This window comes from Pseudomonas sp. AD21 (assembly GCF_002878485.1).
Classification (GTDB): domain Bacteria; phylum Pseudomonadota; class Gammaproteobacteria; order Pseudomonadales; family Pseudomonadaceae; genus Aquipseudomonas.
On sequence record NZ_NQYG01000040.1, the window covers coordinates 1 to 51,725 of the forward strand.

The 51,725-nt window shown below is 60.9% G+C and carries 55 protein-coding genes; 27 read left to right on the forward strand and 28 right to left on the reverse strand.

Annotation, left to right across the window (positions count from 1 at the left end):
• Positions 1-115: 115 nt before the first annotated feature.
• The gene (locus tag PseAD21_RS20475; RefSeq protein ID WP_102357418.1) at positions 116-1,222 is read right to left on the reverse strand and encodes a DNA alkylation repair protein; all 1,107 of its coding nucleotides are present in this window, start codon (positions 1,220-1,222) and stop codon (positions 116-118) included.
• A gap of 2 nt (positions 1,223-1,224) precedes the next feature.
• Positions 1,225-1,830 (reverse strand): glutathione S-transferase, encoded by a 606-nt coding sequence (locus PseAD21_RS20480; RefSeq protein WP_102357420.1) that lies wholly within the window; start codon positions 1,828-1,830, stop codon positions 1,225-1,227.
• Positions 1,831-2,193: 363 nt separating this feature from the next.
• Between PseAD21_RS20480 and PseAD21_RS20485 the strand changes: the two genes are divergently transcribed.
• Complete coding sequence (locus PseAD21_RS20485) at positions 2,194-3,576, forward strand: hypothetical protein (RefSeq protein ID WP_102357421.1); 1,383 nt, start codon at positions 2,194-2,196, stop codon at positions 3,574-3,576.
• A gap of 44 nt (positions 3,577-3,620) precedes the next feature.
• Here the strand turns inward: PseAD21_RS20485 and PseAD21_RS20490 are convergent, their stop codons facing one another.
• The gene (locus PseAD21_RS20490) at positions 3,621-4,529 is read right to left on the reverse strand and encodes a MurR/RpiR family transcriptional regulator (protein WP_102357423.1); all 909 of its coding nucleotides are present in this window, start codon (positions 4,527-4,529) and stop codon (positions 3,621-3,623) included.
• A 448-nt stretch (positions 4,530-4,977) separates the two neighbouring features.
• On the opposite strand from PseAD21_RS20490, the gene PseAD21_RS20495 reads away from it, so the two are divergent.
• The 3 genes from PseAD21_RS20495 to PseAD21_RS20505 all read left to right on the forward strand — a co-directional run bounded on the left by PseAD21_RS20495 (position 4,978) and on the right by PseAD21_RS20505 (position 7,529).
• Positions 4,978-5,382 carry a TraR/DksA family transcriptional regulator gene (locus PseAD21_RS20495; protein WP_003225981.1) on the forward strand — a complete coding sequence of 135 codons (405 nt, stop codon included), beginning with the start codon at positions 4,978-4,980 and terminating at the stop codon, positions 5,380-5,382.
• Positions 5,383-5,989: 607 nt separating this feature from the next.
• Entirely contained in the window at positions 5,990-7,213 is a 1,224-nt protein-coding gene (locus PseAD21_RS20500; protein ID WP_371859077.1) for a methyl-accepting chemotaxis protein, read from the forward strand.
• A gap of 112 nt (positions 7,214-7,325) precedes the next feature.
• Positions 7,326-7,529 (forward strand): hypothetical protein, encoded by a 204-nt coding sequence (locus PseAD21_RS20505; protein ID WP_025111382.1) that lies wholly within the window; start codon positions 7,326-7,328, stop codon positions 7,527-7,529.
• A gap of 6 nt (positions 7,530-7,535) precedes the next feature.
• Here the strand turns inward: PseAD21_RS20505 and PseAD21_RS20510 are convergent, their stop codons facing one another.
• On the reverse strand, positions 7,536-7,772 hold the full coding sequence (locus PseAD21_RS20510) for a DUF2789 family protein (protein ID WP_102357426.1): 237 nt from the start codon (positions 7,770-7,772) through the stop codon (positions 7,536-7,538).
• A 46-nt stretch (positions 7,773-7,818) separates the two neighbouring features.
• Entirely contained in the window at positions 7,819-8,094 is a 276-nt protein-coding gene (locus PseAD21_RS20515; RefSeq protein WP_102357427.1) for a hypothetical protein, read from the reverse strand.
• Between the two features lie 402 nt (positions 8,095-8,496).
• Here PseAD21_RS20515 and PseAD21_RS20520 point away from each other — a divergent pair, with 402 nt between their 5' ends.
• The 3 genes from PseAD21_RS20520 to PseAD21_RS20530 all read left to right on the forward strand — a co-directional run bounded on the left by PseAD21_RS20520 (position 8,497) and on the right by PseAD21_RS20530 (position 10,319).
• The gene (locus tag PseAD21_RS20520; RefSeq protein WP_025111384.1) at positions 8,497-8,967 is read left to right on the forward strand and encodes a hypothetical protein; all 471 of its coding nucleotides are present in this window, start codon (positions 8,497-8,499) and stop codon (positions 8,965-8,967) included.
• Between the two features lie 8 nt (positions 8,968-8,975).
• Entirely contained in the window at positions 8,976-9,173 is a 198-nt protein-coding gene (locus PseAD21_RS20525) for a hypothetical protein (RefSeq protein WP_102357486.1), read from the forward strand.
• Between the two features lie 129 nt (positions 9,174-9,302).
• Entirely contained in the window at positions 9,303-10,319 is a 1,017-nt protein-coding gene (locus tag PseAD21_RS20530; protein WP_102357429.1) for an ABC transporter substrate-binding protein, read from the forward strand.
• 98 nt (positions 10,320-10,417) lie between these two features.
• Here PseAD21_RS20530 and PseAD21_RS20540 read toward each other — a convergent pair whose 3' ends face one another.
• Positions 10,418-12,550, reverse strand: coding sequence for a TonB-dependent siderophore receptor (locus PseAD21_RS20540; protein WP_102357430.1), 2,133 nt, complete (start codon positions 12,548-12,550; stop codon positions 10,418-10,420).
• A 92-nt stretch (positions 12,551-12,642) separates the two neighbouring features.
• Positions 12,643-13,032, reverse strand: a complete 390-nt coding sequence (locus tag PseAD21_RS20545) for a DUF2946 domain-containing protein (protein ID WP_102357432.1) — start codon at positions 13,030-13,032, stop codon at positions 12,643-12,645.
• 94 nt (positions 13,033-13,126) lie between these two features.
• Here PseAD21_RS20545 and PseAD21_RS20550 point away from each other — a divergent pair, with 94 nt between their 5' ends.
• Positions 13,127-13,567: a DUF3995 domain-containing protein gene (locus PseAD21_RS20550; protein WP_102357433.1), complete on the forward strand. Its 441-nt coding sequence runs from the start codon at positions 13,127-13,129 to the stop codon at positions 13,565-13,567.
• Positions 13,568-13,695: 128 nt separating this feature from the next.
• Here PseAD21_RS20550 and PseAD21_RS20555 read toward each other — a convergent pair whose 3' ends face one another.
• The 7 genes from PseAD21_RS20555 to PseAD21_RS20585 all read right to left on the reverse strand — a co-directional run bounded on the left by PseAD21_RS20555 (position 13,696) and on the right by PseAD21_RS20585 (position 20,936).
• A complete protein-coding gene (locus tag PseAD21_RS20555) occupies positions 13,696-14,058 on the reverse strand; it encodes a Na+/H+ antiporter subunit G (RefSeq protein WP_102357435.1) in 363 nt (120 codons plus the stop codon).
• Complete coding sequence (locus PseAD21_RS20560) at positions 14,055-14,333, reverse strand: K+/H+ antiporter subunit F (protein ID WP_102357436.1); 279 nt, start codon at positions 14,331-14,333, stop codon at positions 14,055-14,057. Before PseAD21_RS20560 ends, PseAD21_RS20555 begins: the two co-directional genes overlap by 4 nt.
• Complete coding sequence (locus tag PseAD21_RS20565) at positions 14,330-14,818, reverse strand: Na+/H+ antiporter subunit E (protein WP_102357438.1); 489 nt, start codon at positions 14,816-14,818, stop codon at positions 14,330-14,332. Before PseAD21_RS20565 ends, PseAD21_RS20560 begins: the two co-directional genes overlap by 4 nt.
• A complete protein-coding gene (locus PseAD21_RS20570; RefSeq protein WP_102357439.1) occupies positions 14,815-16,494 on the reverse strand; it encodes a monovalent cation/H+ antiporter subunit D in 1,680 nt (559 codons plus the stop codon). Before PseAD21_RS20570 ends, PseAD21_RS20565 begins: the two co-directional genes overlap by 4 nt.
• A complete protein-coding gene (locus PseAD21_RS20575; protein WP_025111393.1) occupies positions 16,491-16,835 on the reverse strand; it encodes a Na+/H+ antiporter subunit C in 345 nt (114 codons plus the stop codon). Before PseAD21_RS20575 ends, PseAD21_RS20570 begins: the two co-directional genes overlap by 4 nt.
• Positions 16,835-19,753 carry a monovalent cation/H+ antiporter subunit A gene (locus PseAD21_RS20580; protein WP_102357441.1) on the reverse strand — a complete coding sequence of 973 codons (2,919 nt, stop codon included), beginning with the start codon at positions 19,751-19,753 and terminating at the stop codon, positions 16,835-16,837. The genes PseAD21_RS20575 and PseAD21_RS20580 overlap by 1 nt, the downstream gene beginning before the upstream one ends.
• Before the next feature lie 247 nt (positions 19,754-20,000).
• Complete coding sequence (locus tag PseAD21_RS20585) at positions 20,001-20,936, reverse strand: DMT family transporter (RefSeq protein WP_102357442.1); 936 nt, start codon at positions 20,934-20,936, stop codon at positions 20,001-20,003.
• A gap of 85 nt (positions 20,937-21,021) precedes the next feature.
• Here PseAD21_RS20585 and PseAD21_RS20590 point away from each other — a divergent pair, with 85 nt between their 5' ends.
• Both PseAD21_RS20590 and PseAD21_RS20595 read left to right on the forward strand, forming a co-directional pair.
• Complete coding sequence (locus PseAD21_RS20590) at positions 21,022-21,585, forward strand: helix-turn-helix domain-containing protein (RefSeq protein WP_102357444.1); 564 nt, start codon at positions 21,022-21,024, stop codon at positions 21,583-21,585.
• On the forward strand, positions 21,586-22,980 hold the full coding sequence (locus PseAD21_RS20595) for an FAD/NAD(P)-binding protein (RefSeq protein WP_102357445.1): 1,395 nt from the start codon (positions 21,586-21,588) through the stop codon (positions 22,978-22,980).
• Positions 22,981-23,102: 122 nt separating this feature from the next.
• Here the strand turns inward: PseAD21_RS20595 and PseAD21_RS20600 are convergent, their stop codons facing one another.
• Positions 23,103-23,837 carry an ABC transporter substrate-binding protein gene (locus tag PseAD21_RS20600; RefSeq protein ID WP_102357447.1) on the reverse strand — a complete coding sequence of 245 codons (735 nt, stop codon included), beginning with the start codon at positions 23,835-23,837 and terminating at the stop codon, positions 23,103-23,105.
• A gap of 309 nt (positions 23,838-24,146) precedes the next feature.
• On the reverse strand, positions 24,147-25,520 hold the full coding sequence (gene ppnN / locus PseAD21_RS20610) for a nucleotide 5'-monophosphate nucleosidase PpnN (RefSeq protein WP_102357449.1): 1,374 nt from the start codon (positions 25,518-25,520) through the stop codon (positions 24,147-24,149).
• A 223-nt stretch (positions 25,521-25,743) separates the two neighbouring features.
• On the opposite strand from ppnN, the gene PseAD21_RS20615 reads away from it, so the two are divergent.
• Positions 25,744-26,271: a DUF3087 domain-containing protein gene (locus PseAD21_RS20615; protein ID WP_102357450.1), complete on the forward strand. Its 528-nt coding sequence runs from the start codon at positions 25,744-25,746 to the stop codon at positions 26,269-26,271.
• Here the strand turns inward: PseAD21_RS20615 and PseAD21_RS20620 are convergent.
• The gene (locus tag PseAD21_RS20620; protein WP_102357452.1) at positions 26,268-26,654 is read right to left on the reverse strand and encodes a DUF2784 domain-containing protein; all 387 of its coding nucleotides are present in this window, start codon (positions 26,652-26,654) and stop codon (positions 26,268-26,270) included. The genes PseAD21_RS20615 and PseAD21_RS20620 overlap by 4 nt on opposite strands.
• A 152-nt stretch (positions 26,655-26,806) precedes the next feature.
• On the opposite strand from PseAD21_RS20620, the gene PseAD21_RS20625 reads away from it, so the two are divergent.
• The 3 genes from PseAD21_RS20625 to PseAD21_RS29785 all read left to right on the forward strand — a co-directional run bounded on the left by PseAD21_RS20625 (position 26,807) and on the right by PseAD21_RS29785 (position 28,025).
• Entirely contained in the window at positions 26,807-27,505 is a 699-nt protein-coding gene (locus PseAD21_RS20625) for an AzlC family ABC transporter permease (protein WP_102357453.1), read from the forward strand.
• Positions 27,505-27,816, forward strand: coding sequence for an AzlD domain-containing protein (locus tag PseAD21_RS20630; protein WP_177327350.1), 312 nt, complete (start codon positions 27,505-27,507; stop codon positions 27,814-27,816). Before PseAD21_RS20625 ends, PseAD21_RS20630 begins: the two co-directional genes overlap by 1 nt.
• Positions 27,817-27,881: 65 nt before the next feature.
• Entirely contained in the window at positions 27,882-28,025 is a 144-nt protein-coding gene (locus tag PseAD21_RS29785) for a hypothetical protein (RefSeq protein ID WP_177327347.1), read from the forward strand.
• Positions 28,026-28,071: 46 nt separating this feature from the next.
• Here the strand turns inward: PseAD21_RS29785 and PseAD21_RS20635 are convergent, their stop codons facing one another.
• Positions 28,072-28,344, reverse strand: coding sequence for a hypothetical protein (locus PseAD21_RS20635; protein WP_102357455.1), 273 nt, complete (start codon positions 28,342-28,344; stop codon positions 28,072-28,074).
• Between the two features lie 410 nt (positions 28,345-28,754).
• Here PseAD21_RS20635 and PseAD21_RS20640 point away from each other — a divergent pair, with 410 nt between their 5' ends.
• Positions 28,755-29,030, forward strand: a complete 276-nt coding sequence (locus tag PseAD21_RS20640) for a metal/formaldehyde-sensitive transcriptional repressor (protein ID WP_102357456.1) — start codon at positions 28,755-28,757, stop codon at positions 29,028-29,030.
• 12 nt (positions 29,031-29,042) lie between these two features.
• Positions 29,043-29,972, forward strand: coding sequence for a CDF family Co(II)/Ni(II) efflux transporter DmeF (gene dmeF, locus PseAD21_RS20645; RefSeq protein WP_102357487.1), 930 nt, complete (start codon positions 29,043-29,045; stop codon positions 29,970-29,972).
• Here the strand turns inward: dmeF and PseAD21_RS20650 are convergent.
• Positions 29,969-31,072, reverse strand: a complete 1,104-nt coding sequence (locus PseAD21_RS20650) for a cytochrome P450 (protein WP_102357458.1) — start codon at positions 31,070-31,072, stop codon at positions 29,969-29,971. The two genes, dmeF and PseAD21_RS20650, sit on opposite strands and share 4 nt — an antisense overlap.
• A 78-nt stretch (positions 31,073-31,150) precedes the next feature.
• Here PseAD21_RS20650 and PseAD21_RS20655 point away from each other — a divergent pair, with 78 nt between their 5' ends.
• The 3 genes from PseAD21_RS20655 (at position 31,151) to PseAD21_RS20665 (ending at position 34,021) form a co-directional block, all read left to right on the forward strand.
• Positions 31,151-31,909, forward strand: coding sequence for a helix-turn-helix transcriptional regulator (locus PseAD21_RS20655; protein ID WP_102357460.1), 759 nt, complete (start codon positions 31,151-31,153; stop codon positions 31,907-31,909).
• 73 nt (positions 31,910-31,982) lie between these two features.
• Positions 31,983-33,203 (forward strand): putative DNA modification/repair radical SAM protein, encoded by a 1,221-nt coding sequence (locus PseAD21_RS20660; protein ID WP_102357461.1) that lies wholly within the window; start codon positions 31,983-31,985, stop codon positions 33,201-33,203.
• Positions 33,200-34,021 (forward strand): TIGR03915 family putative DNA repair protein, encoded by an 822-nt coding sequence (locus PseAD21_RS20665; protein ID WP_102357463.1) that lies wholly within the window; start codon positions 33,200-33,202, stop codon positions 34,019-34,021. Before PseAD21_RS20660 ends, PseAD21_RS20665 begins: the two co-directional genes overlap by 4 nt.
• Positions 34,022-34,041: 20 nt before the next feature.
• Here the strand turns inward: PseAD21_RS20665 and PseAD21_RS20670 are convergent, their stop codons facing one another.
• Positions 34,042-34,650, reverse strand: a complete 609-nt coding sequence (locus PseAD21_RS20670; RefSeq protein WP_102357464.1) for a LysE family translocator — start codon at positions 34,648-34,650, stop codon at positions 34,042-34,044.
• 105 nt (positions 34,651-34,755) lie between these two features.
• Between PseAD21_RS20670 and PseAD21_RS20675 the strand changes: the two genes are divergently transcribed.
• Positions 34,756-35,634, forward strand: coding sequence for a LysR substrate-binding domain-containing protein (locus PseAD21_RS20675; RefSeq protein ID WP_102357466.1), 879 nt, complete (start codon positions 34,756-34,758; stop codon positions 35,632-35,634).
• Positions 35,635-35,688: 54 nt separating this feature from the next.
• On the opposite strand, the gene PseAD21_RS20680 is transcribed toward PseAD21_RS20675, so the two are convergent.
• The 5 genes from PseAD21_RS20680 to PseAD21_RS20700 form a co-directional block, all read right to left on the reverse strand.
• Positions 35,689-36,708: a branched-chain amino acid aminotransferase gene (locus PseAD21_RS20680; RefSeq protein ID WP_102357468.1), complete on the reverse strand. Its 1,020-nt coding sequence runs from the start codon at positions 36,706-36,708 to the stop codon at positions 35,689-35,691.
• A 246-nt stretch (positions 36,709-36,954) separates the two neighbouring features.
• Positions 36,955-38,328, reverse strand: coding sequence for a dihydrolipoyl dehydrogenase (lpdA, locus tag PseAD21_RS20685; RefSeq protein WP_102357470.1), 1,374 nt, complete (start codon positions 38,326-38,328; stop codon positions 36,955-36,957).
• 4 nt (positions 38,329-38,332) lie between these two features.
• Positions 38,333-39,607, reverse strand: a complete 1,275-nt coding sequence (locus tag PseAD21_RS20690; protein WP_102357471.1) for a dihydrolipoamide acetyltransferase family protein — start codon at positions 39,605-39,607, stop codon at positions 38,333-38,335.
• Positions 39,608-40,666 (reverse strand): alpha-ketoacid dehydrogenase subunit beta, encoded by a 1,059-nt coding sequence (locus tag PseAD21_RS20695; protein ID WP_003224000.1) that lies wholly within the window; start codon positions 40,664-40,666, stop codon positions 39,608-39,610.
• Position 40,667: 1 nt separating this feature from the next.
• Positions 40,668-41,903 (reverse strand): 3-methyl-2-oxobutanoate dehydrogenase (2-methylpropanoyl-transferring) subunit alpha, encoded by a 1,236-nt coding sequence (locus tag PseAD21_RS20700; RefSeq protein ID WP_102357473.1) that lies wholly within the window; start codon positions 41,901-41,903, stop codon positions 40,668-40,670.
• 185 nt (positions 41,904-42,088) lie between these two features.
• Between PseAD21_RS20700 and bkdR the strand changes: the two genes are divergently transcribed.
• Positions 42,089-42,577 carry a Bkd operon transcriptional regulator BkdR gene (gene bkdR, locus PseAD21_RS20710; protein WP_008059350.1) on the forward strand — a complete coding sequence of 163 codons (489 nt, stop codon included), beginning with the start codon at positions 42,089-42,091 and terminating at the stop codon, positions 42,575-42,577.
• Positions 42,578-42,771: 194 nt separating this feature from the next.
• Here the strand turns inward: bkdR and PseAD21_RS20715 are convergent, their stop codons facing one another.
• Positions 42,772-43,635 carry an MBL fold metallo-hydrolase gene (locus PseAD21_RS20715; protein WP_102357476.1) on the reverse strand — a complete coding sequence of 288 codons (864 nt, stop codon included), beginning with the start codon at positions 43,633-43,635 and terminating at the stop codon, positions 42,772-42,774.
• Between the two features lie 91 nt (positions 43,636-43,726).
• Between PseAD21_RS20715 and PseAD21_RS20720 the strand changes: the two genes are divergently transcribed.
• The 5 genes from PseAD21_RS20720 (at position 43,727) to PseAD21_RS20740 (ending at position 49,303) form a co-directional block, all read left to right on the forward strand.
• Positions 43,727-44,068 (forward strand): helix-turn-helix transcriptional regulator, encoded by a 342-nt coding sequence (locus PseAD21_RS20720; RefSeq protein ID WP_003224002.1) that lies wholly within the window; start codon positions 43,727-43,729, stop codon positions 44,066-44,068.
• A 154-nt stretch (positions 44,069-44,222) separates the two neighbouring features.
• Positions 44,223-45,467, forward strand: a complete 1,245-nt coding sequence (locus PseAD21_RS20725; protein WP_102357478.1) for an FAD/NAD(P)-binding oxidoreductase — start codon at positions 44,223-44,225, stop codon at positions 45,465-45,467.
• 9 nt (positions 45,468-45,476) lie between these two features.
• On the forward strand, positions 45,477-46,277 hold the full coding sequence (locus tag PseAD21_RS20730) for a sulfite exporter TauE/SafE family protein (protein WP_102357479.1): 801 nt from the start codon (positions 45,477-45,479) through the stop codon (positions 46,275-46,277).
• Positions 46,278-46,508: 231 nt separating this feature from the next.
• The gene (locus tag PseAD21_RS20735) at positions 46,509-48,164 is read left to right on the forward strand and encodes an MFS transporter (RefSeq protein ID WP_102357481.1); all 1,656 of its coding nucleotides are present in this window, start codon (positions 46,509-46,511) and stop codon (positions 48,162-48,164) included.
• Positions 48,161-49,303, forward strand: a complete 1,143-nt coding sequence (locus PseAD21_RS20740) for an HlyD family secretion protein (RefSeq protein ID WP_102357483.1) — start codon at positions 48,161-48,163, stop codon at positions 49,301-49,303. Before PseAD21_RS20735 ends, PseAD21_RS20740 begins: the two co-directional genes overlap by 4 nt.
• Positions 49,304-49,419: 116 nt before the next feature.
• Here the strand turns inward: PseAD21_RS20740 and copD are convergent, their stop codons facing one another.
• Together copD and copC are read right to left on the reverse strand one after the other, a co-directional pair.
• On the reverse strand, positions 49,420-50,277 hold the full coding sequence (gene copD, locus PseAD21_RS20745; RefSeq protein WP_102357484.1) for a copper homeostasis membrane protein CopD: 858 nt from the start codon (positions 50,275-50,277) through the stop codon (positions 49,420-49,422).
• A gap of 3 nt (positions 50,278-50,280) precedes the next feature.
• A complete protein-coding gene (gene copC / locus PseAD21_RS20750) occupies positions 50,281-50,643 on the reverse strand; it encodes a copper homeostasis periplasmic binding protein CopC (RefSeq protein ID WP_102357485.1) in 363 nt (120 codons plus the stop codon).
• Positions 50,644-50,783: 140 nt separating this feature from the next.
• Here copC and PseAD21_RS20755 point away from each other — a divergent pair, with 140 nt between their 5' ends.
• Complete coding sequence (locus PseAD21_RS20755; protein WP_064587091.1) at positions 50,784-51,404, forward strand: TetR/AcrR family transcriptional regulator; 621 nt, start codon at positions 50,784-50,786, stop codon at positions 51,402-51,404.
• Positions 51,405-51,725: the final 321 nt, after the last annotated feature.

Genomic DNA, 51,725 nt, shown 5'->3' on the forward strand with positions numbered 1-51,725 from the left:
GATTTTTAATCATCCGAGCTGGCTTTGGAGTTTTTACACACTCTGGGCCGAAAGCAGCCCATCCGAAATTCCCGATCAGTCCGAGTACTCCCAGGTCAGCGAATCCATAGCGGTATCAATCAGCGACGATGTTGAACGCAGCACTACCTAAAACCTCCCCATTAACCATCACCCGCACCCCATGCCGCCCCACAAAATGCTTCCGCGTCGTAAAATCCCTAATCACCTGCCGCCTCCCCACAACCACCTCCCCAAACCCCTCCAACACCACCGTCTTCAACTTGAAAACCTTCCCCGAAACCCCGCCATTCGCCTTCACATAGTCAATCGCATAATCAATCACCAACCGCTGCTCATGCGCCACTGTCGACTTCACCGTAAACGACAATGTAATCGCCTCACCCAACCTCACCACCGCCGGCTCAACCCGCACATCCAACAACTCAACCTCAGCCTTGGTCCCAGCGCCAATCACCGTCAGCGCCCTTAAATCCCCCTGTTTGATCAAACTGCGCAACGCATGCTTGGCAATCCACGCCGTGTGCTTGTTCTCCAGCGACCAACCTTCAATCGTGTCCAGCACCCACTCCGGATGCTCCTTGGTCACGTCATTCAGGTGGTTCGCCACGGACTTGCGCACGTACAGACTCTCGTCCGCCTTCAACCGATCCAGTATCCCGGCGGCCAATTGCGGATTGGCCTGCACTGCTTCCAAGCGAAACGACCAGGGCAGGCGAGGGCGGCTGCCTTCGCTGGCCAGGCGACGGACGTGGTGGTTTTCGTCCTGGGTCCAGTCGTGCATCAGTTCCAGCGAGCGTTCGAGGTCGCTGCGCAGGAAGTGGCGGATGGCGAATTCGGAGGAGCCGAAGGCGGTGAAGTATTTCAGCGCTTGCATCGAGGTGTCGAACGCGTGGCCGCCGTAGCTGGCGACGTAGTGCGGCAGGCACATGCTGACGAATCCGCTATTCAGCCTTGGCGCGAGTTCACGTAACACATGTAAGGAATCTTCGTAGTCCAGTGGCAGCACGGCGTGCAGGCTTTCGCTGACGCGGGCCATGCGTTGCATCACCGACAGTTCGGCGAGCCCTTGGTTGGCGTGTTTGAGAAACGCCTTGGCCTTGAACGCCGGGTACACGGCGCTCATTTCGCTGGCGATGTGTTGCAGACGCTCGGCGTTGAAGATTTCCTTTAACGCCGGGGTGGCGGTGTCGGTGGTGCTCATGGTCAGGTCATCGGGGTGCTGACGAACGCTTCGAGGGTTTCGGCGTACGCGGTGTATTGGGCGATGTTTGGGTAGCGGCGGGTGTCGATCTGGTCGGGGACGACGAGGCCGGTGAAGCTCCAGGCGACGGCGAGGCTGATGCCGGCCTGGGTGAGGGTGCCGTCGGTGGGCAGGCCGGTTTTTTCCAGTTCCTGTTCGAGGGCGGTGAACGCGGCGGCGAGTTGGCCTTCGACGCGTTCGACCCACGGTTGGTATTGAATGTCGACCGGGCGCAGATTGCGCTCGTAGTAGAGCTGCACGGCTTTTTCGCAGGCGGCGAGGCTGAGGCCGATCAAGCGCAGGGCGTGGGCGCGCTGTTTGAGGTCGGCGGGCAGCAGGCTTTTGCCGGCGCTGGCTTCGAGGTAGTCGAGGATAAGGGTGGAGTCCATCAGTACCACGCCGTCGTCGAGGATCAGTGAAGGCGCCTTGACCACCGGGTTGATCTGCTGGAATTGCTCGAAGTGGCGGAATACCGAGACCGACTGGTGTTCGAGGTCGATGCCTAGGCGTTTGGCGGAGATCGCCACGCGGCGCACATAGGGTGAGTCGAGCATTCCGATCAGTTTCATGTGCAACTCCTTTGGCAAGTCATGAGCAGGCGATGGACGTCGAATGTAGCGGTAAAAGTTGTTGGTTGACTACTGGGTTGGCTTGCTCGCTTGATCGTAATGACGTTGATACAGATCGTGTAACACCCATGAAACACCCGAAAATAAAGGCTTTGACGGCCTTGCGGGGTGTTTGGGTGGATCTATAGTCAAAATGCCAGCATCGACCAGGGACGGAAAAGGTAAACGAGTTCAGGCCCTCTGATTCAGTACTCGTTTGTATTACTCCCTTGCAGTCCACGAACCCTAGATCGTTGAGGCGCCGACCTGTGCGCATTCGGTGTCGCAGCTCGTGCAGTCGAAACTGGAGGGAGGGTCAAATGCATGAAAGCGTCCAAACATTTGGTTTTGTGTCTGGTGGGAGCGGGATTGGCTGGATGCGGCAGTTCGAAGCCGACTCCCGGGGTGGTGGCCGAGAACTGGTCAACCAATACTGAGCAACTGGGTATTCAGGCTATTTATCCGCCGCGTGCCCACTTTGAGGTTGGTGATGTGTTCATTGCACGCGCAACTTCAGCAGGCCAGAAGCTTAGAACATCTGATTATGTGTTGGGATCTATAAAGATTGATCATATCGATATGAGCGAAGCGTTGTATCGCTCGGCGCCGACCGTAACGTTCGAGTCCACCGATACCTATGATGACGGCACAACCAACGGCCCTGTCAGTACCAGGAAGGCACTGCCTCTGACGGTTCACAACAGGGTCATCAACAGTCTGGTGGCATTTCCCGGGTTCACGTTCGCTTCTCTTGCTGAAAGTGATGTAGGAGTCAATGTCACCAGCAGTGCTATCGGGGCGTTGTTCGGATTCGGTCGACGCTCGCAATACAGTGTTTCTTACTCGGTTCCTTCGGGAGAAACCTACGGTGTCACTTATCTGGAGGGAAGGCGCAGATTCGATGATGTGGCCCGTACGCGCTACAGCGTCACTGACCGGCAATGGATGCGTGATGCTGCGAAGGCATTACAGTCGACCCATTCCAAAAATTCGGATGGATCGGGCCCGATTCTGGTGTTCGTGACGGATGTTTATCTGACCCGTTCCATTGACGTGACAGTTTCGGCGCAAGATGGGATGAGTGCGTCATTTTCGACACTGACCCTTTCCATGGTCGAACTCAGTGACAAAAAGAAAAGCCTGGAGGATCAACTTGCCAAGCTGCGCAAACCGGCTCAAGGCCAAGCTGTTGCTCCGGCTCCAACAGCCGCTCCCGATAGTAATGCGGGAGAGGGGGCTGGCAAGGTTCGTGTCGCAGATGACACGGTAGCCACGGCTGGGGCCCCAGCCAAACCTGAACAGCCTAAGCCTGCCGACAAACCTGCGACGCCGCCCGTGACGGCGAGCCAGCAAACGGAGATCGACAAGGTAGAGGCTGAACTGGTGCAGGTTAATGCGCAAATGCGTCAACAGGTGGATCAGATCGCACCGGATTTACCGGGTGTCACGGGGTCAGTGGTCAGGTCGTCTGCGCTGGGCGTAAAGTTGCGACAGGCATTTGCCCAACCGGTTGCGATTGGATACCGAGGGATCAATTACAGCATCGAGTCGTTGCTGGATTCGAACGCCGCCAAGGACTCCAGCGGTACTTTCAAAACGGCGGATCCAAGGAAGTATCCAGCGCCGCTAAAAGAAACATACCATTTGGACGGATATCCAAATCTGGATCAGGTGGCACCGCCTGCTGCAGCGCCACCCCAACACTGACAGGTTCAGGTGCTGGCGAGTCACCAAGCAGAACTCGCCAGCCTTTAATCCTCAAATCCCGCTTGTTCGTGAATCTCATCCACATTCAATCCCAGCCGATACGCCCCCGCCACGAACAACGCCTGACACAAACACAGCGTCGCGCTCAGCGAGCGAAACGCCAGCGCGCTCCCCTCATTCACCAGCAACAGGCTGTTGGCGTTTCTGGCCAGTGGCGAGAGGTGGCTGTCGGTGAGGACCAGGGTTTTCGCCTGTTGCTGGCGGGCGTAGCGCAGGCAGTGTTGGGTTTCCCTGGCGTAGGGGGTGAAGCTGATGGCGATCACCAGATCACCGCTACTCACGCTGCGCATCTGCTCTCGATAGCTGCCGCCGAGGCCGGACACCAGGTGAATGCGCTTGTGAGTGTGTTGCAAGTTGTAAACGAGGTAATCGGCGACGGCGAAGGAGCGGCGCACGCCGACGACATAGATGTTGTCGGCGTTGACGATCAGGTCGACGGCTTTTTCGAACGCGACGTCGTCGAGTTCGCGGCCCAGGCGTTCGATGCCGGAGCGGGTGGCGTCGATGCATTCGCGGGCGAGGTCGCTGTCGCTGGCTGGCTGCGACTGGTTGGCGATCATGCTGCGGATGCGTTGCTGGTAGTTCTGCACCGGTGAGGCTTTGTGGGTGTAGGCGGTGCGGAACAGCGCCTGCATTTCGCTGAAGCCGCTGAAGCCGAAGCGCTGCGAGAAGCGCACGATGGCGGACGGGTGCACTTCGCATTCACGGGCGATGTCGCTGATGCGATCGACCATGATCCGGTCGCTTTGCTGGCTCATGTAGCTGGCGATGCGCTTGAGTTGGCGCGGCAGGGTGTCGTATTCGTCGGTGATCAGTTGCAGCAGACGCTCGGCATTGATCGGGGGGCTGGCGAGGGGACGCTCGTCGTTGGCCGGCAGATCGGGGCGGGGCATGGGAAGTCCTTTTGGCAAATTGATCACCCCGTGGCGAGGGGGCAAGCCCTCGCCACGGGGTGTTGGTTTGCTCTGATATTAGGGGGCTTTTGCGGGTCTGCTTTGCTGAAACGATGCACTGCGCGGGCTGCATGGCCGAAAAAATGCGACCAACTGCCGCTGGGTTAGCCGTTTGTCATCTATATACAGCCGCTCGACTGAATTTCTTGCTATAAACGCACTCCGATGACCGCCATGACGCCTGTTTCAGAGCTGTTTACGGGTGTTGTCGGACAAATTCCCAGTATTTACAGTTGCTGAGGCCTCAAACGGGCCTTAGACTGCCGCCCCTTCGTAAATTGAGTGCCGGGTGGCGTTTGCAATAAACGATGCCTTTTCGTCGACCGGACACGGTTCGCCGGAACGCTCCCTAATTCGCCTTAATGCACGTTTTTTTATAGAGATATCAATGACAAAGGACAAGTTGCTGGCCATGCCGGCAGATGACTACATGAATGCCGAGCAGCACGCTTTCTTCACTGAGCTGCTGCAGAACATGAAAGTCGAAACCCACGAGCGCATTGAGCAAAACCGTATCGCCATCGAAAGCCTGGACACCCCGGCCGACCCGGCGGACGCGGCTTCGGTTGAAGAAGAGCGCACCTGGCTGGTCAACGCGATCGATCGCGACCAGCGCATGCTGCCGCAACTGGAACAAGCCCTTGAGCGCATCAAGGAAGACAGCTTTGGCTGGTGCGACGACAGCGGCGAGGCCATTGGCCTGAAACGCCTGCTGATCAGCCCGACCACCAAGTACTGCATCGAAGCTCAAGAGCGTCACGAGCAGATCGACAAGCACCAGCGTCAGGCCTGATTCTGTGCGGTAACCCATGAATGTGGGTTGCCCCGAAAAGATCGCAGCCTTCGCCAGCTCCCACACGAGCTGACGAGGCTGCGATCTTTGCATTTGTTCGTCTGCGATATTTCGCGCGCCGTTCCATTGACCTGCTGCAAGCCCCACGACTAATGGACCATAGATAATGGCCATGTAGTGGCGTTTAATGCGGATACAACAATGAGAACATGCGTGGGGTGTTGATATGACGAGAGATGGATCTCTGGTTGGGGCTCTGCCTGCACCAGTGCTGTTGCCGAAAAACCGCTGGATCGCTCCGACCCTGCAAAGTGTCGCCCTGATGCTGTTGCTCGTCGGCATGACGCTGGGTGAGTGGTCGTTGTACATCGGTCTGCCGCTGGCGGTGCTGATTGTCTGGCTACCACGCCTGCGTTCCCGCACGGTCGCCGATACTGCACCGGTCGAGGCCGGCAGTGCCATTTCCGAACTCACTCGCGACCTTTCCTACACCACCAGTCATAACGCGCTGTCAGCTGCGGGCGTGGCATTTTCCGTCAAGCAACTGGCCAGCAAACTCGAATCGCAGCTCGACGCGGCGGCGCAGATTGTCAGCAACGCCGAAGTGATGATCGCCACCGAACACGCCACCTCGCAGCTCAGCCGCGAAGCGCTGGACGCTGCCAGTGAAGCGCACCACAGCAGCGCGGCGGGGCGCACCGAACTGGTGGATTCGATTGCGCGCATGCATCAACTCAGTCAGCGCGCAAACGCCAGCCGTGAGCTGATCGAAGCCCTGAGCCTGCGCAGCGACGACATTCAGCGGGTGACGCTGGTGATTCAATCCATCGCCAGCCAGACCAATCTGCTGGCGCTGAACGCGGCGATTGAAGCGGCGCGAGCGGGTGAGCATGGCCGCGGTTTTGCGGTGGTGGCGGATGAGGTGCGTGGTTTGGCGGCGCGCACGGCGTCGGCGACTGGCGAAGTCGGGGAGATGGTCGCCGATATTCAGCAACGCACGGCGCAAGTGGTGGAGCAAATCCGCGAGCTGTCCAATGATCTGCAGACTGGCGTCGAGCAGGTGGAAACCACCGGTCAACATCTGGAAAACATCGCCCGGTTGGCCGCCGGGGTGGAAAGTCAGGTCGGCGAAATTGCCCGTGGTGCGCAAACCAACCGTGAGCAACTCGACAGTCTGTTCAAGGCTATCGAGCAGATGCGCAGCGATCTGGCGATCAGCGATCAACAGACCCGACGCCTGGCCGAAGCTGCCGTGCAGATGGAAGGTCAGGCGGAAACCATCAGCGAGCGGCTGGCCGAAGTCGGTCTGGATGACTACCACCAGCGCGTCTATGACCTGGCGCGTGAGGGGGCGAGCCAGATTGCGGCGCGATTCGAAGCCGATGTCGAGCTGGGCCGGACCAGTCTCGACGATCTATTCGACCGCCAGTACCAGCCGATTCCGGGGACGCAACCGGCGAAGTTTCAAACCCGTTTCGACCGCTACACCGATCAGGTGCTGCCAGCGATTCAGGAGCCGTTGCTGCCGCGCCACGAAGGGTTGGTGTTCGCCATCGCCTGTACGCAGCAGGGTTATGTGCCGACGCACAATCTGGCGTTCAGCCAGCCGTTGACCGGTGACGAGCGGGTCGACACCGTGGGTAACCGCACCAAACGCAAGTTCGCCGACCGCACCGGTATCCGCTGCGGGAGTCATCAGCAAGCGGTGCTGTTGCAGACTTACACCCGCGACACTGGAGAGCTGATGCATGACTTGTCGGTGCCGATCATGGTCAAGGGCCGGCATTGGGGCGGGTTGCGGCTGGGCTATAAACCGGAGGCTGCGCGCTGATCGATTGTTACCGCGTGTGCAATGAATCTGTGCACGGGCGTTGCTGTTTTCTCTGCGCCAAACTCATTAACATTACTACTAGTTAGGTAGCTAATTAATTTGAGAGGTCAGCATGCAGAGCAGAGTCGATGTCGCGGTGATGATCGGTAGTGGTGTGCCCGCCGGATTGCGCGCGATGGGCCAGAGCGTCTGCTGGGTGGTGTTGCTCAACGGTGAGCGTCGCGGCACCGCGTTCGCCAGTCGCGATGAGGCGGAGGAGTGCAAGGCTGCCTGGCTCGCACAGCTGCAAGCCGAGCCTGGTGACAGCCTGCACTGACATTTATTAACGGCCGTCGTGCAGGCGTACGTTCAATTCGTCGACCATTAACGCTTCTTCACCGTCGGCGCGCAGCCATTCTTTCAAGAGTTGCGCCTGTTGCGGCGTCCAGAAATCGGCATCGATCAATTTGGTGTTGGCGTCCAGCGGATGCGCCTCGATGAAGTCGTCGATTGCGCTGCCCTCCGATGGCAGTCCCAGTTGATCGAACAGGGTTTTCAGGTCGTAGGCAGGCAGTTCCATCGTGTACTCCTTTTGCGTGTGCCGGAATGGCGCTGTCGTTCGCTCTTTATCTGAGGCAGCGGTTGGGCAAGAGTTCGATTCGTGATTCAAGCGAACGGGCGAGGGCGCACGCCTCGTTATGATCTTCGCGGAAACCTCTTACACGACCGGTAGATGATTCCTTGATATGAAAGAACGCGTTGCCCGCCGGGACTACCAGGAAACGCGGGGTGTTGGTACTTTGTTCATATTCCGCAAGTACCGGTATAGCGCCGCCGTGCAGCACGAAAGGGGCGTCGATGCTGGCGTTGGAGGGGCGGGCAAAGTGAGTCAGAGTGCACATATGAAGTCCTTTTCATGAGTTGGCCGACGTTTACTGGTCGGTTCGGGTAGTCGTAAGGAGCATCGCTGCTCTAGAATCGCCAGTGTCTGTTGGCGACAGATGCCTATCTAAAGCAATTTTTTACGGGCGATATGTCGGAAAAGGGCTTTTTTTCGTCAGTTTTTTCCCTAAAGTTTGTAGTCCGTCTTCGTTGCGCTTCAATGAGGACTTTTCCTTCAAGGTCTGGCGAACGTCAAAGCAAGTTTCTCGCGTGACTTTCCAGTAGTCTTGCGAACTCGCGATGAATGAGCGTTCTGCTTGATTCAGGTTTACTGGAGTCATCTGGTAACAGCATCGGCCTGGCCGTTTTTTTGCCGTGCGCGTTTTGGCGCAGGGTACTTTTTCAGATGTGGGGATGTTTCTTTGGCAGTCAGTAACCTCGATATGCATGCTTTGTTCGTGCTGGGTGATTTGCGTGCAAAGCTGGTCAAGCAGTTTCAATCGCGTTTTGTTTACATCACCGAACAGAACGCCGAAGGCATTTACGTGGCCGAGATCGACACCGAAAGCGCGTTGGTGGTCGATGACAAACCGGGGCTCAAGCTCAAGGTCGGCGATCATTTCAGCGCCTCGGTCCTGCCCAGCCGTGAAGGCGGCAAGATGGACATACGCTTTCGCGAGATCAAGCTGACGGTGTATGGCCTGGGCGATTACGCCTTTGTCGAGACCGCCGATGGTCACGCAATCCTGTTCAAGGAAGGCCACAGCGTGGTGACGGTGTTTGCCGCGCATCAGCAATTGCAGGAAGGCCTGACCAAGACCTTGAAAGCCGTCACCGGCAAAGCGGCGAAGTGGCGCAAGGGCGAACTGGTCACGTTCAAGGCCAGCGAGTGATCGGTGATTTGAGTCGCGCCGACTTCCATTCACAGAACCTCGAGCGCGCGCATGAAGAAGCCTTGCGGCTATTCAACGCCAAAGCCGGGTTGCAGGCTGCCTGGCTGAGTTGGGTGGCTGCGCAGATCTACACCTTGCGGCCTGCGGAATACGCCAGCATGGTCAGACGTGAGCTGCAAACCTTGCAGGAAAAGTCTGAAACATAACCTCGTCGGGAGCATGCGCCCGGAAAAAGCAGGAACCTCGGCTACAGTCAGTTGACTGAGTATTCAGAGGCTTGCGGTCTTCTGTCAGGCCATCCTGCTATTGCTGTGAACAGCACGAGGTGCAAAAGCATGAAAGGATTTCGACGGTTACTGGCCGCCAGTGTGGTCACGTTCGGTGTGCTGGCGTCTGCGCAGCCAGCTGCAGCGGCGCAGGCGCCGATCCATTTTGCCGACCTGAACTGGGAAAGTGGCAGCCTGATCACCGATGTCCTGCGGATCATCGTCGAGAAGGGTTACGGGTTGTCGACCGATACGCTGCCAGGCACCACCATCACGCTTGAGACGGCGCTGGCCAACAATGACATTCAGGTCATTGGCGAGGAGTGGGCCGGGCGCAGTCCGGTGTGGGTCAAGGCCGAGGCGGAGGGAAAGGTCGCCAGTCTTGGCGACACGGTCAAGGGCGCCACGGAAGGCTGGTGGGTACCGGAATACGTGATCAAGGGCGACCCGGCCAAGGGCATCAAGCCGCTGGCGCCGGACTTGCGCAGTGTCAGTGACCTGAAGAAATACAAGGACGTGTTCAAGGACCCGGAAAACCCGAGCAAGGGCCGGTTCCTCAACAGCCCGATCGGCTGGACCTCGGAAGTGGTGAACAAACAGAAACTCACCGCGTACGGCCTGCAGGACGACTACACCAATTTCCGCAGTGGCTCCGGCGCGGCACTCGACGCCGAGATCAGCTCCTCTATCCGCCGGGGCAAACCGGTGCTGTTCTATTACTGGTCACCGACACCTCTGCTGGGCAAATTCAAACTGGTGCAACTGCAAGAGCCGCCGTTTGATGCCGAGGCGTGGAAGACGCTGACCGATGCCGATAACCCCCATCCGAAACCGACTCGTTCGTTGGCCTCGAAGCTGTCGATCGGGGTGTCTGCGCCGTTCCAGAAGCAGTATCCGCAGATTGCCGAGTTTTTCAGCAAAGTGGATTTCCCGATAGCGCCGTTGAACAAGGCGCTGGCCGAGATGAGCGAGAAACACACCGCGCCACGAGAGGCAGCGGAGGCGTTCATGAAGGCGTATCCGCAGGTATGGCAGGCGTGGGTGCCGAAGGATGTGGCGGATAAGGTTGCGGCTGATCTGAAGTAGGCGGTGAGTCGGCTGGCCTCTTCGCGAGCAAACCCGCTCCCACATTTGGAACGTGGTCCTCTGTGGGAGCGGGCTTGCTCGCGAAGCTTTCAGGCTTTTTAGAACCTGGTTTGCACCGCCAACTCAAAGGTGCGCGGTGTACCCAGATAGTAAGCCGGCGACACATGTGCAAACTCGGCATACACCTCATTGGTCAGGTTGCGCACCCGCCCGGTGACGGTGGTGTGCGAGTCGACCTTGTAGCTGAGGAAGCTGCCAAACAGCGTGTACGACGGCACGGTCATGGTGTTCGCCGTGTCCGCATACACCGACGCCACGTACCGCGCATCGACCCCACCCTGCCATTGCGGCGAAAAATCATAAGTCAGCCACAGGTTGCCCACCCGGTCCGGGACGTTGGTTGGCGTATTGCCCTTGCGCGACACCACCACACCGGCGGCATTTTTTTCGGTGAAGTCGTCGTACTGCGCATCGACCCAGGCGAAGTTGCCTTCGGCCAACAGCTTGTCGGTGATGCGCAAGGAGCTGGCAAGCTCGACGCCTTTCGACGTCTGTTGGCCGACCGGAATGCTGCTGGCCGGATCGAGTGGATCGGTGACAGCGAAGTCCTTGCGCTCAATGGTGTACGCCGCCACGGTCGCCGAGCCGCGGCCATTCAGATAATCGAACTTGCTGCCGATCTCCCATTGCTTGCCGGTCGAGACGTCGAAGTTCTGCGTGCCGCCCGGTTGCTCGGCGGCGGTGCTGTATTGCACGTAGACATTGGCAGTGGGGATGAACTGATAGGTCAGTCCCGCGCGGCCGGTGACCGGCTGCCAACTTTGCTTGAAGTGCTTGGGATTGGCGGTGGTCACCGTGCGGTGGTTGGTCACGTCGAGGTCGATGTCGTCGTAGCGCAGGCCGGTGAGCAGGGACAATTTGTCGGTCAGCGCCAGACGGTTTTCGACGAACAAGGCCTTGGTGGTGACCTCGTTGGTCTTGTCGCTGATCAGCGCCGGGTTGGTCCCGGGAATGTCATAGAAGCGCCCCGGGCGGTAATTGTTCGGGTCAACCGTACTCGCGCCTTTGACATTGAGCGGCGAGTTGGTGGTCTGGTTGACCTTGTATTCGAAGCCGCCGGACCAGGTGGTGTCGAGGCCGAACAGGGTGTTGTCGTGGCGCAATTCGAACTGGTTGCCGTTCTGCTCCCCTTGATGCCGCACCTGATAGGCCGTGGAGCGGTTCACCGCGCTGTTGTCGGCGTTGTACTGATAGGTCTCGAGGTTGCGGTAGTCGCGCTGACTGTCCAGGTGATACAGCGTGTTGCGCAAGGTGGTGCTGTCGTTGATCCGGTAGTCGATGATCGAGCGCACCCAGATCGTGCGCTGTTCGTAGCGTCCGTCCTCGACGTTGTAGTTGTTGAAACGGTTGTGTCTGTCGATTTTCAACTCGCCGGCCTTGGGATTGAGCACCGGCGTGCCCCAGTACGGGCTGTCTTCGTGTTCGTCCTGATATTCCAGGGCCAGGGTGTGTGACAGATCCGGCGTGAGGTCGCTGAGCAGCGAGAACGCCACGCTCCAGGCATCGCGCTCCTGACGGTCGATGTAGCCGTTGCTGGTGTTGTGGCTGACGTCCAGGCGCGCGTAGTGCTGTACGTCGGCGCTCGGGTCGGTGAGGGCATGGTTGAGGCCGAACGCGGTTTCCGTGGTGTCGTAGGTGCCGTAGCTGACACGACCTTCGACGGCTTGCTCTTCGCGGGTCGCCAGTTTGCTCACGTAATTCAGTGAGCCGCCCACCGAGCCTGCGCCGTTGATCAGCGACGACGGGCCGCCAACCAGTTCGACTCGATCATAGATCCACGCATCCACCGGTCGGGCGAGGCCGCCGGAGACGTTGATACCGTTGAACATCTGAGTGATCTGGCTGCTGGTGAAGCCGCGATAGGAGACAAATCCGCCAAAGCCTGGCGGCGCGCTGGTATTGACTCCGGGCAGGGTGTTGGCGGCGTCCTGGAAGTTCTGCGCGCCGTGGCGTTCGATGTCGTTGCGATTGGCGATGGCCACCGAGGCAGGCGTATCACGCACGCTGAGGCCAAGGCGCGAGGCCATGCCGCTGGATTGATCGAGGCTCAGGCCCGGTTCGCTGGTGGATTCGCCGTCGATGGTGATCGGCGCCAGATCCACGGTGGATTGCGCCCAGGCGTTAAGGGACAGGCAGCCGCACAGGCTCGCCAGCAGAGGAATATGTTTCATCGTTGAATCCTGAATGCTTGTCTAGGAATCAGCGCACAGGCGAACGCCGCGCGTTGGCGCAGTGGGCTGAAAAATCAAAAAGGCAAAGACACTCAGGCGAGCGGCGGGGCGCGAGGATTGGCCGAAGGCCAGGTGAAGCGGGCAGGGAGGTCGGCGCTGACGATGGGCGCCAGCGGCGGGCTGTGTTGTTCCGGCAGCACCGCCAGGGTCAGGCTGGAGTTGAACGCCGGGCCCATGCCGCCGCCGACGGAGCACAGCGGGCAGCCGAACGCCTTGGACAGGGTCGGCAGTTTTTCGTCGGTGGGATTGCTGGTCAGCGGCGCCTGGGTGGCCGGGTCGACCGTACAGAACTGGCCGCCGATGCCGTTGAGCTGCATCCCGACCATTTGCCCGTGACCGATGCTGCAGGCGAACACATTGAACAGGACGCAGCAATAAAGCATCCAGGCCAGCAGTGAACGATCGGAACGGGTGAATTTCATGGGGCGGCACTTTACCGTACCGCTGATCGGTCGTGCACTTCAAAAAAAGCCAACTAGGATGATTTGTTCAAATCCCTTTCAAGGATTTTCAACCATGACCTTTGTGATGGCTCAATGGCTGGTGACGATTTTTGCAATGATCGCCCTGGTGCATGTGTATTGGGCGTTGGGTGGACAATGGGCGGCGGTGGCGGCAGTGCCGCAAGTGCCAGTGCAAGGTCTGGTGACGACAGTCCGACCGGCGTTCAAGCCGTCAGGCTGGATCACCTTGCTGGTGGCGGCAGCGTTGTTGGTGATTGCCGCGCTGGTGTGTATGCGGGTCGGCTGGGGAATGCCGGCCGTGCATCACCAAGCGTTGCAATGGGTGATCAGCGCGATTGCGCTGTTGATGTTTGCCCGGGCGATCGGCGATTCGAATCTGGTGGGGTTTTTCAAGGAGGTGAAGGGCTCGCGGTTTGCGCGGCTGGATACCTGGGTGTATTCGCCGTTGTGTCTGGTGCTGGGGGCGGGGTTGTTGGCGGTGGCCTGGGTTTGAGCTTTGAGCTTTGAGGTGAATTTGAGGTCGCTTTCGCGAGCAGGCTCGCTCCCACATCTGGAATGCTTTTCCCCTGTGGGAGCGAGCTTGCTCGCGAAAGGGCCAGTCCAGACACCATAGCTGTGAAACTAGCTACCGCTTTCGGTCCGCCGGCTACTCACCTCAGCCGGTACATCATCCCCCGCCATGCGCTTGCGGAACAACGCCGCCCGCGCCAGCAGCAAGGTGGTCACCGGCACGGTAATCGCCAGCAGGATCGGGATCAGCCAGGCGTGCAGCACCGGCCCCGATTTCAATGCCGAAAAACAAATGATCGAGGCCAGTGCCACGCACCACGCGCCCAGTGTCGAGGCCAGTGCCGGCGGGTGCATGCGCTGGAAGTAATCCTTCATGCGCAGCATTCCGATCGCGCCGATCAGGGCGAATACGCCGCTGAGCACCAGCAGGATCGCCACCGGAATCTCGATCCACAGCGACAGTTCAGCATTCATTCGATCACCTCGCCACGCAGCAGGAATTTCGCCAGGGCAAAGGAGCCGACGAAGCCGAACAGCGCGATCAGCAGCGCTGCCTCGAAGTAAGTGTCGCTGGAGTAACGGATGCCCAGGGTCAGCATCATCAGCATGGCGACGATGTACAGGTAATCCAGGGCGAGTACCCGATCCTGCGCCGACGGCCCCTTGAACAGGCGAACCAGGGTCAGGACCATCGCCATCGAGAACAGGAACAGCGTCAGCAGAATCGCGTTCGACAGTAACGGGCTCATTCGAAAATCTCCATCAACGGCCGCTCGTAGGCAGTCTTGAAGTGGTGGATGAATTGCGCCTCGTCATCCAGATCCCAAACGTGCAGCAGCAGGATGCTGCGATCCAGCGCCAGCTCCGACCAAACCGTGCCCGGCACCACCGTGCAGATCATTGCCAGTGTCGCCAGGCCATGTGCGTCGCGCAGATCGAGCGGCACTTTGACGAAGCGCGAGCGTGGAGGCCGGCGCCCGGCGTTGAGCACGCCCCAGGCAACGACCAGATTGGAAAGCACCACGTCACGCCCGACGAGGAGGAACAATTTGATAATCGTCCCCGGCCGGCGAATGCGCGCATGTTTCGGGCGCAACTTGCGCATCATCAAGGGTGCAGCGAAACCCAGTATCGCGCCGAGCAGCAGGTTGCCCGGGCTGATCGACAGGTTCAGCGTCAGCCACAAAGCCCACAGTGCCAGCGACAACCATGGCGCAGGAAACACACGCTTCATGGTTGCACCTCCAGCATCGCCGCCTTGGCTTCAGGGCTTGGCACGGCGCGGGTGCCGAGCACCGCCATGACATATTGCTGCGGATTGGTCAGCGCTTCGGCGGTCGCCTGGGTGTAGCGCAGCAGCGGCTCGGCCTTGAAGGTCAGGGCGATGCTCAACCCCAGCAGCAGGAAGATCGGCGCGCATTCGAGTTTGCGCAGCAGTGGCGAAGGTCGCTCCTCTGGCGTCCAGAAGCGCTGGATGCCCAATCGCGAAAACGCCATCAGCGAGGCCAGCCCCGACAGGATCAGCAGCACCAGCAATGCCCAGGCCGCGTTCGAGATCGGCGCGTCAGTGCCCAGTCCCAGAGGATTGAGCAGGGCAGCGATCAGGCCGAGCTTGCCGATGAATCCGGACAGCGGCGGCATGCCGATGATCAGCAGCGCACAGGCGATGAAGCTCAGACCGAGAAACGCCATGGTCCACGGAATGACCTGACCGACCACGGCCTTCTGTTCGTCGTCGAGGTTGATGCCCTTGGGCGGTTGCAGGGATTCCTGGGGGCGCGGCAGCAACTCGCTTTCGTCTTCCAGCGGAATCTCGTTGGCCGAGCGCGAGCGCTCGATCAACTCGGCCAGCAGGAACAGCGCGCTGAGCGCCAGGGTCGAGCTGACCAGATAGAACAGCGCCGCGCCGATCAGGTTCGGCTGGGCGAAACCCACCGCCGACAGCAGGATTCCTGCCGACACCAGAATGCTCAGGCTGGCCATGCGTTCCAGACGCTGTGCGGCCAGAATCGCCAGCGCCGCACAGGCCATGGTCGCCATACCGCCGTAGATCAGCCAGTCGCCACCAAAGAACGCCGAAGCCCCGGCCTGCCCGGAGAACAGCAGCGTCCACAGGCGCAGCAGGGTATAGGCGCCGACCTTGGTCATGATCGCGAACATTGCCGCTACCGGCGCGCTGGCCGAGGAATAGGCCGGCACCAGCCAGAAGTTCAGCGGCCACATGCCGGCCTTGGCCAGAAACGCCACCGCGAGAATCCCTGCGCCGGCGTGCAGCAGGCCACGGTCGGCTTCCGGCACCAGCGGAATCTTCAGCGCCAGATCGGCCATGTTCAGGGTGCCGGTGACGCCGTAGATCAGCGCTGCGCCAATCAGGAACAGCGATGAGGCCAGCAGGTTGATCGAGATGTAATGCAGCCCCGACGACACCCGCGCCCGACCCGAACCGTGCAGCAACAGGCCATAGGAGGCGGCGAGCAGCACTTCGAAAAACACGAACAGGTTGAACAGGTCGGCGGTGAGGAACGCACCGTACAGGCCCATCAGTTGGATCTGGAACAGCGCGTGGAAGCTCGACCCTGCGCCGTCCCAGCGTGCCATGGCGAAGAGCAGGGCGCTGACGCCGATGATCCCGGTCAGCACCAGCATCAGTGCCGACAGGCGATCGACCACCAGCACGATGCCGAACGGCGCCTGCCAGTTACCCGGCAGGTACACGCCGATGGAGCCGGGAACGCCAGTGGTTTGCGTCCACTGCAGCAGCATCACCGAAATGAACAGGCCGACGAGGCTGGAGAACAGGTTGATTTTCGCCTTCAGCGGCCGGTGCTTCTCGCCGAGCATCAACATGATGGCGGCGGTCAGCAGCGGCAGCAGGATCGGTGCAGCGATCAGGTGAGTCATCGCCATCATTCCTTAGGCTCCCGGCCGTCCACGTGGTCGGTGCCGGTGAGGCCCCGCGACGCGAGCAGCACCACCAGGAACAGCGCGGTCATGGCGAAGCTGATGACGATGGCGGTCAGTACCAGGGCCTGCGGCAGCGGATCGGTGTAGTGCAGCAGATCCTGGACCACGCCGTCCTTGATCACCGGCTCCTTGCCGATGAACAGGCTGCCCATGCTGAAGATGAACAGGTTGACCGCGTAGGACAGCAGGCACAGGCCCATGACCACCTGAAACGTCCGTGGTCGCAGCACCAGCCAGACGCCGGACGCGGCGAGTACGCCGATGGCGATTGCGATGACTTCTTCCATCAGACGGCTCCTTTGCTGGCGACGGACTTGGGTAGGGACGCGGTCTTGTGACCACGCACCGATTGGTGGGCGAGGGCGGTGAGGATCAGCAGCGTCGAACCGACCACCACGGCGTACACGCCGATATCGAAGAACAGCGCGCTGGCGATATGGATGTCGCCCAGCAGCGGCAATTCGAAATGCCAGGTGTGGGTGGTCAGGAACGGATAACCGACCGCCATCGCGCCAAGGCCGGTAGCGGTGGCGAACAGCAGACCGGTGCCCATCCAGCGCAGCGGTCGCAGGCTCATTTGCGCCTCGACCCACTGCGTCCCTGCGACCATGTATTGCAGGATGAACGCCACCGACATCACCAGGCCTGCGACGAAACCGCCGCCCGGCTGGTTGTGGCCACGCATGAACAGGTAGAACGACACCACCAGCGCAATCGGCAGCAGCAGGCGCACCAGCACCGCCGGCACCATCATGAAGCCGAGTGCGGTGTCGCTGGCGGTACGCGGGTTGACCAGATCGGTGACCACGTCCGGCGCGAGCAGGCGTTGCTGGGCTGGCAGTTGCAGGCTTTCTTTCGGCGGGCGGAAGCGTCGCAGCAGGGCGAACACGGTCAGGGCCACGGCCACCAGCACGGTGATTTCACCGAGGGTGTCGAAACCCCGGAAGTCCACCAGCATCACGTTGACCACGTTGCTGCCACCGCCCTCGGGCATGGCGCGACTGAGGTAGAACGACGAGATGTCGTTGGGCGTCTGCCGCGTCAGCATTGCGTAGGACAGCAGCGCCATGCCGGCACCGACGGCGATCGACAGCAGCAAGTCGCGCAGACGGCGAATGCGTGCCTTGCGCAGGCTGCTCGGCAATGGCGAGACTTCTTCGATGCGTCGCGGCAGCCAGCGCAGGCCGAGCAGGATCAGCACCGTGGTCACCACTTCCACCGCCAGTTGCGTCAGAGCCAGATCCGGCGCCGAGAACCAGACGAAGGTCACGCAGGTCATCAGGCCGCAGACGCTGACCATGGTCAGGGCGGCGAGACGGTGATACTTGGCCTGCCACGCGGCGCCGAGGGCACAGGCAATCGCCAGCAGCCACAGGGTGACGAACACGATGGAACCCGGAATCTTCGGCCGGTCGCCCCAGCTCAGGCTGCTGTGCAGCATCGGGATCAAGCCGGCGAGCACCGCCGCCAGCACCATGAGGAACAGTTGCATCTGCAGGCGTCGAGTGCCGAGTCGGCGTTCAACCCGACGGGCCATGCGCATCATCACCACCAGACTGCGCTCGAACAGCCGCTTGCCGTTGAAACGGCCTACCAGCGGCGGGGATTTGAAGCGTCCACGCTTGAGCTGGTTGCGCAGCAGCAGATAGACCACGATGCCGCCGGACATGGCAATCAGGCTCATGATCATCGGGGCGTTGAGGCCGTGCCAGATCGCCAGGCTGTACTCAGGCAGGGTGCCGCCTACCACGGGCAGCGCGGCGGCCGCGAGCAGCGGGCCGACCACTTGCGCCGGGAAGATCCCGACGACCAGGCAGGTGAATACCAGCAACTCCACCGGCGCACGCATCCAGCGCGGTGGCTCGTGCGGGGTGTGCGGCAGATCGGTGGCCGGCGGGCCGAAGAACACATCGACGGTGAAGCGCAGCGAGTAAGCGACGCTGAACGTACCCGCGATGGTCGCGACAATCGGCAGCGCTGCTTCGACCCACGCGGTGGCGTTGATGAACACGGTTTCGGCGAAGAACATTTCTTTCGACAGGAAACCGTTGAGCAACGGCACCCCCGCCATCGACGCACTGGCAACCATCGCCAGCGTCGCGGTGAACGGGATCAGTTTGATCAGACCGCTGAGCTTGCGGATATCGCGGGTGCCGCTCTCGTGGTCGATGATGCCGGCGGCCATGAACAGCGAAGCCTTGAAGGTCGCGTGGTTGAGGATGTGGAACACTGCCGCGACCGCCGCCAGCGGGCTGTTCAGGCCCAGCAGCAGGGTGATCAGGCCCAGATGGCTGATGGTCGAGTAGGCCAGCAGACCTTTGAGGTCGTTCTGGAACATCGCGCAATACGCGCCGAGCAGCAGCGTACATGCGCCGGCACCGCTGACGATGTAGAACCATTCTTCACTGCCGGACAGCGACGGCCACAGGCGTGCGAGCAGGAATACCCCGGCCTTGACCATGGTCGCCGAGTGCAGGTAAGCCGAAACCGGGGTGGGCGCCGCCATTGCGTGCGGGAGCCAGAAGTGGAAGGGGAACTGGGCGCTTTTGCTGAGTGCGCCGATGAGGATGAGGGGAAGCAGGATAGGGTAGAGGGCATGTGCGCGAATCTGATCGCCGGCGGCCAGGACCTTGTCCAGGTCATAGCTGCCGACGACATGGCCGAGCAGCATGACCCCCGCCAGCAGGCATAGTCCCCCGGCGCCGGTGACCATCAGCGCCATGTAGGCGCCACGCCGCGCATCGGCGCGGTGGTGCCAGTAGCCGATCAGCAGGAACGAGAAGAGGCTGGTCAGCTCCCAGAAGAAAACGATCTGGATCAGGTTGCCGGAGATCACCAGGCCAAGCATGGCGCCCATGAACGCCAGGAAGAAGGCAAAGAAACGCGGCACCGGGTCGTCCGGCGACATGTAGTAACGGGCATATAAAGAGACCAGGGTGCCGATGCCGAGAACCAGCATCGAGAACAGCCAGGCGAAGCCGTCCATGCGCAGGACGAAGTTCAAACCGAGGCTGGGTAGCCACATGAATTCTTCGCGGATCACGCCGCCATGGGCGATTTGCGGGTACAACAGCGCGACCTGCACGGTGCCGATCAGAGCGACCAGACCAGCCAACAGGGATTCGGTATTACGCGCGTTGTGTGGCAGCACCGCTGCCAGACAGCTGCCAATGAATGGCAGAAGCAGTAGAACTATCAGGGACATAGGCTTCTAATCTGCGGAAGTTTGTGAAGCATCATACGTGCCAGCTCCCTGATTACCAAACGCCAGGATGTCTCAGAATCCTACAAAGTAGTCTGGATATTTCTGTTTAGCATTGTTTCAGGGAGATGGATGTTGCTTGGGATGGCCGCATCGCGAGCAGGCTCACTCCTACAGGGGGAGCGCATTTCGATTGTAGGAGTCAGCCTGCTCGCGATAGCTATGGTTCAGGCACTCTAGATATGGCGGATTAGCCTTGGGTTTCCCGCTCCAGTTCAGCGTCGACTTCGACAACCTTACCCTTGGTCTTCAACTCGCTGACAATCACCGCCGCCACAATCAGCCCGGCGCCGATCAGGGCAATCGCCGGCAAGCGCTCGCCGGCGATCCGCCCGACGATCCCGGCCCACACCGGCTCACCGGCATAGATCAAGGTCGCCCGGGTCGGCGAAACGCTTTTCTGCGCCCAGTTCATCGCCACCTGAATCGCCGCACTCGCCGCGCCCAGACCCAGTGCGGTCACCAGCAGTGTCGAGGAAAAGTCCGGAATCGTCTCACCCGTCGGCACCACCAACAGGAACGACAACACCGATGTCGTGGCCAGTTGCACCACGGTCACCCGCCGTACATCGACCTGGCCGGCATAGGTGCTGATCAGAATGATTTCGGCGGCAATCGCGATCGCACTGATCAGCGTGGCAATTTCACCGGGACTGAAATTCAGCGAAGCGCCGGACGGCCCGGACAGCAGCATCAAACCGGTAAACGCCAGCATGATGCCGATGCTTGGCATCAGCCCTGGCCGACGGCCCAGCACCAGCCATTGCAGCAGCGGCACAAACGGCACGTACAGCGCGGTGATGAATGCCGACTGGCTGCTCGGGATCGTTTGCAGGCCCACTGTCTGCAAGCCGTAACCGAGCATGATCGCCACGCCGATGAAGGCGCCCGCCTTGAGTTCGAACAGGGTGAGCTGGCGCAAGTGACGCCAGGAGAACAGCGCGACGATGCTCGCCGCAGCGGCAAAACGCAGGCCGACGAAGAACATCGGGCCGCTGACGGTCATGGCGTGTTGCACCAGCAGGAACGTGCCGCCCCAGACCATGGTGATCAGCACCAGCACGCACTCGGCCTTGCTGAAGCGGGAGAAGCGCGGAGGCGTGGAGGAACCGTTTGCTGACGTCATGACCTTGCACACTATAAAAGGCAGGACGCACAATGCGCCCAACGTTGCGCAGTATACTGCCCAACCCCACCGAGTGAGCAATATAGTGCACAAAGATTCCAGCCAGCGGGCGTCCGTCCTGCAACACGTCAGCCAGAATGTTCGGCGCTTGCGCCACGCCGCCGACATGAGTCAGACCGCGCTGGCAGAAAAGTCTGGCGTCAGTCGGCGCATGCTGGTGGCGATCGAGGCCGGGGAAAAGAATGTCAGCCTGACCACCCTCGACCGCGTCGCCGAAGCCCTCGACGTGGCCTTCAGCGACCTGATCCAGGCCCCCGACGCCCGCGCCCCGAGCCGCATCAACGAAGTGGCCTGGGCCGGCACCATCCCCGGCAGCAAAGCGGTGCTGCTGTCCAAAGCCACTGCCACCCGCGAGGTTGAGCAGTGGGAATGGTGTCTGCAACCGGGCGAGGTCTACCCGTCGCAACCGGACGCCGATGGCTGGAGCGAGCAGATCTACGTGTTCGAAGGCTGCCTGACGCTGATGCTCGGTGAGCAGCATCAGCAGATCGCGACCGGCGAATTTTTCATGTTTGCCAGTAATCAACCGCACAGCTACCGCAACGACGGCGACGTGGCGACGCGGTTTGTACGTAACGTGGTGATTTGAATGAATCAACGTGCAGACATCCTGATCATCGGCGGTGGGCTCAGCGGCACCATGCTGGCCGTGCAACTGTTGCGACTGCCTGGCCAGCGCCAGATCCTGATCATCGAACCGCGCGCCGAACTCGGTCGCGGCGAAGCCTATAGCGCGGTCGAACTGGGTCATACGCTCAACGGCAACGCCGCGCGGATGAGTGTCGATCCGGACAACCCCGATGACCTGACCCAATGGTTGACTGCGCACATTGCCAGCGATGGCTGGCCAGAGTCTGCCGAGCAGGATGTGCCGGTCAGTGAGCTGTTCCCGCCGCGCGGACTGTTTGGCGTGTATGTGCAGCAGCGTCTGGCCGAGGCGCGGATCGTCGGCGCGCAGCAGGGTTCGACCGTTGAGCATCTGCGCGCCGAAGTCGTCGATCTGCAAGTCGCTGCCGATTCGGTACAACTGACCTTGAGCGATGGTCGGCATGTAGGCGGCGCCTATGCCGTGCTCGCCACCGGCATGTTTCCTGCCGCACGCACGCCGCAGAAAGACTCCAGCGGGCTCAATGCCGCTGCGCTCGATCCGTGGGATGTCGCGGCCATGCGCCAACTCGATGCGCAATCGACGGTGCTGATCATCGGTTCCGGGCTGACCATGGTCGATGCGGTGGTTTCACTGGAACAGGCCGGGCATCGCGGGCCGATTGAAGTGTTCTCCCGTCACGGACTGTTGCCCCATGTACGGCGGCAACCACCGGCGTGGCCGGATTTTCTCGCTGAAGATCACAGTATCCGCACGCCGCGCCAATTGCTGCGTGAATTACGCAGGCAGTGTCGTGACGCCATCGCCCAGGGCATTGACTGGCAGGCGCCGTTGGACACGGTTCGAGCACATATCGCACGGTTGTGGAGCCAGGCCACTGACGTGCAGCGTCGACAGTTCGTCCGGCATGTGCGGCCGTGGTGGGAGAGTCATCATCACCGCTCTCCGCCCTTGAGTGCGGCGTTGGTTGAACGCTTGCACAGCGAGGGTCGTTTGCGGATTCAGGCGGCGTCGTTCAAGGGGCTTGAGCCTCACTCGGGCGCTGGCGTGAGCATTCGAATTCGTCGCCGTGGTGAAGCCGCTACCGCTGTGGTGCATGGCGCAGCGCTGATCAATTCCAGCGGCATCGAGTACGACTGGCGCCGCGTGGCGCGAGCGTTGCCCCAGCAGTTGCTCGCGCGTGGACTGGTGCGTCCGGGGCCGTTGGCGCTGGGAATTGCGGCGGCGGTGGACGGTGCCGTGCTGGACGCTGAAGGGCAGGCCGGCAGCCGACTGTTCGCCATGGGCCCACCGCTGCGCGGGATGTGGTGGGAGAGTACGGCGGTGACGGATGTGGCGTTGCAGGCGAAGGCGTTGGCGGCGCGGCTGGTGGGTTGAAGGCAGACCGGCTTGCAAAGATCCCTGCAGGAGTGAGCCTGCTCGCGATAGCGGTGGGTCAGTCACATCATTGCTGAACGTGCCGACGCCATCGCGAGCAGGCGCACTCCTGCAGTGTTCAGTCAGCGCGGCAGTACATTCATCAGCCAGCGCTGGCGGATCTGCTCAAGGCTGCCATCGGCGCGCAAGGTTTCCAGTGCCTTTTGCCAGCGTGCGACCTGCTGCGGATCGGTCTGCAGCGAGAAGGCAATGTAGGTGTCCTGATGCATCAGCGGAATCTGATACTGCAAGCGCCCCGGTTCCATGCCTTGGGTGCGGGCCAGTGCGGCGGTGGACAGGGTGTCGGAGACCACGAAATCGGTCCGGCCCAGGCTGAACAGCCGCATCATCTGCTCCGGGGTTTCGACGCCCTCGAGGTTCTTCAGATCTTGCTGTTGCAGGTAGCTGTAGATCAGCCATTTGCGCGGCACGCTGATGCGCCCCGCCTGATCGGCCTCCTGCAGGGTGCGTACTGGCGGTTGGTTGTAGGCATGGCCGTAGAGGGCGGTTTCGACCTCGATCAGCGGCCCGACCCATTGGTAGCGGTCATCGCGCTCGTCGGTCCGCAAGACGGTAAATACCCCAGTGTTCGGGGTTTCGCTGGCGGTGCGCAGGGCGCGCAGCAACGGCACCTGTTGCAGAGTGATCCGGTCGCCGGTCTGTTCGGCCAGCGCGCGAACAATATCGACGCCATACCCCACCAGTTGATCGCCTTGCTGAAAATGCAGGGGCGGGTGGTTGTCGGTGAGCAGTTGCAGGTCTGCCGCATTGGCCGCCAGGGCCAGGAGTGACAGCAGGCACGCGGCAATCCGTTTCATGAATCGTCCCTGAAAAATTGAGCGCGAAGCTTAGTACGGGCCGGGGGTGGCTGTCGTGAGGAATGTACGGGGCTTTTGCGTCAGAAGCCAAGGCGGATTGGCAGAGCCGGCGCATGCAGAAACATTGTGGTGTGCCTGGCATTTGTGGCGGGTACACAATCTGTGGAAGCGAGCCTGCTCGCGAAAACGGTGGATCAGTCAACATTTGAAGTGACTGACCTGGCCTATTCGCGAGCAGGCTCGCTCCCACTTTGGTTTTTGTTGTGCCTGCATGGGTGGCAGGCACACGGGGATGTGGTGGCTGGACGGTTACGCCACCACGCGGTAGCACGGCACATATGCCGCGCCGCCCGGCAGTTTCATCCGGTGCTGGGCAACGAAGGCTTTGAGCAGCGCATCCAGCGGTTGCATGATCGCTGCGTCACCTCGGATCTGGTAAGGCCCGTGTTCTTCGATCAAACGGATGCCCTTGTCCTTGACGTTGCCGGCCACGATCCCGGAGAACGCGCGACGCAGGTTGGCCGCCAGTTCGTGGGCCGGCTGGTCGCGGTGCAGCTTGAGGTCGGCCATGTTTTCGTGGGTCGGATCGAACGGACGCTGGAAGCTTTCGTCGATCTTCAGCAGCCAGTTGAAGTGGAACGCGTCGTTGCGCTCGCGGCGGAACTGCTTCACCGCTTTGAGGCCAGCGGTCATCTGTCGGGCGACTTCGGCCGGGTCGTCGATGATGATCTGATAATGCTGCTTGGCCGCGTCGCCGAGGGTGGCGGTGACGAACGCGTCGAGTTGTTCCAGATACGGTGCGGCATGTTTCGGCCCGGTCAGGATCACCGGGAACGGCAGGCCTTCGTTGTCCGGGTGCATGAGGATGCCCAGCAGGTACAGGAACTCTTCGGCGGTACCGGCGCCGCCCGGGAAGATGATGATGCCATGGCCGACACGCACGAACGCTTCCAGACGTTTCTCGATGTCCGGCAGGATCACCAGTTCATTGACGATCGGGTTCGGTGCTTCGGCAGCGATGATGCCCGGCTCGGTCAAACCGAGGTAGCGCCCGCCGTGGATGCGCTGTTTGGCGTGGGCGATGGTCGCGCCCTTCATCGGGCCTTTCATCACGCCGGGGCCGCAGCCGGTGCAGATGTCGAGGCTGCGCAGGCCCAGTTCGTGGCCGACTTTCTTGGTGTATTTGTACTCTTCGGTGTTGATCGAGTGACCGCCCCAGCACACGACGATCTTCGGCTCGACGCCCGGGCGCAGGGTGCGCGCGTTGCGCAGCAGGTGGAAAACGTAGTCGCTGATGCCCTGCGAGGTGCTCAGGTCGATACGTTGGCTGTCGAGTTCGTTTTCGGTGTAGACGATGTCGCGCAGGGCGCTGAACAGCATCTCGCGGGTGCTGGCGATCATTTCGCCATCGACGAAGGCGTCGGCCGGGGCGTTCAGCAGTTCGAGGCGCACGCCGCGATCCTGCTGGTGAATGCGGATTTCGAAGTCCTTGTAGGCTTCCAGAATGGTTTTTGCGTTATCGACATGGGCGCCGGTATTGAGGATGGCCAGGGCGCACTGGCGGAAGAGGGTGTAGGTGCTGCCGGATCCGGCTTCGCTCAGTTGCTGGACTTCACGTTGAGAAAGGGTTTCCAGGCTGCCTTTCGGGCTGACCGAGGCGTTGATTACGTGTCGTTGGGTCATGCAATGATCCTTAAAACGATGTCATTCCAATAGCAGGCAAATGGCATCCGAATAGTGTGTATCCATGAATGAAGATGGCACGATCTGCGCTGTACCGCCATGTCCCCGTTGGACGCTGAAAAGATGAAAAGGGCCCCCAGCATAGCTAAATCGCGGAGAGAGGCGATAATGCGCAGCGAGTTTTTTCCATTGCCCTTTTTATCGCTCAAGGAAGTCATCACCGATGTTCGAGATTCAGCCGATGGACGCAGCAACGTTTCGTCAGCAGACGCGCCGCAGCACGCTGATCATTGCCGTGCTGTTTCTGGTGCTGGCGATGGGGTTTTCCACGGCGGCAGTGGCGCTGTTCGGCGAACCCGGCGGGGATAATCTGCGCTTCAACGTCGGCGGGGTGTTCGTCGCGTTTCTGCTGACGGCGGCGCTGATGCGCGGGCAGTTCTGGCAGCAGGCATGGATGGCGCCGGCGGTCTATAGCTGGCGGCTCAAACGCAGCCTGATGAGCGTGACCAACGTGATGCATCAGGTGACGGCGGCGGTGGAGCAGAACGATCCGAGCGCGATGAAGGTGCTGCGTTTCTACCATCTGGGGCTGACCCAGATGCACGAACTCGACGGCAACTCCAGCGATCATGCGCAATTGCACCGGGAAGTCGAAGCGCACAAGGAGCGGATGCAGGCGCTGGGTCTGGATATCGACCAGAAGCGCCTGGATCCGGCCTGGCTGGCAGCCTTGAAACCGGCTGCGCGTTAAAACGGGATGCGGCTGGCGCGGCGCAGTTTCCACGCGCGGATCAGGCGTCCATAGACCAGCAGGTTGATCACCAGCACTACGCTGCCCAGTGCCAGCTGGATCTGCGGCGTCAGCCCGGCGGGGTAGATGATCGGCCAGATGTAGTGCTCGATGAAGCCGCCGGCGTATTCGGTCTGCCCGGCGGCGTGGCACATCAGGTTTTCCCAGTAGGTCAGCGGGCAGGTCAGGTGCAACACCTCGACCGCCACCCCCCATGCAGCGGCCGGCAAATGCAGCCACATCAAGCGTGGCCACTTGAGCACCAACAGCCCGCCGAACAGCACGAACAGAATGAATGACAAATGAAACAGCACCAGCCCGTCGGCTGCGATTCGGTACAGCATGTCGTCTCCCTGACGCGATTGTGAAGGGCTCCATGGTACGCCGACGGCGGCGTATGGGCGCTGTGATTTAGCGCAAGTGCGCAAGATTGTTCAAGCCGCGAAGGGGTGTTTGCTGGCAGAGTCTGCGACCGTTTCCTCGGTTGAAGAGCGTTATGTCTGACTCACTTATGCCGCGCAGTGCGTTTCTTCGCGGCGCAGCGGCGATCATGCCGTTATCGCTGGCGACAGCGCCGTGGGGGCTGCTGGCAGGCTCCATGGCGATCGAAGCCAATCTCACACCGCTGCAGGGGCAGGGCTTGTCGAGCATCGTGTTTGCGGGCGCCGCGCAACTGGTGGCGATCGGCATGCTCAAGGGCGGTGCCGGGATGTTCTCGATTCTGCTGACCACGTTGCTGCTGACCTCGCAGCATTTGTTGTACGGGATGAGCATGCGCTCGGTGATTTCGCCGCTGCCCGCGCGCTGGCGCATCGGTCTGGGCTTTTTGCTCACCGATGAACTCTTCGCCCTGACCAGTCAGCATGACCGCCAGCAGTTCAATCGCTGGTACGCATTGGGCGTCGGCCTGACGTTCTACGTTGCCTGGAACCTCTTCACCCTCGCCGGCATTGTGTTGGGCCGCAGCATTCCGGGGCTTGAGCATCTGGGCCTGGATTTCTCGATTGCCGCGACGTTTATCGCGCTGATCACACCGGTGGTGCGCAACGTGCCGACCGTGGCGTGTGTGGCGGTGTCGTTGTTCTGCTCGGTGCTGTTCAGTTATTGGCAATGGGGCTCGGCGCTGGTGCTGTCGGGGCTGGCGGGGATGACCGCAGGATTTGTCTGCAACAAGCTGTATCGGGGGCGCACATGATCATCTGGGCAGTGATTTTCGGCATGGGAATCCTGGTGTTTCTCAACCGTTACGTGTTTCTCGAACCGCGCCTGCCGGTGCGATTGAGCAGCAATGCGCGGCAGTTTCTCGGGTTTGCCGTGCCAGGAATGTTGACGGCGATCTGCGGACCGATTGTATTCATGCCGGACAAACAGTTGAATCTGCAGTGGGATAACCCGTATTTGCTTAGTTCGCTGGTGGCGATCGGGCTGGTGTTGTACACGCGCAATACTTTGCTCAGCATGCTATTGAGCATGGCGTTTTTCTTTTTGTTGCGCTGGTGGTTGTAAGTTGCACTGGTAAAATTGTTCTACGCTTTAAGGATTCAGGTTCCTTTCATACAGGCGAGGTGCACATGACGACCGAGCAAGAGCGTGCGGATGAAGACGAAGACGTCGATGAGCCGACTGAAGAAGAGATCGAGCGTGAGAAACGCAAGGAACAGACCTGGAAGCACGATGATGACAAGGAACTCACAGGGCCCGATGTGAAGTTCTGAATCCGTTTTGCGAAAAGCCCCGCAATTGCGGGGCTTTTTCGTTGTTTCAGAGGTCTTCCAACTGTGGGAAGTCCGGGTGTGACGCCCGATAACCCAAGGTCCTGTCGATCCACGCGTTGAGCTCGTTGACCATCACTGGCGGGTGGCCGGGATAGCTTTCCAGGGTGCTGCACAGGATGCGTTCGATGTCTGGCACTGAACGCAGGTTTCGGGTCTTTATGTAGTGGCCGATAAAACAGTCGAGTTGAAAGCGTTCTGTCATCGACAGATAGATACACTCCAGGCCGTTGGCCTGATTGATTGCAAAATCGTCGCGCAACTTAGTTCTCTGCAAGGTTTGTTAAAGTTGTAGGGGATTCCTGGTTTTGTTGACTCTTTGGTCAACTGATATGCCAATTGGAAATACGGCGCGCATGCTATCCGTAGTGCATCTGAATGTATGTATGACGGTTGAAATTCAGACAGGCGGTTAGTTCGCTCAAACGACTGTTTTGTCAGTGACTGTTTCGCCGTTGAAACACCCGGTGTAACGCCCGGGAATCACTTCGCAGTACGTCTTTTGTTAACGCTTCCGAGCAGCGGATCTGTAGACCCTTCGGCCATGAGTGCGCTTGCGCAGCGGTCAGTCGCACTGAAAGCGCCATTTATTCTGAAAATGCCAATTACAACTTGCCACTGCACGATGCAATCGACGACCATGCTCGCCATATAGGGGTAGGGGGTATAGGTATGTCACACATTCACGAACACAAAGACGAACTGCTCAACCGCGTCCGGCGCATTGCCGGGCAGGTGCAGGCGGTGGAGAAAGCGCTCGAGGGCGACGCTGACTGCGCCAAGACCTTGCACCTGGTGGCGGCGATTCGCGGGGCGGTCAACGGTTTGATGGAGCAATTTATCGAGGCCCACACCCGCGAGCACGTGGCCCATCCCGACCTCAGCGACGAACAACGCGCCCAGGGCGCCGAAGATTTGCTGCAAGCCATCCGCCGTTATTCCAAATAGAGCATGACCTTCATGAGCCTGACCCCAAGCGCAGACCGCTTCAGCCACGATCACCAGTTTCTCGGCGCGTCCCACGACGAAAACGCCCGCCGCACCTTGTGGGTGGTGGCGCTGACGTTTGTGATGATGATCGGCGAGATCGCCGCCGGTTATATCACCGGATCCATGGCGTTGCTGGCCGACGGATTCCATATGGCGACCCACGCCGGCGCATTGGGCATTGCCGCGGCGGCTTACGGTTTCGCGAGGCGCAACGCGAACAACCGGCGCTACAGTTTCGGTACCGGCAAGGTCGGCGATCTGGCCGGTTTCGCCTCGGCGATGGTGCTGGGGCTGGTGTCGCTGGGCATTGCTGGCGAGTCGATTTTTCGTTTGTTCGAACCGACCACCGTGGCGTTTGGCGAAGCGACCGTGATTGCCATTGTCGGGTTGGGCGTAAACATCCTCAGTGCCTTCCTGCTGATGGGCCATCACGGTCATGGTCACGGCCATCAGCATGACCACGGTCACGAACATCATCACCATCACGACAACAACCTGCGCTCGGCCTACGTCCACGTGCTGGCTGACGCCCTGACCTCGGTGCTGGCAATTGCCGCGTTGCTGGCCGGGCGTTACCTCGGTTGGGTATGGCTGGACCCGGTGATGGGTATTGTCGGCGCAATCGTCATCGCCAAGTGGGCCTACAACCTGATGCGCGACAGCGCTGCGGTGCTGCTCGACGCCACTGATGAGCCCGTGGCGGCGGAGATCCGCGAGCTGCTGGAAACCTCCGACGATGTGCGCATCAGCGATCTGCACGTCTGGCAGGTCGGCCCGCAGGCGCGGGCGGCGATTGTCAGTGTGGTGGCAGCCGCCGGCGTCACCGCGCAGGCGATTCGCGAGCGGTTGGCGCCAGTGCATGAGCTGTCGCACCTGACCATCGAGTTGCACAGCGCTTAAGGCTGTACCGCGCTGAACAGCGCAATCCGTCCATTGAGAGATGGGCGGTAATGCCAGGCCAGTCGCTGCAGATTCACACCCTGCTCAAGGATTTCTTTGACAGTCGCAGCGGCAATGCTCAGCGCCAGCGCTTGCCCCGGACGCTGATGCCGCCCGCTGCCAAAGCTGAAACTGCGCCGATTCGGACGATCGAGCAATAATCGATCAGGCTGTTCATTTAACGAGGAATCGCGATTGGCCGAGGCCAGCAACACCAGAATCACCTCGCCAGCCTCGACCCGCACGCCATCGATCTCACAGGATTGCGCAACAAAACGCCGGGTGTTTTGCACTGGCGGATCAAGGCGCTGAACCTCGGCCAGCAGCGCATCCACTGATGCGTGGCGCAAATCAGGGTGACGCCGCAGCGCCACCAAGGCATTGCCGATCAGCCCGGCAGTCCCCTCAAACGTCTGCGAACAGAGTCCGATCAGGTTGGCGATCAGGGTTTCTTCATCGCCTTCAAATCGCTGGCCGATGGCCTTGAGCAATTCGCCAGGCGGTTCTGCCAGCAACTCGATGAAATAACCGCGTAGCTGCTCAGCGGCAGCATGGGCTGCCGCCAGTTGCAGATCATTGCTCAGTGGCGAAAGGCAGGCGACGAAATCCGCCGTCAGCTCACTGATCGTTCGACCCTGTGCCGGGCTGAACCCCAGCAGCGAGGCGACCACGCACACCGGGCCACGAAACATCGCCTTATATAAGCCGTCGGCATCCGCTGTCATCAATCGCGCCGCCACCAGTGCGCGGACCTGGTTGTCATCGATCAACTGCAGCGCGGGTTCGACCGCTGAGCGTGGACAGCGCTGGCGTTCGCCGTCATTCATCCGCATCAACTGAGCAAATACTCGCCCGGCCATGCCCGAGGCAATCGCCTTGGGCACCGGTTCCTGGACTGGTCGCACCCGGCAATCGGCATGCGCCAACACCGCACACACCGCGCGGGCGCTGCTGGCCACCCACAGTTTCAGTTCGTGATGAAAGATCAATCCGCCCTGAGCGCGCAATTCGGCGTAGTAGGGATAGGGATCGGCGTGCGTCGCAGCGATGATCGGGTCCATGGTTCACAGCCTTGTCGTCAGGAAAGTGATGCGAGTATCTTCAGTTCGCAGCGACGACGATTCGTCGGGGAGCGAAATATGCACGCAGAACATCAAGACATCGGCGTCTCGCAAGTGGCTGCCGCCATCGCCGAACCGGCACGCACGAAAATCCTCTGCTCGCTGATGGACGGCCATGCTCGCACCAGCACCGAGCTGGCGGCCATCGCCGAAGTCCGTGCCTCGACCGCCAGTGCGCACCTGAGCAAGCTCAAGGATCTGGCCTTGGTGCGCTTGCACGTACAGGGCCGTCATCGTTATTACAGCCTCGCCGACCCACGCGTGGCGCAAGCGCTGGAAGCCTTGATGGTGATCGGCCAGAACGCAGCACCCACTTTCAAACCGCACACGCCGGACCGTCTGCAATTCGCCCGCACCTGCTATGACCACATGGCCGGGACGCTCGCGGTGTTGCTGCACGACCGCATGCTGGAAGCGGGGTGGCTGGTGGCAACCGACGAACAGGCCTATCGCCTGAGCGACAGCGGCGAGGCGTTGTTCGAGGGCTTGGGCATCGAGGCGCAGGACTTGAGTACCTTGCGCCGCAAATTCGCCTGCCCGTGCCTGGACTGGAGCATGCGCCGACCGCATCTGGGCGGTTCGCTGGGGGCGGCGCTGTTGCACACGGCGTTGAAGCGCAAGTGGGTCACGCAGGATCTGGACAGTCGGGCGCTGGCACTGACGACGCTGGGGCGCAGGGAGATCGGGGTGCGGTTCGGGGTCGAGTTGCCGGTAGAAGCACAGAGCAAAAGGTCGCAGCCTGCGGCAGTTCCTGCAGGTAACCGCGCACCTTTGTAGGATCCTGTGTTTGCACCTTGTGCCAATCCGATAGACTCGATACTGTACGCATAACCAGTATCGAGTCTTCGCCATGCAACTCATCGACAAGCTCGGCATTCTCGCCGACGCCGCCAAGTATGACGCCTCCTGCGCCAGCAGCGGCGCGCCCAAGCGCAGCTCCGAAGGCAAGAGCGGGCTGGGCTCGACCGATGGCATGGGCATCTGCCACAGCTACACGCCGGACGGGCGCTGCGTCTCGTTGCTGAAGGTATTGCTGACCAATTTCTGCCTCTACGACTGCCAATATTGCGTCAACCGCCGCTCCAGCGATGTGCCGCGCGCGCGTTTCACGCCGGAGGAAGTGGTCACGCTGACCCTGGATTTCTACCGGCGCAACTGCGTCAGCGGGTTGTTTCTCAGTTCGGGGATCATTCGCTCGGCGGACTACACCATGGAGCAACTGGTGCGGGTCGCGAAATTGCTGCGCGAAGAGCACGAGTTTCGCGGCTATATCCACCTCAAGACCATTCCCGAGGCGGACCCGGCACTGATCGAGGAAGCAGGGCGCTACGCTGATCGCCTGAGCGTCAACATCGAATTGCCCACCGACGCCAGCCTGCAAACCCTGGCGCCGGAGAAGCAGATCGGTTCGATCAAGCAGGCGATGAATACCATCTACACCGGCGTGCAAACGGTGCTCAACGAACCCCGTTCGGCGAAGTTCGCCCCGGCCGGGCAGAGTACGCAAATGATCGTCGGCGCCGATGACACCGACGACAGCACGATTTTGCACAGCGCCCAGTCCCTGTACGGCAACTACCGCTTGCGGCGCGTTTATTATTCGGCCTTCAGCCCGATCCCTGACAGCCCGAAAAGCGTGCCGCTGGCCGCACCACCGCTGATGCGTGAGCACCGTTTGTATCAGGCCGACTTCCTCCTGCGCAGCTATGGTTACAGCGCCGGCGAATTGCTCAAGGGACCGGGCAATCTGGCCTTGGACATCGACCCGAAACTGGCGTGGGCGCTACAGAATCGCGAGGTGTTTCCGCTGGACCTGAATCGCGCCGAACCGTCACTGATCGCGCGCATCCCGGGCATTGGCCTGCGCACCACCGAACGTCTGGTGCAATTGCGCCAGCAACGGCGCATCCGCTACGAAGACGTGGCGCGCATGCGCTGTGTGCTGGCCAAGGCCAAGCCGTTCATCATCACCTGCGACTACCACCCGCAGCAGGCCGAAGTCACCAGCCAGATGCTTTATCAGCAGTTACGCGACCGACCGATGCCGCAGCAGATGGGGTTGTGGGGATGATCAATCTCGATTGCGATGACCTGTTCGACACCTGGCGGCAACAGGCGCGCTGGTTGCTTAGTCATGAGATCGACCCGAGTCTGGTGAGCTGGGCGTCGGAAGGCGTGGCTGATCTGTTTGCCAGTGACGTGCAGGTGCCCGAAGGGCAGGGACCGTTCCAGGCACGCATCCCCCGCGCATTGCTCGACACCCTCGAACAAGCCGCCCGATACCGTGGCGAGCAGCGCTGGAGTCTGCTGTATGAAGTGCTGTGGCGAGTCAGCCACGGCGACCGCACGGCGATGATGGCCGGTGACAAGCTCGGCAGCGAGTTGCAACGGCGGATCAAACAGGTGCAGCGCGAAGCTCACCATCTGCATGCGTTCGTGCGTTTCATCGAGCGCCCGCAGGATCAGCCAGGCCCGCAATACGTGGCGTGGCACGAACCGGCCCACGACATCCTGCACAGCGCCAGTGAGCATTTTGTCGGACGCATGGGCCGACACCGCTGGTTGATTGTCACGCCGCGCGACGGTGTCTATTACGATGGCGCACAACTGATTCATCAGCGCCAGTGTCCCATTGAATGGCAGCAACTGGCGCAAAACGTCGACGATCCCCAGGGCGATCTGTGGCTGACCTATTACAGTCACATCTTCAACCCGGCGCGATTGAACGAGAAGGTCATGCAGGGGCATCTGCCGGCACGGTTCTGGAAGAACCTGCCGGAAGGGGAGTTGATCCCCGGGTTGATCACCCAGGCGCGGATGGGCAAGCAGCAGAATGGCCAGGCCAGTGGGATTGCCGGGCGTGCGGGCAAGCGGATCGCGTTGAAATAGTCTGAACGCATGCAGTGAGCTCAGCGGGTTGCCGAAGCCATCAACAGACCGAAACCGGCAAAGGTCACGCCCGAGACTTTCGCCGCCAGCCACGATCCTTTCGGGCTCGACAGCCAACCTTTGGCGGCATTGGCGAGCAGGGCATAGCTGCCGTGCACTAGAATCACCAATACCGCGTAAGAGGCCACCAGTTTGAAGAATTGCGGGTAAAAAGCCTGTTGCGTGTCGATGAACTGCGGGAACACAGCCAGAAAGAAGAAGATGGCTTTGGGATTGAGAAACTGCAGCGAGGCTGCCTCCAGAAAACGGTAGCCCGGGCGAGAAGGGCGCACCTGTTGCAAGGTACGGAAACGATCCGAACGCCAACTCTTGAAACCCAGGTACAGCAGGTAAGCTGCCCCGGCGTATTTCAGCACGGTGAAGGCCGTCGCCGAGGCGCTGAGGAGCAGGCCGACACTGGTGGCGCTGAGGGCGGCAACCACGAAAGCCCCCGAGGCGATCCCCAGAATCCCTGGCACCGCGCCGGTCCAGCCCAGGCGCACGGCGTTGGACAGGGTCAGCACCACCCCAGGGCCAGGGCTTAAAATAGTCAGGGCTGCGAACAGGACAAAGAGGCCGTAGCTGTGCATAGTGTTGCTCCGTCGAATCGCGTGTCTGCGTGCAGGCAGATTGGCGTGGCGACAAAGCGCTGACAAATGCTTTAAATGCAGCGCACATGTGACTAAATTAGACGCATGAAAAATCAACTTCCCCCGCTCAATGCGGTTCGCGCTTTTGCTGTAGCTGCCCGCCATCAGAGCTTCAGTCTGGCGGCCGAAGAACTGCATGTCAGCCACAGTGCAGTCAGCCGCCACGTCAAACTGCTTGAAGAGCACCTGGGCGTCTTGCTGTTTGAACGGCGTGTTCGGCAATCGCTGTTGACACCGGCCGGCCAGCGTTTTTATCAGCAAGTCAGTGCGGGTCTGGCGCAGATTGCCGACGCCGCTGCCGAGTTGAAACAGCAGGCGGCGCGGCCGATGGTCAAGATCAATGTCCGGCCGTCCTTCGCCCTGTTATGGCTCACGCCTCGATTGGCGGACTTCACGGCGCAGCATCCGCATATCGAGCCGCAGGTGATCACTCAGACCCAGTCCCCCGATCCGGCACGGGATGATTTCGACATTGTCATCCGTCGTGGCCGCGACGACTGGGCGCCGTCGCTTGAGGCGCAGGCATTGTTCGAAGACGAGTTGGTGCTGGTCGCGGCGCCGGCATTGATTGAGCGACTGCCGTTGGCAAACCTCGCAGGTCTCAGTGCTCATATCTTGCTGACCGTCAGGGCGCGGCGCGAAGACTGGCATCACTGGGCCATGCACTTCGGGCAAGGCCAGAGCTGCACGCAGGTTATCCGCCAGTTTGATTACATGCACCGGGTACTTGAGGCTGCTGTGGAGGGCGAGGGTCTCGCGCTGTGTCCGACCACGTTGCTGGGCACGCATTTGTCGAGCGGTCGGCTGGTCTGCCCGTTGCCGGACTTGCGCATGCCACTGCCTCGTTATTACTACGGCATTGCACCGCAAGCGTCGGCGCACACCAACGTGTTCATTGAGTGGTTACACAACCAGCGCCCATGAAAAAGCCCCCATCGATCGCTCGATGGGGGCTTTTGTGCATCAGCAGCCGTCAGATCAAACCTTGATGATCCAGCCCGCTGGCGCTTCGATGTCGCCGGTCTGCACGCCGGTCAGCTCTTTGTAGAGTTTCTGGGTGACCGGGCCGACTTCGGTTTCGCTGTGGAACACGTGCAGGTGGTCGTTGTAGCTGATGCCGCCGATCGGGGTGATCACCGCAGCGGTACCGCAGGCACCGGCTTCCTTGAAGTCCGACAGTTTGTCGATCAGCACGTCGCCTTCAACCACTTCCAGGCCCAGACGGGTCTTGGCCAGTTCGATCAGCGACAGGCGGGTGATACCTGGCAGCACCGACGGCGAGTTCGGGGTGATGAACTTGTTGTCGTGGGTGATCCCGAAGAAGTTGGCCGAACCGACTTCCTCGATCTTGGTGTGGGTCATCGGGTCCAGGTAGATCGCGTCGGCAAAGTTGGCTTTCTTCGCTTTCGAGCCAGGCATCAGGCTGGCTGCGTAGTTGCCGCCGACCTTGGCCGCGCCGGTGCCTTGTGGAGCCGCACGGTCATAGCTGGAGATCTGGAAGTTGTGCGGGGTCAGGCCGCCCTTGAAGTAGGCGCCAACCGGGATGCAGAAGATCGAGAAGATGAACTCGGGTGCCGTGCGCACGCCGATGTTGTCACCCACGCCGATCACGAACGGACGCAGGTACAGGGCGCCACCGGTGCCGTACGGCGGGATGAAACGCTCGTTGGCGCGAACCACGGCTTTGCAGGCTTCGATGAACTGCTCGGTGTCGACCGTCGGCATCAGCAGACGCGCGCAACTGCGTTGCATACGCAGGGCGTTCTGGTCCGGGCGGAACAGGTTGATCGAGCCGTCTTTGCAACGATAGGCCTTCATGCCTTCGAAGCATTGCTGGCCATAGTGAAGGGCAGTCGAGCCTTCGCTGATGTGCAGCACATTGTCTTCGGTCAGGGTGCCTTTGTCCCACTCGCCATTGCGAAAGTACGACAGATAGCGTTTGTCGGTCTTGATGTAGTCAAAACCCAGCTTGTCCCAATTGATGCTTTCGTTACCCATGACACCCTCTATCACTGAACAACCGTCGAAACGGTTCAAGGCTTCTGACGTTTTTTTGGATGGGCACAACAATACTTCATTCTTGAGCGGTTTCGCAGCCGGAATTCGCTCCACTGATCGTTCCCATGCTTGATCGTTCCTACGCTCTGCGTGGGAATGCCTCATCGGACGCTCCGCGTTCGGCTTTTGGGACTCAGAGCGTCCCCGGCTGCATTCCCACGCAGAGCGTGGGAACGATCAACGCCGCTACAGGTGCAGCGCATGCCCGAGGGCACGCAACGCCGCTTCCTGCACCGCTTCACCCAGTGTCGGGTGCGCATGAATGGTGCCGCCGATGTCTTCCAGCCGCGCGCCCATTTCCAGGCTTTGCGCGAACGCGGTCGACAACTCCGAAACACCTGCGCCGACCGCCTGCCAGCCGACAATCACATGATTGTCGCGACGCGCGACCACCCGCACGAAGCCGCTTTTCGACTCCAGGGTCATCGCCCGGCCGTTGGCGGCGAACGGGAAGCTCGACACGATGCAGTCCAGACCGGCAGCCTTGGCCTCGTCCGGGGTCTGGCCGACCACCACCAGTTCCGGATCGGTGAAGCACACGGCGGCGATGGCGGTCGGGTTGAATTCACGGTGCTTGCCGCTGATCAGCTCGGCAACCATTTCGCCCTGGGCCATGGCGCGGTGCGCGAGCATCGGTTCGCCGCTCAGGTCGCCGATGGCGTAGACGTTGCGCATGCTGGTCTGGCAGCGGCTGTCGATCTTGATCGCCGAACCGTTCATGTCCAGGTTCAGCGCTTCAAGGTTCCAGCCCTGAGTGTTCGGCTTGCGCCCGACCGCCACCAGCACCTGATCGGTTTGCAGATTCAGGGTTTCGCCTTCTGGACCGCGCACCTGCAAGGTGCCGTCGAAACCCAGCACGCTGTGCTTGAGATAGAGCTTCACGCCCAGTTGCTTCAACGCGTCATGCACCGGTTGCGTCAGTTCGGCGTCGTACGCCGGCAGGATGCGATCCTGCGCCTCGACCACGCTGACCTCGGCGCCGAGCTTGCGATAAGCAATGCCCAGCTCCAGACCGATGTAACCACCACCCACCACCACCAGCCGTTTTGGCACGAATTTCGGCACAAGCGCTTCGGTAGAGGAGATGATCGGCCCGCCAATTGGCAGGATCGGCAGATTGACGCTGGTCGAACCGGTCGCGAGCACCAAGTGCTCGCACTGGATCCGCGTGTCGCCGACGTCAACGGTTTTGCCGTCGATGACCTTGGCCCAGCCATTAATGACCTGGACCTTGTTCTTTTTCAGCAGCGCCGCGACGCCGGTGGTCAGGCGATCAACAATGCCGTCCTTCCACTCGACGCTTTTAGTGATGTCGAGGGTCGGCGCCGCAACGCTGATGCCCAGCGCCGAATGCTGGCTGTGGTGTTGGGTCTGGTGGAACTGCTCGGCCACGTGAATCAGTGCTTTGGACGGGATGCAACCGATGTTCAGGCATGTACCGCCCAGTGATTGGCCTTCGACCAGGATCGTCGAAATGCCCAGTTGCCCGGCGCGAATCGCCGTGACGTAACCGCCGGGGCCGCCGCCAATGATCAGCAGCGTGGTGTTCAAAGTCTGCATTGCATCACTCCACAAACAGGGTCGCGGGTTGTTCGAGCAAGCCACGAATGGCCTGGATGAAGAGCGCCGCGTCCATGCCGTCGACCACGCGGTGATCGAAGGAGCTGGAGAGGTTCATCATCTTGCGGATCACCACCTGGCCTTTGACGACCATTGGCCGTTCGACGATTTTGTTGACGCCGACGATTGCCACTTCCGGCAGGTTCAGCACCGGGGTGCTGACGATGCCGCCCAACGCACCGAGGCTGGTCAGGGTGATGGTCGAGCCGGACAATTCGTCGCGGCTGGCCTTGCCATTGCGTGCGGCGTTAGCCAAACGCGAGATTTGCGCGGCGCTGTCCCACAGGCTGCGCGCCTCGGCGTGACGCACCACCGGCACCATCAGGCCGACATCGCTTTGCGTGGCGACACCGACATGCACCGCGCCGAGGCGGGTGATGACCTGGGCTTCGTCATCGTAACGGGCGTTCATCTGCGGGAAGTCGCGCAGGGCCACGACCAGTGCGCGAACGAGGAACGGCAGCAAGGTTAACTTGCCCCGGCTGGCGCCGTGTTTTTCGTTCAGATGCGCGCGCAGTTCTTCAATTGCGGTGACGTCGATTTCTTCGACGTAGCTGAAGTGCGCGGCACGCTGGGTGGCGTCCTGCATGCGCTGGGCGATCTTGCGGCGCATGCCGATAACCTGAATCTGTTCTTCATCGTGACGCTGGGCGTAAGCGGCAGCCACGGGTGCCGAGGCGTTTGACTGACCTTGCGCCAGATAGGCTTCCAGGTCTTCGTGCAATACACGACCGGCCGGGCCGGAACCGCGTACCAGGCGCAATTGAATGCCCAGATCCAGCGCATGTTTGCGCACGGCCGGCGAGGCCAGCGGACGTTCATCGGCTTCACGGGCAACCATCGGGCCTTGGCAGACAGCAGCCGGGCGCGGTGCAGCAGCGGCAGCAGGTTTGCTCTCGACCACCGTTGCAGCTTTCGGCGCAACCGGCGCCTCTTTAACAGGTGCTGGCGCGGTGGACTCTTTCAAGTTACCGGCCCCTTCAACCTCGATGCTGATCAGCACACTGCCGACCGCCATCACTTCACCCGGCTGACCGCCGAGCGCAATGACCTTTCCGTGCACCGGCGATGGAATATCGACCATTGCCTTGTCGGTCATCACGTCCGCCAGCACCTGGTCTTCAACCACCAGGTCGCCGACCTTGACGTGCCACTGCGACAGCTCTACTTCTGCGATGCCTTCGCCGATGTCCGGCATCTTGATAACGTGCGTGCCCATTCAGACCTCCATGACCCGTTTCAACGCCGCGCCCACTCGGGACGGCCCTGGGAAATACGCCCACTCTTGCGCGTGCGGGTAGGGGGTGTCCCAACCGGTGACGCGCTCGATCGGCGCTTCCAGGTGATGGAAGCAATGCTCTTGCACCAGCGAAACCAGCTCGGCGCCGAAACCGCAGGTGCGGGTGGCTTCGTGCACCACCACGCAGCGGCCGGTTTTCTTCACCGACTTGACGATGGTTTCCAGATCCAGCGGCCACAGGCTGCGCAGGTCGATGACTTCGGCGTCAACGCCACTTTCTTCAGCGGCAACTTGCGACACGTACACGGTGGTGCCGTAGGTCAGCACGGTCACGTCCTTGCCCGGACGGGTGATCGCGGCGACGTCCAGCGGCACGGTGTAGTAACCGTCCGGAACTTGCGCTTGCGGGTGTTTCGACCACGGGGTTACGGGGCGGTCGTGGTGGCCGTCGAACGGGCCGTTGTACAGGCGTTTCGGCTCAAGGAAGATCACCGGGTCATCGTTTTCGATCGAGGCGATCAGCAGGCCTTTGGCGTCATACGGGTTGGACGGCATGACCGTACGCAGACCGCAAACCTGAGTGAACATCGCCTCGATGCTCTGACTGTGGGTCTGGCCACCATAAATGCCGCCGCCGCAAGGCATGCGCAGGGTCATCGGCGCGGTGAACTCGCCGGCCGAGCGGTACCGCAGGCGCGCCGCTTCGGAAATGATCTGGTCGGAAGCCGGGTAAACGTAGTCGGCGAACTGAATCTCGGCGACCGGACGCAGGCCGTATGCACCCATGCCCACCGCCACACCGACGATGCCGCTTTCGGAAATCGGCGCGTCGAATACCCGCGAGGTGCCGTACTTGGTCTGCAGGCCTTCGGTGCAACGGAACACGCCGCCGAAGTAGCCGACGTCCTGACCGAACACGACGACGTTGTCATCACGCTCAAGCATCACATCCATGGCCGAGCGCAGGGCCTGGATCATGGTCATGGTGGTCGTGGTCATGGCGGTTTCCAACTGAATATTGTTGTTGTGATCGTTCATGTCAGATCCCCAACTGCTGACGCTGGCGCTTCAAGTGCTCCGGCATCTCTTTGTAGACGTCTTCGAACATGGTCGCGGCGCTCGGAATCTGGCCGCCGGCGAGGGTGCCGTACTGTTCGGCCTGTTTCTGCGCGGCAATCACTTCTGCTTCAAGCTCGGCGCTGACGGCGGCGTGATCTTCTTCCGACCAGTGGCCGACCTTGATCAGGTGCTGCTTCAGGCGGGCAATCGGGTCGCCCAGCGGGAAGTGGCTCCAGTCATCGGCCGGACGGTATTTGGACGGATCGTCGGAGGTCGAGTGCGGGCCGGCGCGGTAGGTGACCCATTCGATCATGGTCGGACCGAGGTTGCGCCGGGCGCGTTCGGCAGCCCAGGCGGAAGCGGCGTAGACCGCGTAGAAGTCGTTGCCGTCGACGCGCAGCGACGCGATGCCGCAACCGACGCCGCGTCCGGCGAAGGTGGTGGCTTCACCACCGGCAATGGCCTGGAAGGTCGAGATCGCCCATTGGTTGTTGACCACGTTGAGGATCACCGGCGCGCGGTAAACGTGAGCGAAGGTGAGGGCGGTGTGGAAGTCCGATTCGGCGGTGGCGCCGTCACCGATCCACGCCGAGGCGATTTTGGTGTCGCCCTTGATCGCCGAGGCCATGCCCCAGCCGACGGCCTGAATGAACTGGGTGGCGAGGTTGCCGGAGATGGTGAAGAAACCGGCGTCCTTGACCGAGTACATGATCGGCAACTGGCGGCCCTTGAGCGGATCGCGCTCGTTGGACAGCAGTTGGCAGATCAGGTCGACCAGCGGCACTTCGCGGGCCATCAGGATGCTTTGCTGGCGGTAGGTCGGGAAGCACATGTCGTCGATGTTCAAGGCCAGGGCCTGGGCGCTGCCGATGGCTTCTTCGCCAAGGCTCTGCATGTAGAACGACATTTTTTTCTGCCGCTGGGCGACCACCATGCGGTTGTCGTAGATCCGCGTCTTGAGCATGGCGCGCATGCCCTTGCGAAGGATCTCGACCGGCACGTTTTCAGCCCACGGGCCGAGAGCGTTGCCTTGATCGTCGAGCACACGGATCAGGCCACGGGCCAGGTCGGCGGTGTCGGCAGGTTCAACGTCGATGGAAGGTTTGCGCACCGTGCCGGCATCGGTCAGATGCAGGTAGGAGAAGTCGGTTTTGCAGCCTGGACGGCCCGAAGGTTCAGGGACGTGCAGACGCAGCGGTTCATACGCTTGGGTCATGGCTTCTACGCTCGATCTTGTGAATTTCTTGTAGTGAGCTGGCAGTCATTCTTCGGTAGAAGAAATCTTGTCCTACAACAATCATAGGCCCGGCCAAGAAGAATATTTCTCTCTGTTTCGTTGCGCTGGAGACGATTTGCAGATAGAAATTCTGCATAAACATAAAAAACAGGTGGTTTTGTCTCATGCGCAAACTGGACCGTACCGACATCGGCATTCTCAACAGCCTTCAGGAGAATGCGCGCATCACCAACGCCGACCTCGCACGCTCGGTGAATCTGTCGCCGACGCCGTGTTTCAACCGGGTCAAGGCGATGGAGGAATTAGGCCTGATTCGTGAGCAGGTGACACTGCTGGACGCCGACCTGCTGGGCCTGCATGTCAACGTGTTCATTCACGTCAGCCTGGAGAAGCAGGTCGAGGAGGCACTGCAGCATTTCGAAGAGGCGATCTCCGACCGCCCCGAGGTGATGGAGTGCTACCTGATGGCCGGCGACCCGGACTATCTGATCCGGGTGTTGGTGCCGACGATTCAGTCGCTGGAGCGGTTCATGATGGACTTTCTGACCAAGGTGCCGGGGGTGGCGAACATTCGGTCGAGTTTTGCGTTGAAGCAGGTGCGGTACAAGACGGCGCTGCCGTTGCCGGCGAATGGGTTGACGTTGGGGACGTGAAGATCAAAAGATCGCAGCCTTCGGCAGCTCCTACATGCTGATCGTTCCCACGCTCCGCGTGGTAATGCAGCCCGTGACGCTCTGCGTCACTTCCCGAAGCGGAACGCGGAGCGTCCCCGGGGGCATTCCCACGCAGAGCGTGGGAACGATCAATTTCTCCTGTAGGAGCTGCCGCAGGCTGCGATCTTTTGACGTTAAAGCTTATTGATCGGGATCTTCAGATACACCACGCCATTGTCCTCGGCCGCCGGGAAATTCCCCGCCCGCACATTCACCTGAATCGCCGGCAGTAACAGTGTCGGCATGCCCAGCCCGGCATCGCGTTTGGTGCGCATCTCGACAAACGCCGCCTCATCAATCCCGTCGTGCACATGAATATTGCTTTTGCGCTGCTCGCCGACGGTGGTCTGGCAGTGCGCAGCGCGGCCTTCGGGTGGGTAGTCGTGGCAGACGTAGAGTCTGACGCTGGCGGGGAAGGCCAGCAGTTTGTGGATCGAATTGAACAGTTGATGCGCGTTGCCGCCGGGAAAGTCGCAGCGGGCGGTGCCGACGTCGGGCATGAACAGCGTGTCGCCAACCAGAATCTGTTCACCGTCGATCAGGTAGGCCATGTCTGCCGGCGTATGGCCGGGGACGTGCAGGGCGGTGGCCTTGAGGTTGCCGATCATGAACGCCTCGTTAGGCGCGAACAGGTGATCGAACTGCGAGCCGTCGACGCAGAATTCCGGTTCCAGATTGAACAGTGCCTTGAACACGTTCTGCACTTTGCTGATCGACTCGCCAATCGCGATCTTGCCGCCCAGTTCGCGGCGCAGGTACGGCGCGGCGGACAGGTGGTCGGCGTGGGCGTGGGTTTCCAGCAGCCATTGCACCTGCAAGCGGTGTTCACGCACAAACGCGATGATCTTGTCGGCCTGCGCGGTGCAGGTGCGACCGGCAGCGCCGTCGTAGCCGAGTACCGGATCAACGATTGCACACTGCCCGCCATCGTCTTCATAGACCACGTAGCTGTAGGTCGAGGAGGCGGGGTCGAGGAAAGCTTCAATCTGCGCGGGCATGGACACGAACCTGAACAAGGGAAATGGGTTGCAACACTTTATATAAAAACATAATGTTCGCAGCTTAAGTGACGTTGAAGGCATCGTGCAAATGCAATCCAGTCTGACCGAATGTGAAGTCGCCCAATTGCGGGCGTCCGCCTCCAAGGCCTGCGCGCTGCTCAAGGCGCTGGCCAACGAGGATCGGCTGTTGATCCTGTGCCAGTTGACCCAGGGCGAGCGCAACGTCGGCGAGCTGGAAAAAATGACTGGTGTGCGCCAGCCGACCCTGTCCCAGCAACTGGGCATCCTGCGCGATGAAGGGCTGGTGGCGACCCGTCGCGAAGGCAAATACATTTTTTACGGCCTGGCCAGTCCTGAAGTCATCCAGGTGATGAAGACCCTGTCCGGGTTGTATTGCGGGGCGGTGCTCAAGAGCTGGGGTCACCCATAAATGCTAGCTCACACACTAACCCTGTAGGAGTGAGCCTGCTCGCGATAGCGGTGTATCTGTCGGCTGACCCACCGCTATCGCGAGCAGGCTCACTCCTACAATGGATTTGAGTGATGGCTGGAAAAAACTTGCGTGCAGCAATAAGGAACAAGCAATGAACGATCAACACTGGGGCTCATCCATCAGTGCAGATATCGTGGTCATCGGCGGCGGCACCGCTGGCATCGGCTTCGTCGCCAGTCTGCTCAAGCGTGATCCCACTCTGAAAATCACCGTGATCGAGCCGAGCGCCCAGCACTACTACCAACCGGCGTGGACGCTGGTCGGTGGTGGCGCCTACGACGTCAAAGACACCGCTCGACCGATGAGCCAGGTGATGCCGCGTCAGGCCACCTGGATTCAAGCGGCGGTAACCGCTATCGATCCGGATGCCCGCCAACTCACGCTCAACGATCAACGCCGCGTCACCTACCAGAACCTGATCGTCTGCCCCGGCCTGCGTCTGGCCTGGGAGAAAATCGAAGGCCTGCAGGAAAGCCTCGGCCAGTACGGCGTGACTTCCAACTACAGCTATCAGCATTCGCAATACACCTGGGATCAGGTGCAGAAACTGCGCGGCGGCAAGGCGCTGTTCACTCAGCCGGCGATGCCGATCAAATGCGCCGGCGCGCCGCAGAAGGCGTTGTACCTGTCGTGCGATCACTGGCGCAAAACCGGCGTGCTGAACAACGTCGAGGTTGAATTCAACCTGGCCGGCGCGGCGCTGTTCGGCGTCGCCACGTTTGTACCGCCACTGATGAAATACATCGAAAAATACAACGCGCAACTGGCCTTCAACAGCAATCTGGTCAAGGTCGACGGCCCGGCGAAAACCGCGTGGTTCGAGGTCAAGGACGCCGACGGCAACGTCACCCGTGAAGCGAAAACCTTCGATTTGCTACACGTGGTGCCGCCGCAAGTCTCGCCGGATTTCGTCGCGCAAAGTCCGCTGGCCGACGCCGCTGGCTGGTGCGAGGTCAATCCGCACAGCCTGCAGCATCCGCGTTACCCGGAGGTGTTCGGCGTAGGTGACATCTGCGGCACCACTAACGCGAAAACCGCTGCTGCCGTGCGCAAGCAGGTGGTTGTCGTCGCCGAAAACCTCTTGGCCCTGCGCAAGCAACAGCCGTTGCCACTGAAGTACGACGGTTACGGTTCGTGCCCGCTGACGGTGGAGAAGGGCAAGGTGATCCTCGCCGAGTTCGGCTACGGCGCAAAGTTGCTGCCGACCTTCGCCCTCGATGCGACCGTGCCGCGCCGTTCGGCGTGGTTTCTCAAGGCGACGCTGCTGCCGTGGTTCTACTGGAACGGCATGCTCAAGGGCCGCGAGTGGCTGACCGGCCTGTCCAAAGTCGACTGAGAACTCCCTATGTTGCTGGCAAGTCTGTTTGGCGTGGTGATGGGGTTGATTCTAGGGCTGACCGGGGCGGGCGGCGGGATTCTCGCGGTGCCGGCGCTGGTGCTCGGCCTGGGTTGGAGCATGACCCAGGCCGCGCCCGTGGCGTTGTTCGCCGTGGGCAGTGCGGCGGCGGTCGGGGCGATCGACGGTTTGCGTCATGGACTGGTGCGCTATCGCGCGGCGCTGCTGATTGCCGCGCTCGGCGCGGTGTTTTCGCCGTTGGGCATCTACTTTGCGCACCAGTTGCCGGAGAAAATCCTGATGATCCTCTTCAGCCTGCTGATGGTCATGGTCGCCTGGCGGATGTTGCGCCGTGAGCGCCAGCAGGAGGGGCCGAGCGATCACGGTCACGCGAGCTGGGGGCAGAAGAACTGCATGCTCAACGAGCAGACCGGTCGTTTCGACTGGACCGCCAAATGCACCGCGACCCTCGCGGCATTGGGTGCGGTGACAGGCGTGGTTTCGGGGTTGCTCGGCGTCGGCGGCGGCTTCCTGATCGTGCCGGCGTTCAAGCAACTGACCGATGTGCAGATGCGCGGGATCGTTGCGACGTCGCTGATGGTGATCAGCCTGATTTCAGTGATTGGCGTGATCGGATCGTTTCACGCAGGCGTGCGGATTGACGCACAGGGTGCGGCGTTTATCGTGGCCAGCGTGGTCGGCATGATCATCGGCCGCAAACTGTGCGCCCGGGTTCCGGCGCGGGCGTTGCAGGTTGGGTTTGCCGGTGTGTGTCTGGTGGTCGCCGGTTATATGTTGCTGCGCGCCTGAAAAGGTCGCAGCTCAATCGATCAACGGATTCTTCTCGGTCAGCACGATCTGGTCCTTGCGCATGAAACTCGCTTTCGGATGCGTTTGTGCGTACCTAATGAAACGTTCCTTTAAACAATTCTTACGAATTAAACTATGTGCACATCCCGGTGGGAGCGGGCTTGCTCCGGATGAGTGTGAAACCGATGATTTTGCGGCAAACTTCAGTCATCTCCAGCACAAGGCCATTCAATGGATCAATACGCCCCGCGCAACTGGCAGCCTCACGAGAAGCCCAGTCTGCCTGGTTCCCCATCGACGCCGCTGCATTCCAGCCGCAAGCGCCTGGCCTATGCGCTGGTTGGGCTGCTGGTGGCGGTGACCGGTGGTTTGGGCAACTCGCTGGTGGTCGCCAACCTGCCTTACCTGCAAGGCGCGCTGGGCGCGACCACCGCGGAGATGGCCTGGCTACCGGCCGCGTATGTGATGACCAACGTCTCGATGAACCTGCTGCTGGTGAAGTTTCGCCAGCAGTTCGGCCTGCGCGCATTCACCGAGGTGTTTCTGGTGCTGTATGCGCTGGTGACTTTCGGCCATCTGTTCGTCAACGACCTGAGTTCGGCCATCGCAGTGCGTGCGGCCCACGGCATGGTCGGTGCCGCCTTGAGTTCGTTGGGCCTGTATTACATGGTCCAGGCGTTTCCGGCCAAGTGGCGGTTGAAGGCGCTGGTGCTGGGGCTTGGCGCCTCGCAACTGGCTCTGCCGCTGGCGCGATTGTTTTCCGAAGACCTGTTGCAGATCGCTGAATGGCGCGGCTTGTACCTGTTCGAGCTAGGCATGGCCTTGCTGTCGCTGGGCTGCGTGCTGATGCTCAAGTTGCCGCCGGGTGACCGTTTCAAAACTTTCGAACCGCTGGATTTCCTCACCTTTGCGATCCTCGCCAGCGGCGTGGCACTGCTCTGCGCGGTGCTGTCACTGGGGCGCATCGACTGGTGGCTGGAAGCCGACTGGATTGGCTACGCGCTCGCTGCCTCGATTGCCTTGATCCTCGCCGGCCTGGCCATTGAGCATAACCGCAGCAACCCGATGTTGATGACCCGTTGGCTCGGCAGCGGCACGATGATCCGCCTGGCGTTGGCGGTGACCCTGATTCGCATGGTCACCTCGGAGCAGTCCACCGGCGCGGTCGGTTTCATGCAGAACCTGAACATGGGCTACGAGCAGTTGCACAGCCTGTACGTGGTGATGCTGATCGGCAGCATCGCCGGGTTGGCGACCAGCGCGCTGACCATCGACCCCAAGCACCTGCTGATGCCGCTGATCATCTCGCTGGCGCTGATGGCCACCGGCTCGGTGATGGACAGTTTCTCCAACAACCTGACCCGCCCGGCGAACCTGTACTTCAGCCAGTTCCTCCTGGCCTTCGGCAGCACGTTTTTCCTCGGCCCGACCATGGTCTTCGGCACCCGCAACGTGTTGACCAATCCGCGCAATCTGGTGAGTTTTTCGGTGTTGTTCGGGATCTGCAACAACCTCGGCGGCTTGCTGGGCGCGGCGCTGTTGGGCACGTTCCAGATCGCGCGCGAGAAATTCCATTCCAGCCACCTCGTCGAGCACCTGACGCTGTCCGACCCGCTGGTTGCCGCCCGTGTGCAGAGCGGCGGATCGGCTTATGGCTCCTTGCTGGCCGACCCGAGCCTGCGCAACCTGGCCGGGATTCGCAGCCTGTCGAATGCCGCGACCCGCGAAGCCAACGTGCTGGCCTACAACGATGTATTCATGCTGATCGCCGTGATTGCGGTGCTGACCATGATCTGGCTTTCCATTCGTGCGCTGTGGCTGATGAGCACCACCAAAGCCGTCGACCCTGCGCCTTCCGTACCTTCTAGCGGTGCCGCTACTTCATGACCGAACCGACCACCACAACCACCAACGCCATCGCTGCCACCCCGGAAGGCGTGGCGCCGCCGTCCTCGCCGAACACCGAGCCGCGCTCGCTGCGGGTGCGGATCATCTCGTCGCTGGGTTTTGCCGCGATTGCCATCGTCGGCGTGCTGATCGTGCTGTACGCCTGGCAACTGCCACCGTTCAGCAGTGCGGTCGAGACCACCGAAAACGCCCTGGTGCGCGGGCAGGTGACGATCATCGGGCCACAGCTCAGCGGCTATGTGTATGAAGTACCGGTGCAGGACTTCCAGTTCGTCAAGGCCGGCGATTTGCTGGTGCGCCTGGACGACCGGATTTATCAGCAGCACCTCGATCAGGCACTGGCGCAACTGGCGGTGCAGAAGGCCTCGCTGGCAAATGTGGTGCAGCAGCGCAACAGCGCCGAAGCGACAATCAAATTGCGCCAGGCGGTGGTTGCCGACAGTGAGGCCCAGTTGCGCAAAAGCGAGGCGGACCTGCGGCGCAACAAGGAGTTGGTGAGTGACGGCTCGGTGTCCAAACGCGAAATGGATGTGGCCCTGGCTGCCAACGCGCAAGGCATCGCCGCTGTGGCGCAAGCCAAGGCCAATCTGGAAATCGCCCGTCAGGACCTGCAAACGGTGATCGTCAATCGTGGCTCGCTGGAAGCGGCGGTGGCCAGTGCCGAAGCGGCGGTGCAACTGGCGCGGATCGATTTGTCGAACACCCGCATCGTCGCCCCGCGTGATGGCCAGCTCGGGCAGATCGGTGTGCGCCTAGGCGCTTACGTCAACTCCGGGGCGCAGTTGATGGCGCTGGTGCCGAACCAGAAATGGGTGATCGCCAACATGAAGGAAACCCAGATGGACAACGTGCGCGTCGGGCAACCGGTGCGCTTCACTGTCGATGCCTTGAACCACCGCAAGTTCACCGGCCATGTGCAGCACATTTCGCCCGGCACCGGTTCGGAGTTCGCCCTGTTGCAGGCCGACAACGCCACCGGCAACTTCGTGAAAATCGCCCAACGGGTGCCGGTACGGATCACCATCGACCCGGATCAGCAGGAAGAGGAACGCTTGCGCCCGGGGATGTCGGTGGTGGTCAGCATCGATACCTCCAAAGGCGATACGCAACCGCACTGATCAACTCATAACCCTGTGGGAGCGGGCTTGCTCGCGAACGCGGTGTGTCAGTTGATATTTGCGTATCTGACACGCCGCATTCGCGAGCAAGCCCGCTCCCACAGTTTGAGCTGTGTTCAGGCGGAAATCATCGGCGGCAGGGTGCCCAGCAGCGAAACGGCTGCAACAGCACCCATCCCCAGCATCCATTCCAGCACCACACTGCGCTTGAGAGCGGCCATGCGCTGCTGGCAATCATCAATCCGCAAGCGGTTGAACAGCGCCAGTGCGAGCATGCCCAGCACCAGCGTGGCCTTGATCAGCAGAATCAGGGCAAAACCGCTGAACAGAGGCGTCGGCCACCATTGGCCGGTGAGCACGCGGACGTTGATCAGCCCGGTGAGCAGCAGGCCTGCGACGACCGCGTAACCGACACCGCTGAAGCGCTGCAGGATCCGGCTCATCGGCTCACCTGGCTGGCGCAAAATCAGCACCAGCAGCAACAAACCACCGAGCCATGCGGCTACGCACGTCAGGTGAATGATCTGGTTGAGGATCAGCAGTTGCCCGCTGAGGCCATCGAGCATTGCGCCGTGACCGACCGGCGCCAGCGTCGCCAACAACAGCGCACTCAAGCCCAGACGCAACGGTGCGCTCGAACGCCACGGCGTGAACAGCAACGCCAGCAAGAGCGCGTTGATCAGCAGATGCCAACGCCAGACCTGACCAAAAAAGGTGTTGCCGAGTACCAGCACCAGTGTGTCCGGATCGAATGCGGCCGCCGCCGAACCGGCCATGCTCGCGGTGATCAACAGCGCCCAGGTGCCGCCGCTGAGTAGCGCAATCGTCGTCAGCCAGCGCGCGAGTCGTGCCAGATGCCGATCCAGTGTCGGCACTGGCGCCTTGAGCAGCAGCGGCCGAAACAGCCAGACGCCGAACAGCATCAACACCGCGCTGAAATGCACAAAGCGGCACAGCACCAGCGCTTCACTCATGAATTACTGGCCGACTTTGAACTGATAGCCGCCTTCGCTCTTGTGCGTATCGACCGACACCGCGTGCCATTCGACCTTGTACTCACCGGCGCTGAGCGGCGCAGCAGGGGTGACGATCAGGGTTTTCTTGTCGCCTTCGGTGCTCAAAGGTTTGAGCGCGACCGCGGCGCCATCGTGGGTCAGGGTGACTTTGGTGAAACTGGCTTCGACGCCTTCGGAGAAGGTCAGGCGCAGGTCGGCCGGTGCGGCGACGGTGCTGTCGGCGGCCGGCGTCTGGCTTTTCAGGTGGGCGTGGGCGAAGACGGAAGTCGCGGCGAGCAGGGAGGCGAGCAGGGCAGTGGTGGTCAGGACGTTCTTGAGCAGCATCGCGGATACCTCTGAGGCAGGAACAAAGAGGTGCCCAGTTTACTCATCCGCGTGCGTCTGTACGAAGTTTCGGTTTCAGCGGTCGCTCCGGCACCAGAGCGGGTGCTAGTCTTGGGCAACGCTGTTGTCAGGGAGCCCACATGGGCAATCACAAGATCGAGATTCGTCGCAGTAACGTCGAGAAAATCCTTCTGGCGGCGGAAAAAGTCTTCGCCGAAAAAGGCTTCGGCGGCACCGCCATGGCCGACATCGCTGCTGAAGTGCAATTGCCGCGTTCCAATCTGCATTACTACTTTTCGACCAAAAGCGAACTGTACAGCGCGGTGCTGTTCGATCTGCTGGAAGTGTGGAAGCAGGACGCGCTGTGCTTCGAGATGTTCGACGACCCGCGAGTGGTGCTCAGCAGCTACATCCGCGCCAAGATGAACCACTCGCGCAGCCGGCCCTACGGGTCGAAGGTCTGGGCCAACGAGATCATCCACGGTGCGCCGACCTTGGGCGAGGCGCTGGATGTCAGCCTGTATGACTGGGCGAAAATGAAGGAAGCGAAGATCCGCCAGTGGGTCGAAGACCAGCGGATTCTGCCGGTGGAACCGTCGAGCCTGCTGTACATGATCTGGGCCTCGACCCAGCATTACGCCGACTTCGATCATCAGGTGAATATTCTGAATGAGCACCAGCCGCTGTCGGACATGCAGTTCGAGCGGGCGGTACAGACGGTGACCAGTGTGATTTTGCGCGGGATCGGGCTGGAGCCTTGATTTTGGTGGTGTAGCTGCTGGCCCCTTCGCGAGCAAGCCCGCTCCCACAGTAGGAATGCATTCCAGATGTAGAAGCTGCTGGCCCCTTTGCGAGCAAGCCCGCTCCCACAGTAGGAATGCATTCCAGATGTAGAAGCTGCTGGCCCCTTTGCGAGCAAGCCCGCTCCCACAGTAGGAATGCATTCCAGATGTAGAAGCTGCTGGCCCCTTCGCGAGCAAGCCCGCTCCCACAGTAGGAATGCATTCCAGATGTAGAAGCTGCTGGCCCCTTTGCGAGCAAGCCCGCTCCCACAGTAGGAATGCATTCCAGATGTAGAAGCT

Excerpts from the sequence above, each read along its gene's own strand:
- PseAD21_RS20600 (WP_102357447.1), bottom strand. The coding sequence starts at position 23,837 with ATGAAACGGATTGCCGCGTGCCTGCTGTCACTCCTGGCCCTGGCGGCC.
- PseAD21_RS20530 (WP_102357429.1), top strand. The coding sequence starts at position 9,303 with ATGAAAGGATTTCGACGGTTACTGGCCGCCAGTGTGGTCACGTTCGGT.
- PseAD21_RS20575 (WP_025111393.1), bottom strand. The coding sequence starts at position 16,835 with ATGGAAGAAGTCATCGCAATCGCCATCGGCGTACTCGCCGCGTCCGGC.
- PseAD21_RS20665 (WP_102357463.1), top strand. The coding sequence starts at position 33,200 with ATGATCAATCTCGATTGCGATGACCTGTTCGACACCTGGCGGCAACAG.
- bkdR (WP_008059350.1), top strand. The coding sequence starts at position 42,089 with ATGCGCAAACTGGACCGTACCGACATCGGCATTCTCAACAGCCTTCAG.
- PseAD21_RS20690 (WP_102357471.1), bottom strand. The coding sequence starts at position 39,607 with ATGGGCACGCACGTTATCAAGATGCCGGACATCGGCGAAGGCATCGCA.
- PseAD21_RS20490 (WP_102357423.1), bottom strand. The coding sequence starts at position 4,529 with ATGCCCCGCCCCGATCTGCCGGCCAACGACGAGCGTCCCCTCGCCAGC.
- PseAD21_RS20510 (WP_102357426.1), bottom strand. The coding sequence starts at position 7,772 with ATGGAACTGCCTGCCTACGACCTGAAAACCCTGTTCGATCAACTGGGA.
- PseAD21_RS20670 (WP_102357464.1), bottom strand. The coding sequence starts at position 34,650 with ATGCACAGCTACGGCCTCTTTGTCCTGTTCGCAGCCCTGACTATTTTA.
- PseAD21_RS20565 (WP_102357438.1), bottom strand. The coding sequence starts at position 14,818 with ATGAAGCGTGTGTTTCCTGCGCCATGGTTGTCGCTGGCACTGTGGGCT.
- PseAD21_RS20640 (WP_102357456.1), top strand. The coding sequence starts at position 28,755 with ATGTCACACATTCACGAACACAAAGACGAACTGCTCAACCGCGTCCGG.
- PseAD21_RS20730 (WP_102357479.1), top strand. The coding sequence starts at position 45,477 with ATGTTGCTGGCAAGTCTGTTTGGCGTGGTGATGGGGTTGATTCTAGGG.
- PseAD21_RS20700 (WP_102357473.1), bottom strand. The coding sequence starts at position 41,903 with ATGACCCAAGCGTATGAACCGCTGCGTCTGCACGTCCCTGAACCTTCG.
- PseAD21_RS20625 (WP_102357453.1), top strand. The coding sequence starts at position 26,807 with ATGTCTGACTCACTTATGCCGCGCAGTGCGTTTCTTCGCGGCGCAGCG.
- dmeF (WP_102357487.1), top strand. The coding sequence starts at position 29,043 with ATGAGCCTGACCCCAAGCGCAGACCGCTTCAGCCACGATCACCAGTTT.
- PseAD21_RS20655 (WP_102357460.1), top strand. The coding sequence starts at position 31,151 with ATGCACGCAGAACATCAAGACATCGGCGTCTCGCAAGTGGCTGCCGCC.
- PseAD21_RS20675 (WP_102357466.1), top strand. The coding sequence starts at position 34,756 with ATGAAAAATCAACTTCCCCCGCTCAATGCGGTTCGCGCTTTTGCTGTA.
- PseAD21_RS20715 (WP_102357476.1), bottom strand. The coding sequence starts at position 43,635 with ATGCCCGCGCAGATTGAAGCTTTCCTCGACCCCGCCTCCTCGACCTAC.
- PseAD21_RS20740 (WP_102357483.1), top strand. The coding sequence starts at position 48,161 with ATGACCGAACCGACCACCACAACCACCAACGCCATCGCTGCCACCCCG.
- PseAD21_RS20650 (WP_102357458.1), bottom strand. The coding sequence starts at position 31,072 with ATGGACCCGATCATCGCTGCGACGCACGCCGATCCCTATCCCTACTAC.
- PseAD21_RS29785 (WP_177327347.1), top strand. The coding sequence starts at position 27,882 with ATGACGACCGAGCAAGAGCGTGCGGATGAAGACGAAGACGTCGATGAG.
- PseAD21_RS20620 (WP_102357452.1), bottom strand. The coding sequence starts at position 26,654 with ATGCTGTACCGAATCGCAGCCGACGGGCTGGTGCTGTTTCATTTGTCA.
- PseAD21_RS20755 (WP_064587091.1), top strand. The coding sequence starts at position 50,784 with ATGGGCAATCACAAGATCGAGATTCGTCGCAGTAACGTCGAGAAAATC.
- PseAD21_RS20560 (WP_102357436.1), bottom strand. The coding sequence starts at position 14,333 with ATGAGCCCGTTACTGTCGAACGCGATTCTGCTGACGCTGTTCCTGTTC.
- PseAD21_RS20585 (WP_102357442.1), bottom strand. The coding sequence starts at position 20,936 with ATGACGTCAGCAAACGGTTCCTCCACGCCTCCGCGCTTCTCCCGCTTC.
- PseAD21_RS20570 (WP_102357439.1), bottom strand. The coding sequence starts at position 16,494 with ATGATGGCGATGACTCACCTGATCGCTGCACCGATCCTGCTGCCGCTG.
- PseAD21_RS20550 (WP_102357433.1), top strand. The coding sequence starts at position 13,127 with ATGACCTTTGTGATGGCTCAATGGCTGGTGACGATTTTTGCAATGATC.
- PseAD21_RS20555 (WP_102357435.1), bottom strand. The coding sequence starts at position 14,058 with ATGAATGCTGAACTGTCGCTGTGGATCGAGATTCCGGTGGCGATCCTG.
- PseAD21_RS20505 (WP_025111382.1), top strand. The coding sequence starts at position 7,326 with ATGCAGAGCAGAGTCGATGTCGCGGTGATGATCGGTAGTGGTGTGCCC.
- copC (WP_102357485.1), bottom strand. The coding sequence starts at position 50,643 with ATGCTGCTCAAGAACGTCCTGACCACCACTGCCCTGCTCGCCTCCCTG.
- PseAD21_RS20485 (WP_102357421.1), top strand. The coding sequence starts at position 2,194 with ATGAAAGCGTCCAAACATTTGGTTTTGTGTCTGGTGGGAGCGGGATTG.
- PseAD21_RS20475 (WP_102357418.1), bottom strand. The coding sequence starts at position 1,222 with ATGAGCACCACCGACACCGCCACCCCGGCGTTAAAGGAAATCTTCAAC.
- PseAD21_RS20495 (WP_003225981.1), top strand. The coding sequence starts at position 4,978 with ATGACAAAGGACAAGTTGCTGGCCATGCCGGCAGATGACTACATGAAT.
- PseAD21_RS20545 (WP_102357432.1), bottom strand. The coding sequence starts at position 13,032 with ATGAAATTCACCCGTTCCGATCGTTCACTGCTGGCCTGGATGCTTTAT.
- PseAD21_RS20695 (WP_003224000.1), bottom strand. The coding sequence starts at position 40,666 with ATGAACGATCACAACAACAATATTCAGTTGGAAACCGCCATGACCACG.
- PseAD21_RS20660 (WP_102357461.1), top strand. The coding sequence starts at position 31,983 with ATGCAACTCATCGACAAGCTCGGCATTCTCGCCGACGCCGCCAAGTAT.
- PseAD21_RS20735 (WP_102357481.1), top strand. The coding sequence starts at position 46,509 with ATGGATCAATACGCCCCGCGCAACTGGCAGCCTCACGAGAAGCCCAGT.
- lpdA (WP_102357470.1), bottom strand. The coding sequence starts at position 38,328 with ATGCAGACTTTGAACACCACGCTGCTGATCATTGGCGGCGGCCCCGGC.
- PseAD21_RS20720 (WP_003224002.1), top strand. The coding sequence starts at position 43,727 with ATGCAATCCAGTCTGACCGAATGTGAAGTCGCCCAATTGCGGGCGTCC.
- PseAD21_RS20500 (WP_371859077.1), top strand. The coding sequence starts at position 5,990 with ATGATCGCCACCGAACACGCCACCTCGCAGCTCAGCCGCGAAGCGCTG.
- PseAD21_RS20680 (WP_102357468.1), bottom strand. The coding sequence starts at position 36,708 with ATGGGTAACGAAAGCATCAATTGGGACAAGCTGGGTTTTGACTACATC.
- ppnN (WP_102357449.1), bottom strand. The coding sequence starts at position 25,520 with ATGACCCAACGACACGTAATCAACGCCTCGGTCAGCCCGAAAGGCAGC.
- PseAD21_RS20515 (WP_102357427.1), bottom strand. The coding sequence starts at position 8,094 with ATGTGCACTCTGACTCACTTTGCCCGCCCCTCCAACGCCAGCATCGAC.
- PseAD21_RS20595 (WP_102357445.1), top strand. The coding sequence starts at position 21,586 with ATGAATCAACGTGCAGACATCCTGATCATCGGCGGTGGGCTCAGCGGC.
- PseAD21_RS20480 (WP_102357420.1), bottom strand. The coding sequence starts at position 1,830 with ATGAAACTGATCGGAATGCTCGACTCACCCTATGTGCGCCGCGTGGCG.
- copD (WP_102357484.1), bottom strand. The coding sequence starts at position 50,277 with ATGAGTGAAGCGCTGGTGCTGTGCCGCTTTGTGCATTTCAGCGCGGTG.
- PseAD21_RS20540 (WP_102357430.1), bottom strand. The coding sequence starts at position 12,550 with ATGAAACATATTCCTCTGCTGGCGAGCCTGTGCGGCTGCCTGTCCCTT.
- PseAD21_RS20725 (WP_102357478.1), top strand. The coding sequence starts at position 44,223 with ATGAACGATCAACACTGGGGCTCATCCATCAGTGCAGATATCGTGGTC.
- PseAD21_RS20615 (WP_102357450.1), top strand. The coding sequence starts at position 25,744 with ATGTTCGAGATTCAGCCGATGGACGCAGCAACGTTTCGTCAGCAGACG.
- PseAD21_RS20580 (WP_102357441.1), bottom strand. The coding sequence starts at position 19,753 with ATGTCCCTGATAGTTCTACTGCTTCTGCCATTCATTGGCAGCTGTCTG.